Below are 49,257 nucleotides of genomic sequence, written 5' to 3' on the forward strand. Positions count from 1 at the left end.
TCAACGTAATGTCAACAACTTTTTTTATTTCTTTTCGTTGTTTTCGCTTGTCTGCGTTAGCAACAGATATAAATATACCAAATCAATTTTATAAAAACAAGGGGTAAATTAAAAGTTTAAATTTTCTAATATTAATAACTAAAAAAAGATGGCCGTAGCCATCTCTTTTTTAGCGTTGACGCATATGTGGGAATAATAGCACATCACGGATTGACGGTGCATTTGTTAGTAACATAACAAGGCGGTCAATACCGATTCCTAGACCACCTGTAGGTGGCATACCATATTCTAATGCCTCGATGAAGTCATCGTCCATCTCATGTGCTTCATCGTTTCCTTGTTCTTTCTCTTTCAACTGAGCTTCAAAGCGCTCACGTTGGTCAATTGGGTCATTTAGCTCTGTAAATGCGTTCGCGTGTTCACGCGCAACGATAAACAGCTCAAAACGGTCAGTAAAACGCGGATCTTCCGCATTTTTCTTAGCAAGTGGAGAGATTTCTACAGGATGTCCGTAAATGAACGTTGGTTGAATTAACTGCTCTTCTACTTTTTGTTCAAAGAATTCATTTACAATATGTCCATATTGCATATGTTCAGTAATTTCTACCCCGTGTTCTTTTGCTAAAGCACGAGCTTCTTCAACAGATGTTTCTCCCCAGAAGTCTACGCCCGTATATTGTTTAATAGCATCGACCATATGAAGTCTTGTCCATTCTGGAGTTAGATCTACCTCTTGGTCGCCATACTGAATCTTTGTTGTGCCAAGTACTTCTTGCGCAATGTGTGCAATTAAGTTCTCTGTTAAAGCCATGATATCTTTGTAGTCCGCGTACGCTTCGTACAATTCGATCATTGTAAATTCAGGGTTGTGACGTGTAGATACACCTTCGTTACGGAATACACGGCCAATTTCATATACTTTCTCTAATCCACCTACGATTAAACGTTTTAAATGAAGTTCAATCGCAATACGCATATAAAGTTCCATATCAAGCGCATTGTGGTGTGTTACAAACGGACGAGCTGCTGCTCCACCTGCGATTGAATGCATCATCGGTGTTTCAACTTCTAAGTATCCATGATTATCTAAGTAACGGCGCATCGATTGAATAATGCGGCTTCTTGAGATAAATGTTTGTTTGCTTTCCGGGTTTGTAATTAAATCTAAGTAACGTTGACGGTAGCGCTGTTCAATATCTTTTAAACCATGATATTTATCCGGAAGTGGACGAAGCGCTTTTGTTAGTAACGTGAAATCTTTTACTTTAATAGAAAGTTCGCCAACTTTTGTTTTGAATAAAACACCTTCAACCCCTACCAAGTCACCGATATCTACGCTGCTGAAGATTTCGTACTGTTCTTCGCCAATTGCATCTTTACGTACATAAAGCTGAATTTGCCCTGTTAAATCTTGAACGTGAGCGAAACCTGCTTTTCCTTTTCCACGCTTTGTCATAATACGACCAGCTAGTGACACAGGCACTTCATTTTCTTCTAACTGTTCTTTTGTTAACTCGTCATACTCACTAATTAATTGCTGTGATGTATGTGTACGTTCAAAACGTTGACCAAACGGATCAATACCCTGATCTCGTAGGTTGCTCATTTTTTCGCGACGAACGAGAAATTGATCATTTAATTCTTCATGACTCATCGTTTACTCATCTCCATCGTATAATTAAGTTTTCCGAAACAGAAAAAAGGCCAGCATGTTTACTGGCAACTACTACGTTTCTTTAAAATTATTATAGGTTCAGTCGTTTCTCTATGTCAAATCGCTTTATTCTTGCTTCGCTTCTCTTTTTCTTTGATTTCTCTAACAAGCTACCGAATAAACCAACAACCTGCGAACCCAAAGCTCAAAGTTTTTACTCTGAACTCTACTTTACTCCAATATAAAAATGAATCAACTAATAAGATTCGTTTTTACTTATGTAAATCATTACTATTATTTTCGAACATATCTAGTATACCACTTGTTTGCTCTCGAAATAATTTTACATCTTTTAAATCTGATAAACGTGTTGTGATGGTTTCAACTTTTTCTTCTGCTACAGGGAGAATAAGAGATGGAGCTAGTTCGTTTAGAGGAACCATCACAAATGCTCGTTCAAACATTCGGGGATGAGGGACGCTCAGTCTATCCGTATGAATGATTTCATTACTATACAGTAAGATATCTAAATCAAGGGTTCTAGGTCCCCATACAATCTCTCTTTTTCGACCTGCCGCTTGTTCAATGGCTTGCAAACAATCTAAAAGGTGCTTTGACGAATACGTTGTTCGTATTTTTACTACCATGTTTAAAAAACTTGCTTGATTCGTATACCCGACCGGAGCCGTTTCATAAACAGATGAAACAGCCACTACCTTAATCTCAGAGTGTTTCATCAAGCCAGTAACTCCCGACTTCAAATGTTCCATTCGATTTTCAATATTTGATCCTAATGCAATATATGCTTCTGTTGTCATTCAACGGCTCCTTTTAATTTCAATAGCTACCGATTGATAATAACCGGGAATTGGCGGATCAGGCTTATATACCTTTACAGTACAAGCCTGCACGAGTTCGTAATTAGCAAGCAATTCAGATGCAATCGTTTCGGCCACCGTTTCAACTAACTTGAACGTGCGCTTCTCTACAACTTCCTGGCATGTTTGGTATAAATCTGCATAGCTCACCGAGTATTCTAAATTATCCGTAGTACCAGCTTGTTTTAAATCCAGTTCTACAGCTAAATCCACGTGAAAACGCTGCCCTAATTTATTTTCTTCTGGAAATACGCCATGATATCCATAGAAACGCATATCATTCACATAAATTTTATCCATCTTTATCCTCTCCTTTCACTTTTATACATGTAGCTGGCATCGACTCATTAGCGACATCGTGTAAGAGCAATACTCTTTTTGCAACTGAGCTGTCAGCGTGTGGTCTCCTACTGAAAACTGCTTATCCTTTATACTTCGAAGAGGTACAATTTCTTGAATGGAATTTGTAACGAAAGCTTCATCACCCTCCAAGAGCTGTTCCACCGTAAATAAACCTTCTACAACCTTTATGTTTTTCTTTTGTAAAAGCGTAAAGATAAACTGTCTCGTAATTCCATTTAAGATACCTGTTTCAAGAGACGGTGTATATACACAATCATCTTTTACAAAAAATAAATTTGACACAATACCCTCAGCTAAGAACTCTTCTTTTGTTAAAAAGATACCCTCTTTATTTAAGTCTGAACCAACTTCTCGCTTAGCTAGTACATTATTTAAATAATGATGAGACTTCAACCTCATGGTTCCTTCAGGCGTATTTCGTTTCGTCTCAAGAATAAGCCCCTCTTTTACAAGGGGGCTCGATGGATGAGGCATTGATTTCATATATACGATTGTAGATGGCTTGTCGTATTCTTCCACTTGCAATCCAATTCCGCCATTTCCTGCTGAGACATTTAATCGAACATACGCATTTCTCTCATTGTTTTTCATTAACAGACTATTAATGATTCCTAACACGTCGTGTGTGGAATAGTCCCATACAATATTTAATTCACGTAAGCTGCTACGCAGTCGATCCAGATGGTCTTCCACTAAAAATGGATGACCTTCATAAACTCGTAGCGTTTCAAACAGCCCTAGCCCATACATATATCCGTGATCAAACGGAGAAATAGTGGCTTCAGACGCAGGCTTTACTTCGCCATTTACGTATATATACATATCATTACACTCGCTTTTTTTCGTAAGTTTCAATAAAATTCTTCAGCATTTCTTTACCGTAAGAAGTCATGATAGATTCAGGGTGGAACTGTACTCCTTCAATAGGTAATGATTTATGGCGAATCGCCATAATTTCATCTTCTGCTGTCCACGCTGAAATCTCAAAACAATCCGGCAGTGAACTTTTTTCTACAATCAAAGAATGATATCGCGTTGCCGTGAACGGATTATCAAGACCTTTAAAGATAGTACGGCCATCATGATGCATTTCAGATGTTTTCCCGTGCATTAATTTATCCGCACGAATCACATTCCCTCCAAAAGCTTGCCCAATCGACTGATGCCCTAAGCATACGCCGAATATTGGAATCTTACCTGCAAAATATTCGATGGCTTCTAGACTGATTCCCGCTTCGTTAGGACTGCATGGTCCCGGGGAGATCATTAAAAAATCTGGATTTAGCACTTCAATTTCAGAAAGTGTAATTTCATCATTTCTTTTTACAAGAAGCTCATGCCCTAGCTCACCTAAATACTGTACTAAATTAAACGTAAAAGAATCATAATTATCAATCATTAATATCATCTTTACTCACCCTCACTCAGCTCATTTTCGCTCTGCTCTTTTGCTTTCCATAGTGCAATTGCTTTTTTCAGTGATTCTTTGTATTCGTGTTTCGGATTTGAATCAATCACAACACCCGCACCAGCCTGCACATAAGCTTGGCCGTCTTGAATAATCATAGTGCGAATCGCAATATTTAATTCCATATCTCCATTAAATCCAATCCAACCAATCGATCCTGTATAAATTCCCCGCCTTACAGGTTCAAGTTCTTCAATGATTTCCATTGTACGAACTTTAGGTGCTCCAGTAATCGTTCCTCCAGGAAAAACCGCATCTACAATATCTACAAAATCTTTATTGCGTGCGAGCTTGCCTTTTACATTAGACACAATATGCATCACATGTGAATATTTTTCAATAACCATAAACTCGTCAACGTGAACGGTACCATATTCGCTTACTCTACCAAGATCATTACGCTCCAAATCAACAAGCATCACATGCTCTGCACGCTCTTTTTCGTTATGAATAAGCTCATCCGCTAACTGTTGGTCTTCTTGATCATCCTTACCGCGAGAGCGCGTTCCCGCAATCGGTCTCGTACTGATTTCGTCACCGGCTTTTTTTACTAATAGTTCTGGTGAACAGCTCACAATGTGAAATTCTTCTGTCTGCATATAAGACATGTAAGGAGACGGATTGATTTTTCGTACCTGTTCGTAGATATGCATAGGATGAGTTTGAAGCTGTTGAGACTGTCGAACAGATAAATTCACTTGAAACACATCGCCTTGCCCGATGTACTCATGTACGCGAGTTGTGGCATCTGAAAAAGCAGCTTCAGACATCGAGACCTCACTCTTTTCGGCAACACGATGAATCCGCTCATATGAGAGTCCTTTAGCACTTGCCTCCATCCAGTCCTTTTTGTATTGATCAATACGCTTATGTGCCTGCTCTTTACAATCTGCTTCGTCATTAACGATAATCCAGAGCTTTTCCTTTTCTTGATCGTATACAAATACGTCATCGAAAATAAGGAAATAAACGTCCGGCGTTTTCAATGAATCTTCAGCAAGATCAGGTATGGTTTCTACATAGCGGATATAATCATAGCTAATAAAGCCAATTGCTCCACCTTGAAAAGGAGGAAGATCTGGATTCACCTCTGCTTCAAACTTCTTCATCCAGTCTCGCATAAGATGAAGCGGATTACCTTTTTGAACAGTAGCTTGGCCATCCGTTTTGATATGAAGCTCGTTTTGTTCGCCTCGCAAAATGGCTACAGGTTTTAATCCCATCATTTGAAACTTTCCGCCTCGACCGCTTTCAAGCAGGATATGATTCGGTTCCTCTTTTGACAACTCTTGATATTTTTTGAACCATTGGTTTTTAGAGATAGAAATAGATTCGCCCCAAGTCATTCTTTGCTGCATTTGTTCACTCTCCTAAAAATAAATCACCTGCTTTCATTTTACATGATTCTCAGATGAAAAAAAACAGCTTCATATAGAAGCTGTTTTTTTATCGTTTTTATGCTTGTGTTTGTTCCTCGAATTGGAACAATGGAGTACTTAAGTAACGCTCGCCGTTACTTGGAATAATCGCTAACACTTTTTTACCTTTTCCAAGCTGTTTTGCAGCTTTTAACGCAGCATAAATCGCAGCCCCAGAAGAGATACCTACTAGTACACCTTCTGTTTTTGCTACTTTACGGGCATATTCAAAAGCTTGGTCGTTTTGAACAGCGACCACTTCGTCATATACTTCCGTGTTAAGCGTATCCGGAACAAAGTTTGCACCAATTCCTTGAATTTTATGAGGTCCTGGTTGACCACCGCTTAAAATCGGAGAATCAGCTGGCTCTACGGCATAAATTTTGATGTTTGGGTACTTTTCTTTTAACACTTCACCAGCACCTGTAATAGTACCGCCAGTACCGATACCTGCCACAAATCCATCTAGCTGATCGCCAAACTGCTCGATAATTTCTTTAGCCGTTGTTTGACGGTGCACTTCTGGGTTCGCTTCGTTTTGGAACTGTTGAGGAATAAAGTAGCCGTGCTCTTTTGCAAGCTCAGTTGCTTTATTAACCGCCCCTTTCATTCCTTCTGGACCTGGCGTTAACACTAACTCTGCACCGTAGGCACGAAGCAGATTACGACGCTCAATACTCATCGTTTCAGGCATTGTTAAAATAGCACGATATCCTTTTGCTGCAGCTACCATTGCTAAGCCAATTCCAGTGTTACCACTTGTTGGTTCAATGATTGTGTCGCCAGGCTTTAACACACCTTTTGCTTCCGCATCTTCAATCATTGCTAATGCAATACGATCTTTTACGCTGCTTCCTGGGTTCATAAATTCTAATTTTAAATATACATCCGCCATATCTTCTTCAACTAGACGGTTTAGTTTTACGATTGGTGTTTGACCAATTAACTCTGTAATTGAATTTGCAATACGTGCCATATGACCACTCCTAATACCAACTAATTTTATTGATTTTGTATACAATTTATCAGATGTTTTCTAAATTGTCAATCATTTTGTCTTTCCATTTACCTAATTTTGTTATATTTTTAGATCAATATATACAGAAATAGAACTTAATATCTATAAAAAAAGGCGCTCATTTATAAAATGACGCCTTTTAAGAATCTTTTATTTCATTTAAATTGCTTGTTCTTTCATTTCTTCAAGCTGCTGTTTATCAAAACGATAGGTCTCATTACAGAAATGACACTGTGCTTCAGCTTGGCCGTCTTCCTCAATCATCGATTGAATCTCTTCTTGTCCTAAGCTGATAATAGCATTAGCAATTCTTTCTTCTGAACACTGACATTTGAACTCTACAGGCATTGTCTCCAGAAACTTTACATTTTCTTTTCCAAGAACTTCTTCTAAGATTTCCTCAGGAGAAAGACCTTTTTGAATCAGTTTTGAAATTGGTTCAATCGTCTGTAAGCGTTGTTCAATAGCTGTAATCGTTTTATCATCTGTTCCTGGCAGAAGCTGAATGATAAATCCGCCCGCAGCTAAGATCGTGTTATCAGGGTTAACAAGTACACCTACACCTACTGAAGACGGGACTTGTTCAGATGTCACAAAATAATACGTGAAATCCTCTCCTAATTCTCCCGATACGATAGGTACTTGTCCGTTAAATTGATCACGCATTCCGATATCTTTTACGACACTTAGCGTTCCATCTGTACCTACAGCACGTGCTACATCTAATTTCCCATGCTGATTTAAATCGAAGTGCGTTTGCGGATTCGTTACATATCCACGCACTTCCCCTTTAGCATTGCTGTCTACTAAAATAACGCCAATTGGGCCGCGGCCTTCAATTTTAATTGTTAGCTTTTGCTCACCCTTTAGCATGGCCCCCATCATGACTCCTGCAGTCATTGAACGTCCCAATGCTGCAGAGGCTGTAGGCCATGTATAGTGACGGCGCTGCGCTTCTCCAACTGTATCCGTTGTTTTTACCGCATAAGCGCGAACTTGACTATTGTAAGCTAGTGCTTTTACTAAATAGTCACCCATAATATACACCTCTTACTCCATATTTTTTGTATAAATTATTTGCAATCCTTTTAAAGTCAAAAATGGATCCACAATATCAATAATATCCGACTCTTTAGCAATCAATGTTGCGAGTCCTCCAGTAGCAATAACTTTAGGATTTACTGTTGCTTGCTCTTTCATTCTTGCTACAATTCCTTCTACTTGTCCAACGTATCCATATAAAATACCTGCTTGCATCGCAGATACTGTATTTTTTCCAACAATGCTATTTGGTCGCGCAATTTCAATTCGCGGAAGCTTAGATGCTCTTGAATAAAGAGCTTCTGTCGAAATATTAATACCAGGGGCAATCGCACCACCCATATATTGCTTATTTTCATCAATATAGCAATACGTGGTTGCGGTACCAAAATCAACGATAATTAAAGGGCTTCCGTACAGCTGAATTCCAGCAACAGCATTTACAATACGGTCTGCTCCCACTTCACGTGGATTTTCATATTTAATATTTAAACCCGTCTTAATTCCAGGACCAACAACAAGCGGCTTTAAATGAAAATACTTTTGACACATTCTCTCCAATGCAAACATAATAGGAGGAACAACAGAGGAAATAATAATACCATGAATATCTTTAAAAGATAAACTAACGTGCTCAAGCAAGGCTTTGATTGTCATGCCATACTCGTCTTCTGTTTTATTACGGCTTGTTTCTACACGCCAATGGTACTTTAATTCATCTCCATCGTATACGCCTAATACCGTATTCGTATTTCCAACATCTAATACAAAAATCATTTCAATCACCACTTTATATAAATTCAGTATTCACACTGAAACCATCATACCATAACTGGTAAATAGACGTGTATATTCTAGATAAAATAGGAATATAATGACACAATTCTCTAGTGTAGATTCTACTTATCCACTATATATGAAAAACCTTTTACTAAATCTAACTTCTAGCCAACAAAAAAATCAGTGGAGATAGTCTCCACTGATTTTTTATGGTCTTATGCTTTTGGCTCTTCATCGTCTGTCTTTGTTTGGATGTTTACTTTAACATCTTCATCTGTTACATGACTAGAACGGTCTGGAAGAGTTCCATGATCTACTAAGTGGTTGATCTGCTCAGCGTCTAACGTTTCTACCTCTAACAATGTTTGAGCTACAAGCTCTAACTTGTCACGGTTTTCCGTTAAGATCTGCTTCGCACGCTCATAGCTTTCTTTAATGAAACGTTGGATTTCATTATCAATTTCATGAGCAATCGCATCACTGTAGTTTTGTTCACTGTGTAAATCACGACCTAAGAATACTTGGCCTTGTTGTGATTGACCGAATTGCATTGGTCCTAACTTTTCACTCATACCGTATTCTGTTACCATTTTACGAGCGATGCTTGTTGCACGCTGGAAGTCATTGTGAGCACCTGTACTCACTTCGCCGAAAATAATTTCCTCAGCTACGCGACCACCAAGCAATCCAACAATTTTATCCAGCAGCTCTGGCTTCGTCATAAAGTAGCGATCTTCTTTTGGTAACATAACAGCATATCCACCAGCTTGCCCACGTGGAACAATGGTTACTTTATGTACCATATCAGCTTCGTCTAATACGACACCGATAATTGTATGTCCTGCTTCATGATAAGCAACAATATTGCGTTCTTTTTTAGAAATAACTCGACTTTTCTTAGCTGGACCTGCAATTACACGGTCTGTTGCTTCGTCAATGTCGACCATTTCAATTTTCTTTTTGTCCTGTCTAGCAGCTACTAAGGCAGCTTCGTTTAACAAGTTTTCTAAATCTGCACCTGAGAAACCTGGCGTACGCATAGCAATTGCTTTTAAGTTTACTGATTCATCTAAAGGCTTATTGCGAGCATGTACTTTAAGTACTGCTTCACGGCCATTTACGTCTGGACGATCTACCGTAATTTGACGGTCGAAGCGGCCTGGACGTAATAACGCTGGATCTAAGATATCCGGACGGTTTGTTGCTGCAATGATAATGATACCTTCGTTAGCACCAAAACCATCCATCTCAACAAGCAATTGGTTCAATGTTTGTTCACGCTCATCGTGTCCGCCACCAAGGCCTGCGCCACGTTGACGACCTACAGCATCGATTTCATCAATAAAGATAATACATGGAGCATTCTTCTTCGCATTTTCGAATAAATCACGAACACGAGAAGCACCGACCCCAACAAACATTTCAACAAAGTCTGAACCACTGATAGAGAAGAAAGGAACGCCTGCTTCACCAGCAACAGCTCTTGCTAATAATGTTTTACCAGTACCAGGAGGTCCCACAAGTAAGACACCCTTCGGAATTCTTGCACCTAGCTCTGCGAATTTACGAGGATCTTTTAAGAACTCAACAACTTCCACAAGTTCTTGCTTTTCTTCGTCTGCACCAGCTACGTCTTTAAATTTAACCTTTTTCTTTTCTTCGCTGTAAAGCTTAGCCTTACTTTTACCGAAGTTCATAACACGACTTCCGCCGCCTTGAGCTTGGTTCAGTAAGAAGAAGAATAGGATGAAAATAATAACAAACGGAATGATTGACGTAAAGAACGTTACCCAGCCGCTTGTTTCATCAGCAGGTTTAAAATCAACTTGTACTTGATTATTTTCTGAAGCAGCGTCAATACGATCAAGAGCTTTGTCACCATCTACGATGTAAGTTTGGAACGTTTGATCCTTTTTATAAGAATCTAACTTTCCTTGCACAACATACACGCCTCTTTCAGGCTTCATAGAGAGTGATTTCACATCACCTTTGTCTAAGTGTTGAACAAATGTATCGTATCTCATTGGTTCTGCTTTTTGATTAGAGCCACTAAAGAAGCTTACCACGCCGATAATGACTAAAAATATAAGTAAATAAAAGATGGTATTACGGAAGATCCGATTCATTTCTTACCTCCTCCCACGATAAACAAATACTGTATTCAATACTAACATAGAACATTTATCCTATCCAATAAATTGCACTTGGATATGTGCTTATTAATTGCTGTATACTTGCGGTTTGAGAACCCCAATATACGGCAGGTTACGATACTTTTCTTGATAATCCAATCCATACCCTACTACGAATGCATCAGGTACTTCAAATCCAACATAATCTGCTTTAATAGCTGCTTTACGACCTGTTGGTTTGTCTAAGAGTGTGACAATCTTAATTGACTTAGCTTTACGGTACTTGAATAACTCCACAAGATAGCTAAGTGTTAAGCCGCTGTCGATAATATCCTCTAAAATAAGAATGTCTCGACCTTCAACTGATGTATCTAAATCTTTTAGGATTTTTACTTCACCAGAAGAAACCATTGCATTGCCATAACTTGATACATCCATAAAATCCATTTCTAAATATGTATCAACACGCTTAATTAGATCAGACATAAAAGGCATAGCACCTTTTAGTACACCGATTACCAAAGGAAAACGGTCAGCGTATTCCTCAGATAATAGCTTACCCAATTCTTTTACTTTCTGTTGTATTTCTTCTTCTGAAATCAAAATTTCTTGAATATCCTGCTTCATTCCTTACTTGCCTCCTAGAAGTTTTCGCTACTTATAGTATAAAATAACATATCTGGACTTATGTGTATGCAGTTCATAAGCAGATTTTTTCAAACCAGGTAGCCACAAAATAGTTCCTTGGCTATCTTCCACTACCGGCCAATGATCTCTGAAGTGTAAAGGGATTTTTTCATCGATAAAAATATCCTTTACTTTTTTATGTCCCTTCATGCCCTTTACTCGCATTTTATCACCATTTTTTCGTGTCCTTACCTTTAATGATTGTAAATCGTGAGCTTCATCTAAAAGAAAAACATCGTTTCCTTTTATATCTTCGACTTTATTATGTATTTCACAAATAAGCTGGTGACCATTTGGAAGCTCGACGACCCCTGGAATCGGAACAATAAATTCATATGGCTCGATGTTCCCCTCATTAAAGGTGAAAAGACAGTCGTTGTAAGATCGGATAATGCGTAAACCATTTGGAAAGTCAAGCGTCCCAGACGGTTTGTCACTTTCACAAAATCCTACTAACGTGTCAACATGCGCTGAGGAAAGGGTTGGAGGAATTTCTTTATAGAGATAGTTTAATATTAGTTGAATACCACGCCTTTGTAAAGGCTTGCGTATCCTTAGAAAACAATCTCTATCAATGAGAATTTCATTTTGCAATTTCTTTCTCATTACTTTATTCATCACATCGGTCGTTAATTCCTCTAAGTATGCTTGATCTTCATGCAAGTTCTCGCTAAATTGTTGAAATTTTTCATGTACAGCGGCGTTTTCTTGCTTTAAAAATGGCAAAACGTAATGACGAAACCGATTTCTCGTGTACGAGTCTTTCTCATTACTCGGATCAATTCGAGGTGTAAGCCCATGTAGCTTACAGTAGCGATTGATTTCTTCTTTCGTTACGGCTAGGAACGGCCTAATAATAAATCCATCCCCATATGGCCGCTTGGGCTGCATCCCTGCGTATCCATTCATCGTACTACCTCGAACCATTCGCATTAACATCGTTTCAATTTGATCATCTCCGTGATGTCCTAATGCAAGAAGATTTGCTTTGTGCTTTTTCATAACATGAGTAAAAAACGTATAGCGGCATTCTCTGGCAGCTACTTGAGAAGATAACTTTCTTTCCTTCTGATAGGCAGTAACATCAATCTGCTTCGCTTCACATTTAATATTCAATTGTTTGCAGTAGTTCTGCACATATTCCATATCTTGCTGTGACTCTTTGCCCCGGAACATATGATCAACATGAGCAGCAATAATCGTAAGAGATTTTTGCTCTTTCAGACTCCATAAGAAATGCAGCAGTGCTAAAGAATCAGGACCACCAGAAATACCTACAATCACCGTAGAGCCTGCGGATAATAACTGATGTTTTGTCATAAAATTGTTCACTTGCTTTTCCATAGGAATGACTCATCCTTATAATGTACACGCAATAATGTATCATTAATTTACTTTATACGAATGACTATAAGGAAAGTTTCACAATTTCTCCAAACTTTATAGCACTTGAATAAATAGATACAAAATATAAATCAACATTACAGACGTACAAAGTAGTAGCGTCTCTAACACGTGAGAACGCTTCTTCTTTACTTTAACACGAGGGGCAGACGGTTGACGAACGTTTTGAGGCTTTGTTCCTCTACTTTTTGCCCCTCTTCTTTTTTCGACCGATAACACCTCTGTTTTCATTTCTTTAGCTGACTTATACTTTCCCGTAACCGCTTGATACAAAACATCTCCGAAAGGTTCTAACTGCTTTGTTGTTAATATAAATTGTTTTAATTGTTCAGCCGGTTTGTCTGTTTTATTAATTCGCTTGCCATAAGCTGCGTGAATCAAAACCATGGATACAGCAAACAAATCATAGGTCGGTTCTGCTTTTCGGGAGCCAAGCCCCCAGTGCGCTCGATCATAAAAGTCGGTAAATTCTTTGATTGACCGCCCTTGCAGAGTTGTTCCTCCGACGTCAATCCATCGAACTTTTACGGGGTTAGATGTTACGACCAGGTTTTCTGGTTTTAAATCGCCAAATACCCACCCTTCTTCATGAAGGTTTTCTAAGTCTGTTAAGAGCTGACTTGCAAATACTTGCAGCCATTCTGTCCCTCTTGTTGAGATAAAAGAAAGGAGAGGCTGCCCTTTCACATACTCCATTACATAGAAAGAAAGAGCGTGAGAACCATAGCTCCAATCATCTACATCCAGCAAGCGCGGTCCTAGCACTTTGTCTTTGACTTGAGACAACTTTTTTAATACATTCACTTCTGCTGTAACGGACATGTTGGAAAAGCTTATTTTTAACGCCGCTAGCGTTCCGTTGACTAATTGAACCAAGTAGACAACTCCGGTGGCTCCCACGCCTAATTTCTCAAGAATTTTATAATGGACGTGATGCCATTTTCCTTGAATTTCTGTTCCCGGAGATAGGTTACATACCTGATTCTTCAATGTATTGTTCATTATTTTTTAACAACCCTCTCAATGAGCGCTTTTTGGTGAAATAATGAGTAGCCTCTTTGATAGCCGGTCCAGTAGGCGTAATACCTCCTGCTGTTAGTTTTGGAAAAATCGTTGAAAGCGACTCTAATCTTGGATTCCAGTCCATTAGCTTCTCTACATCTTTCTTTTTCCCAGGAAATAAAAAGATTGAAAATTGATTATGCCCCATGCGAGCATTCAAGCTTAACGATAAATCTAACAGCGACTCCTTTACAGTAGGAAGCTTATTTTTCATACTTCCGCTCATGTCAACTAAAATAAGAATCTCTAAGTCAACCGTTTCCCCAAGTTCATCAACAACTTCCATGATTTCTCCTCGCTTCTCAGGAGATAACTCTTCTAATCTTGAATTAGAGGAACCTAGAATTTGCTGAAGTTCTTTATTTACAACACCTTGAAGTGTTTGCGTCATTGCCTGCCTTGTAACCATTTGAACAGTTTGAGACAGCTGTTTTACGTAAACAATTTGGCTAACGCCACCGCCTGACATAGCAATGCCTTCTATTTCATTCGTGCTTTGCTCATCAATTGTGTCCTCTTCCATCACACCAATAACGTTTACACTAATCCCTTGTTCTTTAGCTAGTGCTGCCATTGCTACCGGATCTTCACCTGTATTCGAACCACCGTCTGTAATTACCAACATCTGTTTCAATGTACCTTTTTTCATAAAAAAATCCCCTCCTCATTATCAGTATTAACATGATAGACGAGGAGGAGATAAAATATACTTCTATCTAACTATTGTGCTTTTTTACGATAAGCGTAAGAAGGAATCGATGACCATTTCGGGGTATTGTGCTGAAGTTTGGCCACAACTACCGTCATATCATCTTCAATTAAACCTGATTTTGTTCGAATAACTTCTTCCATAATTAAGTCTGCAATTTCTTGTGGATCATTTGTTTGAAGCTCGCCAATTTTTCGCTTCATCCACATTTCGTAGTTCTCAACGTGTTTCGGTCCTTCAAATACGCCGTCACTCATCATAATTAATAAGTCTTCCGCCTTCATTTGTTCATTCACAACATCTACTTCAAATTCTTCGATAATCCCCATTGGCAAATTGCTTGCCTGTATTTTAATAACCTTATCTCCGCGTTTGATGAAGCTTGGCGTGGAACCGATTTTCAAGAAATTTACATTAGCATCTTGTAAATCAATCATCGCTAAATCTAAGGTAGAAAAGATCTCATCGTTTGTACGCAGCGATAAAATAGAGTTAATCGATTTAATTGCAATTGTCTCTTCTATTCCTGTTTGTAAAATTTGTTTTAACAGCTGAAGCGTTTCGCTGCTTTCATAGTGGGCACGCTCTCCATTTCCCATGCCATCACTAATAGCTAATGCATACTTACCGGCGTTTAGCTCAATCATGGAATAGCTGTCACCGGATACAAACCCTCCGCCTTTAGCAGCGTGTGCTACGCCTGTATCAACAACGTATGCTTTTGTACAGCCAAACGAAACGTGGCAATAGCCTTGAGGATATTTAGCACATTCTTCGTTCTTTACTACGATACTTTCACCTAAAATATCTGTAAGCATTGGCGCAATAATTTTCTCGCATTCTCCTCTTCCGTGACAATATGGCACCCACATTTCAATATCTACATTTCCAGGTTCTAAGCTATAAATTTCAATTTGATTGATTTCCATCCCAAAGTTACGAAGAGCTTCTAAAATCTGTTCTTCTTGTACATTTAAATTTTCTCGCTCTCGCTTAATTTCTTTTGCAAAATTCCCCATGACTTCAGAGACACCGTGAAGCTGTTCTGCTACAATCCTTCTACTTTCTTGAATTTGGGCTTTTAAGTGCTGATTGGCTTTAAAATACGTCAGTTCATGCTCAATCACATCGATGACTTTTTTCGATTTCACACAATGTTTGTCCATCTCTCGAATTAGCCTTGGATTTTGTTCAAGAGTACCATTATCAACTTCAAGCATAATTTCCTTCATATATTCATAGGTTGTATCAAACTGCTGTGCCCAACATTGTTCTTTTTTAAAACAAAACTGGCACGTCCTTTCGGTAACGCTGCTTAAGAAATAATCAACTTCTTTATCCGCGCTTGGCTTTTCATCATAAAATCCATTTTGCGTAAAGCTTTTGGAAAGTGCTTGAAAAACATTTGAGAACTGTTCTACGCGATTCGCTGTTACATCTCGGATCTTACGCACGTACTGCTGTTGTTCAAGCATATTTTCAGATGTCCCTGGTACTAGTTTACTTAAGTTTTTCAACACAAAAGATGGGGTTAATAAAAATAGGACAACGGCCGTCAGTGATTCATACAAATTAGTCGTCAATCCTTGATCTGCCTGAGCATATAGGCCAATTAGCAATGAGCCAACAACCAGCCCCAGAGCTGCTCCTAGCTTTTTACCGTCTTTTAAAAGTCCTCCAAGCAAGCCAGAGAAAGCGAGTAAACTCATTTCATACAAACTAGAAACGTTCGCGAAACTTAAAATTAAACCGGTTACGACCCCTACCGTAGCTCCTATCGTAGGGCCAGATACAAACGCAAAAACTAATACTAAGTAACGAGATAATATATGTTCAGCGGAAAGGCCGTAAATCATCCACCCTATTGTCCCCGTCATAACAGATGCCAACAAAATAATAAGAGAAATCACTTCTTCTGTTTTTAATGATTGTTTTCGCTTTCGGTATGAAATTAAAGGCACGCTTTGTAAGAAAATCATTGTTAAGATAAAGCTCAACCCTGCTTCTACTGCCACAAATGTAAAATCATACATGGTGAATTCCTTGGTAAACACATAAAAAATAGTTAGTTTTGTAAGTAACATCGCGGTAAATACAGTAAATGGCAGCTTCTTTAACGGATCCATTGTCAGTATGCCGCTAAATCGATGAATTAGTAAGAAAACAAATAGTGTAGCAAATACGGTACCTCCATTTTGAATGGAAACACTAAATGCCCCTGCCAATACGGCTAAACTTGCTAACGGTGCTTTTTCTTTCTTTATAGCCATTACGGCTGCAAAGAATGGCAAAGCAAATGGCATGATTTTCATTAAAATTAACGCTCGTCCTAATAAAAAACCTACGACTAGCAGCAATAATCCCCATTGAAATAACACCTTTTCCGTTTTCATACCCGCCTTTGTAAATACACGGGACATTTCTAATCTAGTTCGGTTAAATACCGCCTCTGTTGTTGGACTTGCAAAATCTCTTTCCGTCTTTTGCATTCTCCCACCACCCGCTAATTATACTTATTCGTTATTATATCGCGGCGAAAGGTGAAATTTTGTCAAACGGACTAGCAAAATACCTATAATCGTTCGACTATTTTCTAGTATTATATTGAAAACTATACAAAAAGATGTACAATCTTACATGGCGATTTAAAAAATATGAGAGATACTGTTCGCCTAAGAGAAAGCCTATGCTCATCATTCTTTTTTAAAAGCAAATAAAAGTCTATAATAATATAAAAAAGTTATTGACAATAACCTTACTTTTTTATATTATTATAAATGTCTTTTAGAGAACGTATAATGGCGGTGTAGCTCAGCTGGCTAGAGCGTACGGTTCATACCCGTGAGGTCGGGGGTTCGATCCCCTCCGCCGCTACTCGAATAACGGCCCGTTGGTCAAGCGGTTAAGACACCGCCCTTTCACGGCGGTAACACGGGTTCGAATCCCGTACGGGTCATCAAAAAGCATGTACAATAGTACATGCTTTTTTTCTACTCTTTTTTACATATAAAAAAGCACCTTTTAGATAAAAGGTGCTTTCCAAAAACTCGCTATCTATTTGATATAAGCAGCAAGTTAACCGCGTTTTGCACCGCGTCCACCGCGTTTTGATTCGGTATGGCGTTTTAGGGAAGATAAACGTTCTTCACTGTCTTTTAAGAAACGATTCATTTTTTGTTCGAATGTTTCTTTTGTACGGAAATCATTACCGCCACCACGATTGTTATTACGTTGTGGGCGTGAATCACGTGGACGGTCTGAGCGTGGCGCTCTTGCAGGACGCTCTGGTCTTTCTGGACGTTCTGGTTTGTCTACCGCTTTCTTAATTGAAAGACCAATTTTACCATCTTTCTCAACGTTAATTACTTTGACTTCAACTTCGTCGCCCACTTTTAAATGGTCGTTAATGTCCTTTACGTAATTATCAGCTACTTCACTGATATGAACCAAGCCTGTTGAACCTCCTGGTAGCTCAACAAAAGCTCCAAAGTTCGTAATACCTGTTACCTTTCCCTGTAACTTGCTGCCTACTTCGATTGACATAAAAAAAATGCTCCTCCTTAAATGATAAAAGAAATCAATTTATTATATTATACAAAAAGCAAAAATACACTGTCAACGAACCATACGTTTAGTCTTTTTTTACATTAAAGATAATTTCCCCGTCTTCTGATAAAAAATAATCTCTGCGGGCAATCTTTTTAATATAATCATCGTCATTTAACTTGACGATTTCACCTTTTAACTGTTTTTGCTTGCTTTGTAATTTTGTCAGCTGCTGTTCTAATTTCACCTTCTCAGCTTTTTTGTTCTCAATAGCTGAGGTTTGCGTAATTAAAGCTGATACCATCAATCCACCAATGATTAAGGCCAACACTCCGAAAACAGTCAAACGCCTAATTAAACCGATACGCTTTCGATCTGTATTTTGTTTAATTTGCTCTTGTTTATGGCTATAATCAGTATTTAACTTCGCGACCTTTTTTTTTCGTATCGCACTCATTGAATTAGTCGTCCCCCTTGTTTTTTAAAGTGTTCACCCATGCAACGACTCTCATTATCATATTCTTTGCACGATTGTAAATTCCTTCTATATACCGAAAACCCATATGTAAAAATCGTTTTACAGGTTTAGGCAACATTCTCCAAAATACGAAAAGAACCCACCTGGCCGGTACGTAAATAAGCTTTAGACAGAATACGAGCAGCTTATGAACAGCTCGGTAGATCCCTAAAGCGACTACAAGTAGAATATGAATAAAGAAGCGGATAGGCTTGACCAAAAAAATATTACTAAGTGTTAAAACACCTCGATATAAACTTAATACGCTCGAGACAGTAAATGTTAATACTTTTAAATACAGTGATTGAAATAAGCTTTGATACGCGGCAAAGCCGCAAAACAAAGCAAGAAACGCATACAAACGCAGTTCTCCTTCATTCACTAAAAACAACACATAAAAAATGAGAAGAGCTTGCACCATCCAAAACAATACGTCATTCACAAATACAAACCATGGGCGTGATTTAGAGCGATTAACAAAGTAACGATAAGTATCGAGAGAAGCACCTAAACCGCTTCCCATCGATACCATCGCAAGCATTGTATAGAGCTGAATGTTTAAACTCATCGAAACAACTTACTAAAGAATCCTTTAGCCTTCTCCGATTGGTTCTCATCTAAGTAAACTATATCAAAGATTTTTCCTTTTATCGATACAATTCCTTGATCAACGTCTAAATTTTTCATTTGCAGATTTTGCCCTCTAACTGACAAGAAACCCATCACTGTTTCAAGTAAAAATTCCTCATTGTCAAAGCTCTCTACCTGCTTCACACCCGTGATATCTAAGAGACGCCGACCCTTCATCACTAAATCATGATTTGGAGTATGGTCTTTGTTTGAATTGCTTGTTTCGTAAAATTGGCTCATATCTTCATCCCCACCTCATTCATTAAGAGCATTCGCTCTTGTTATCTGTTGTTTAAAACATATGAATGAGAAAGGTGATTTAGAACAAGCCTTCATCAGTTATACTTCAGATGAAATACGCTCTTCTTTGACAATTGAGTACAAATTAGCCGCTTCTTCTTTTTTAGCTGCTTCTTGAAGAGCCTCTATTTTAACGGTAATTTTCTTCGTACCAAATGTGATGGCTAATTCATCTCCTACTTTCACATTTGTGCTTGCTTTTGCGACGATACCATTAATCGTAATACGGCCCTTGTCTGATACTTCTTTTGCTAATGTACGGCGCTTAATTAAACGTGATACTTTTAAAAATTTATCTAACCTCATAATTCCCTCACCTTTCTGTTTTACAAACCTGTTTTTTTGGCTTCTTCCCAAAATTCATCTAACTCTTTTAACGAAAAAGATTCAAATGATTTTTCAGAAGCTTTCACTTTTTCTTCAATATATTGAAATCGATTTAAAAATTTTGTATTCGTTTTAGCTAATGCAGCTTCAGAGTCAATTTTATAAAATCTTGCAATATTCACTAAAGCAAATAAAATATCTCCAAATTCATCGCTCATTTTTTCTTTATCAGCATGCTGTACTTCCTCTTGGAATTCAGCAAGTTCTTCCTGTACTTTTTCCCACATAGGTTCAACTTCTGACCAATCGAAACCAACTTTTGCAGCTTGTTTTTGGTACCCGTGCGCTTTCATTAAAGAAGGCATAGCCCCGGGTACAGAAGCTAATAGAGAAGAAGGTTCCTCTCCTTTTTCTTCTTTTTTGATTTCATCCCAATTTTTTAAGACCTCATCTGCATCCTTCACGCTCACTTCCCCAAATACGTGCGGATGGCGTCTTACCATTTTCTCTGAAACACTGCGAATAACATCATCAATTGAAAACATTCCTTCATCTTCACCGATTTGTGCATGAAGCAATACTTGCAGCAGTACATCACCGAGCTCTTCAATCATATTATCGTCATCTTGGCGGTCAATTGCATCTAATAACTCATAAGACTCTTCTAGCAAATAGCGCTTGAGCGATTCATGCGTTTGTTTTTGATCCCAAGGACATCCGTTTGGCCCTCTGAGCGTGGCAATAATCCTTCTGAATGCGTCAAATTGATGGTATAAAATTGTTTCGTCCGCTACTGGAGGGACATAGATAGTTGTTAAGTTATTGAGCGACATTTCTCTATCTAATTCATACAGCTTGACCGGCTGGATTTTTTCTTCACAGCTTCCCGCTGCCGTTACAATGTAAACGAGATAATCATCAGGAACGTGTTCCATCAGCGTTAGCTTTACCTCTGAAGCAACGAACTGATCGTACACTTGAGCAATTAGAACATGACCCGTTAATTCTATTTCGTTTCGCTTTAAATCTGTTCCGTCTAGCAGCTGAAACCCTTCAATAGGATCAATCTTTAATGCCCCAAAAATTGGGTCTAAGAAGCTTTGTCCCCCTTTAATTTCAACAGGAATGCTGCATTCTTTTCCTTTTTGTAAAAGTAATTGAACCGTACGTTCTGCCACTAAAGGGTGCCCGGGAACGGCATACACCACTTCTTCTATTGAAGCTTTATCGATTAAATCATTTGATATATGTTCATATACCTCTTCAAATGCATCATGAGATTCGTATACGTCATCATAGGATACATACGTTAAACCTTCACTTTCTAACTCTTTGATTACAGGATGTTCTTTTGTGCGCATATAAATATGCTTTTCCTGCTGTAGCAAGCGATAGATACCTACAGGTAGCTGCTCTAAATCGCCTGCTCCTAAACCAATAACTGTTACTTTACCTGTCATTGCTTCACCTTCTTATTTATTTTTTAATACATATTTAGCTAAAACACTTCCCATTGGAAGTAAACGTAATTCCTCTTCGGTAAAAATATGTTGTTTCATAATGATAAACAAATAAAACAAACCGCCTATTAAAACACCAGCTCCTGTTTCAACCACTTGTTTGCTTGTATCTAAACCATTAGACCATACAAAGTGATGTAAACAAAATAAATAGCTTTGCAAAAGAACGACCATTGCTATGCCTGTTATAAAAATACCTCCACTCGCCTTTTTCGGAACAAGAGGCACAGCTAGCTTTTTATACAGACAAAATAGATTGATTGCTGCAACAATAGCGAATCCAGCAGAGGAAGCAATGGCTGCTCCTACGGTTTGAAAATCTGGTATTAGCCAAAGATTCAATATCAGTTTAACCGTCATGCCAGCGATGACGGCTATTACAGGTGCGAAAACAGCTCCCATCCCCTGCAGCACAGCTCCAGCAGTTGCTGCTACGGTTGTAAATATAACTAACAAGCTCAAAATTTGTAAAACGTCCGTTCCGTGGGAGTCACCGTATAGAAGCATATTAATGGGTTTCATCAGCGCAATCAAGCCAAAAGCTGCTCCAACTCCGACTACAAGCGATAGACGGAGAGACAGCTGAACTTTTTCAACCACAAATGAAAGGTTCTTTTTCGCAATTGCTGAAGAAATAACGGGTACAAGCGAAAGCGAAAAAGCTGTACCTACTACTGTACCTAATTGAATCAACGGAAGACCGCGGTCGTAAATACCTTTTAAAATTTGTGCTGCTTCTTCAGCCATGCCGTGCGCCGTTAGACTAGAATATAAAGTAAAGGAGTCAATAAGCTGGATAAACAGCAGACCCATACCGCTAACACAAATTAATAAACCTTGAATAACCAGGACTTTTACTATTTTTTTGACGTCTGCTTTCTTTATACGTTGAAACATTCCCTTAGAATTTGTCTTTGTTCTAAAAACAAATAAAAACAAAACAATAAGAGATGTTAGACCGCCTGTTATGGAGCCAAAAATTGCTCCAGCCCCCGTAGTATAAGGACCATACCCATGGTGCACAAAGAAAATAGATAGATACAAAATAGTCCCTACTCGCACAACTTGTTCTGCGATTTGAGACAGCGCTGTAGGAAACATATTATATAATCCTTGATAATAACCACGAATAACAGCAATAAACGGAATAAATAAAAAGGAAAATGAAATAATTTGAATGAGAATCGTTAACTCCCGATCTCCCATCCATTCGGCGATTGTTTCTGCAAAGATATATTGGAACGCAAATATCGTGCAGCCTACTACAAACAAAAAAGCAAACGAAACTTGAAGTATTCCCCGTATTTCCTTTCTCCGATTTGTTGCCGCATAATCAGCTACTAACTTTGAAATAATTACAGGGAAACCATATGTACCTAGCTGTAGCGCAATTCCATATAGCGGATAAACTTGCTGATAGATATAAAACCCTATATCTCCCGCAATATGGTGATATGGAATACGATAAGTGGCACTTAAGATTTTCGTAAATAAACCTGCGAGCGTTAAAATAATAGCGCCGTTAAAAATAGAATAGAGCTTTGATTGTTTCTGCATTCCTACACCTTTCACCTGCAGCTTGTAATGATGTGAACAGCTCTTTTTATTAGCCGCTAACCGCAATAGAATAGAGCTTTGTTCTTATAAAACATCCTGCACTTTCCAATAAATAAAATACCGTACCATTATATCATGTTCTCTTTATTTCTAAGGTAAGACAGCATGAAAAAAGGCAGCAGAAACTGCTACCTTTTCAGTAAATAATGTAAAATAAAGATAATTACGCTTACTGCTCCATTTGACGAGATAAGAAGCTAGCTGCCGTTTCGGCTGCTTTATGCTCTACTTCACCAAGAGACTTCTCTTTTGAGAAAATGACAACGGCTCCAATCGGATCTCCATTTGCAATAATCGGACCGATTGTGTAAGAAGAAATATTTTCTTCGTATCCATCGACAAATTCAAGGTTTTTCCCATCAGTTACTAAAGAAGAACTGCGACTTTCCATAACAGATTCTACTAAAGAACTAATGTTTTTATTTAAGTATTCTTTTTTAGAGCTTCCTGCTACCGCAATAAATACATCGCGGTCACAAATAAGTACAGGATGACCTAAGCTATCGTATAGCGCTTCGCCATACTCTTTTGCAAAATCTCCTAGTTCACTAATTGGCGAATATTTCTTTAAAATAACTTCTCCATCGCGATCGACGAAAATCTCTAGCGGGTCTCCCTCTCGGATGCGAAGTGTTCTTCTAATTTCTTTTGGAATCACAACGCGACCCAAATCATCAATACGACGAACAATACCTGTTGCTTTCATTCATTGAAGCCTCTCTTTCATATGATGATTAAAATAGTTGGTGAATATCACTGATGGCTATATGATAAAAGGTTCACCTTTGTTGAGGTTAGTATTCTTCACTCTACAACTTCTATTCACCAACCATCTCTTTTTTTGTTAAAAAGTGTGCTTTTATTAAAAAAATGTCCAAAAAACCGCCAAAACATGGGGATTTGGATATTTTTATTTTGACTATACAAAAGAGGCTGGGACATAACTAACTAAACCTATCCCGCAGGAGTCTTCGTATTGCCCCCCAATCACCAGCTAGAAGGAGCCATATACATGAAACTTGCGTTCACCATATCAATAAAAAAATCCGAACGAGTTGGATTCTTTACCAAGAACCTCAATTCATCGTTCGGATTTTCCTTTAACTAAAATACTTTTGTCCTTGCCTGCTTTAATTCGTAACTTGTTCTTTTTTAACAGTGGCTACTCCTTTTACTAACTGATACACAATATTGAGCCATTCTTTTTGAGCAAGTCCTTTTACGTTAACCACTAATTTTACTTTCTTGCCTTCCATACCTAAGCTGACCATTCTGCCAAATTGATCACCTAGCATGAATAACTTTTGGCCGTCTATCGTTGAGCTCGCTTCTTCAGAAAGCAGAATAGAAATTTCTTGTTTTGACTGAAGAATAGATTCTACTAAGTTCTGCGTTGCATATACTTTTGTTTCAGCTACTTTAAACAAATACTCAACCTCAGCCGGATACTCTCCAAAACGATCAATCATTTCATCTTGCAATTCTTGAATATCCTCTAGTGCTTCAATTCCTCTAAAGCGCTTATACATCTCAATTTTCAAGCGGCCGTCTGTAATGTACTGATCAGGGATATACGCGTCTAAGTCCAGATTCATTTCCACATTAAATTTCACACTTTCTCCGTCAGACCCGCGTCTTTCCTCTATCGCTTCTTTAAGCATTTGTGAGTAGAGATCGAAACCGACAGAATCGATAAATCCATGCTGCTGAGCACCCAGTAAGTTTCCGGCGCCACGTATTGAAAGATCACGCATAGCAATTTTAAAACCAGAACCTAATTCGGTGAATTCTTTAATAGCTTGCAGACGCTTTTCAGCTACTTCTGTCAGTACTTTGTCTTTATGATACGTAAAGTACGCATATGCCACGCGATTTGAACGACCTACGCGCCCTCTTAATTGATACAGTTGTGATAATCCCATCTTATCAGCATTGTTGACAATGAGCGTATTTACATTTGGAATATCTACTCCTGTTTCGATAATAGTTGTACTAACAATAACGTCATATTCGCCTTCTAAAAAGCTTAAAATAACCGCTTCGAGTTCTGTTTCATTCATTTTTCCGTGAGCATACGTTACCCTAGCATCAGGCACGAGCATCGAAATTTCTTCTGCTTTTCGTTCAATATCTTCTACGCGATTATATAAAAAGTAAACTTGGCCATCACGTGCTAACTCGCGCTCAATCGCTTCACGAACTAGAACCGGATTATACTCCACTACATATGTTTGAACCGGAAAACGATTTTCAGGCGGCGTTTCAATAACAGACAAATCCCTTACGCCCAACATAGACATATGTAATGTTCGTGGAATAGGTGTTGCCGTAAGTGTAAGGACATCAACGTTTGCTTTCATTTGCTTGATTTTTTCCTTGTGCGTTACACCAAAACGCTGCTCTTCATCGATAACTAACAACCCTAAATCTTTATAAATCACGTCTTTAGATAGTAAACGATGCGTACCAATCACTACATCTACGGTCCCGTTTTTTAGCCCTTTAATTGTTTCCTGCTGCTGTTTACGGCTGCGAAAGCGGCTCAATAGCCCAATGTTGATTGGATAGTCTTGAAAACGCTCACGGATGGTTTCATAGTGCTGCTGAGCTAAAATAGTGGTTGGCACTAAAATAGCCACTTGTTTTCCATCTGTCACAGCTTTAAACGCAGCACGAATGGCTACTTCTGTTTTTCCATATCCAACATCTCCACAAAGCAAACGATCCATTGGTCTTTCATGTTCCATATCCTTTTTAATTTCTTGTACAGAACGAAGCTGATCTTCGGTTTCTTGATAAGGGAAAGCTGTTTCAAATTCTCTTTGTAAATCGCCATCCGGGGAAAATGCATAACCTTTACTTGCTTCACGCTCTGCATACAGTTTAATTAAGTCATCAGCGATGTCTTGAACAGAAGACTCAACTTTTCGTTTCACTTTCTTCCAGTCATTTCCGCCAAGTTTATATACTTTTGGCTCTTTCCCTTCAGAGCCTACATATTTTTGTACTTGATCAATCTGTTCAACAGGAACGTACAGCTTGTCAGAGCCTTCATATTTGATATGGATATAATCTTTATGGTTACCGTTAATCTCTAACGTTTCCATTCCTAAATAACGGCCAATACCGTGGTTCACGTGAACGACATAGTCACCTACGTTTAACTCTGAATAGCTTTTAATACGTTCTGCATTGGAAAGCTTTTGACGACGCTTTGATTTCTTTACCCGTTTTTTAAACAATTCTTCCTCGGTTAAAACAGCTAATTTTTGCATCGGCAGTTCAAAGCCCATTTGTAAATCGCCTTCAATAATTTGAACAAGACCTGGCACAAGCTGACCATTTCCATCTAAAATAGATGAATCAATATCATAATCTGCTAGCACACCTTCAAGTTTTTTCACGCGCTCTTTATCTGCTCCTAAGAGGACTACCGTATAATTAGCATTTTTCCAACGTTCAATTTCACTTTTTAATAAGTTCATTTGGCCGTAAAACTGCTGCATCTGCTTACATGAAATATTAATAATATTTTGCGGACTCGTATACGATACGTGCTTCAAAAATAACGATAAGTATAAAAACTGATGTTTTGCTCGCTGAATAAGAGATGGGAGCTTATGAGATAATTGAACGTCTCGAACAATTTGCCCCTGTCCTAATAATTCAGTTATCCATTCAGCTTCCTCTGTTTCAAGCTGATCAGACGTTTCTTGAATTCGAGTGGTTTCATCAAAGATGACAAGGCCGCCTTCTGGTAAATAATCTAGTAAACTAGCAGGCGATTCGTAGAAGAATGATAAATACTTGAACATATTTTCAAGAAGCTGACCTTGACGCAGCTGTTCGATTTCACCTTTAATATTTTCTGTTAAGGTAGCTTTTAGCGCTGCGTTTTTTACTTGTTGCAGCGTCGAAGCCAGCTGTGCTTCTAGTTCTTCAATTCCTTGGGCCACTTCATTTTGGTTCACAATGATTTCCGTAGCAGGACCGATTGAAATTTCTTTTAACTGCTCTTGAGAGCGTTGATCCTCGATTGTAAAAGTACGAATGGAATCAATCTCCGTATCAAATAGTTCAATTCGGACAGGTAGCTCTTCTGTTAACGGATAGATGTCAATGATTCCTCCGCGCACACTAAACTCACCCGGAGCTGAAACCATCGATGCCCGCTCATAGCCCAACTCAACTAACCTTTTTAAATAATGATCAACGTCGATGTCAATTCCCATTTGAAACGGCAGCTGCGTTTGCTCCCATCTTGCTTTAGGAGGTAGCAGCTTTCGAATCCCTGCAAGCGGCGTTACAACTACTCCACCTGTATGTTGACTCCAATAATTGAGTACTTCAATTCGCTGAGCCTTTAATTCTGGACTTGCAATCCCCACTTCTGTAGCAACTAAATCGTTAACAGGGTATAAGAAAACGTCTTTTTCCGGTAAAAGGTGTAAAAGGTCTTCATACACTTTTTGGGCTTGATATAAATTATGAGTCACTACTAATAAGGGGTATTTTTTATCCTCATTTAAGAGTGCCATTAATACAGATCGAGCTGAACCGGAAATTCCCGTTACTAACTGTTCTTTCAAACCTTCTTCTAAACTGCTGACAACAGCTCCAATTTCTTTATTTTCTTCAAATTGCTGTCTAATCCCTCGCAAAGGAATTCCCTCCTCCCATGATATGTCTAAACTAAACAGAAAAACGCTTTGGTTTGAGACCAAAGCTTTTTATTGTATAAATGTTTCGTACTGATGATAGTCTGGATTTCGTTCTAGCGCTTCTTGACAGTCTTCACAAATAATTTTAACCACGATGTCTCCACTATTATGGTAGTGAATAAAGTCTTTTCGTTCATCTGCGGTCAGGTGATTAAAACCGAGTGCTTCTGTATTGTGAGCTGTCTTTTCTATCATACCGACTTTTGCGCCACAATGTCTACAGAAATAATGAATAGACATACAAATCCTCCCAAATCTTTTAGTGTTAGTATGGACGATTGAGAGAAATTTTATTCCGCTTAATTATAGCGATTCATTACTTCTAAGAACGTTTTACCTAAAAAGTCTTCACTCGCGTGCACAGACGTTTTCATCGCTTCTTCCATATGAACCATTTCATCTTCTGTAAAGCGTCCTAGTACATAGTCAACTACTTTCATACCGTTTTTCGGACGATCAATTCCAATACGAATTCGGTTAAACTCTTGGGTTTTTAAATGCTGAATAATTGATTTTATTCCATTATGGCCGCCTGGACTTCCTTTTGTACGCAATCTTACTTTTCCGCACGGTAAATCTAAGTCATCGTAAATAACAAGCAAGTCTTCGACGTCTATATCAAAATAGTCCATTAACGGGCGAATACTTTCTCCTGATAAATTCATATATGTTAGAGGCTTTAATAATATGACTTTTTCTCCTCTTATTATACCTGTTCCATATATTCCGTTAAACTTTGTTTTATCTAATGAAATCATAAACTGTTCGGCAATTTTATCAATTGCCATAAATCCTATGTTATGGCGAGTACGGTCATATTCTTTTCCAGGATTCCCTAAACCAACGATTAATTTCAAAATAGATACTCCTTTCCACTCTATGTAAGTTGTACATAATAGGTAAATGTCTTTAATGTTTTACATTACTATATAGTATCACTTTTATTATAATCAATTCACACAAAAAGACGTAACCTTTTGGTTACGTCTTTTTATATTATTCTTCGCTATCTTTTTCTTTTGTTGCTTCAACATCGCCTTCAGCATCCTGAACTTCGCCGCTGTCCGGCTCTTCTTCCTGTTGAGGAGGTAGTACAGAAGCAACTGTATCTTCTGCATCATGCGTAATTTCTAGCTTTTTATCTACCTTAATATCCCCTACTGTAATTGTATCGTTAATTCCCAAATCTGATACATCTACATCGATAGATGATGGGATATCTTGCGGCAAGCCTTTTAATGAAATTTCATATAGAGACTGCTGTAATACGCCGCCTTCTTTTGTTCCTTTTGCTTCTCCCACTAGAGATAAAGAAACTTCAGTATCAATTTCTTTCTTCATGTCGACCACTTGGAAATCGGCGTGGACAATTTCGTTTTTTAATGGATCGGTTTGAATATCATGTAACATTACGGAATATTTTTGCTTGTCCACTTGTAATGTTAACACTCCATTGCGTCCTGCTTCACGAATAGTCTTAATAAAATCAGCACTGTTTAAGTAAATAGGTGTGGATTCTGTTTTATTTCCGTAAACAACCGCTGGGAAGTTTCCTTCGTCGCGAATTTTTCTATTTGTAGAATTTTTAAAATCCGTTCTTTTATTTGCTTGAATTGAAATACTCATTTTATTCACCTTCCAGTATGTTTTCTACTTAAAATGTACCCTTTTTAGAAGGCTGCTAAACATAAAACTCGTTTCAATCAGCAATATATCTTTGCTCACCCCGTCCAAATCCCTTTAAAATCAGGGATTAGCACATTTAATTTTTTTCAAAAAAAACCTCTTTCCATTCGGAAAGAGGTTCTGTTTATCAATCAAATAACGTACTAACTGATTGCTCTTCGTGAACACGAATAATCGCTTCACCAATTAACGGAGCTACTGAAAGTTCTGTTACTTTACCAATTTTCTTATCTTCTGTTAAAGCAATAGAGTTTGTTACAGCTAGCTCTTTGATTGTAGAGTTTTGAATACGCTCAATCGCAGGGCCTGAAAGAACCGGGTGTGTACAACAAGCATATACTTCTTTTGCACCTGCTTCAATTAATGCACTTGCACCAATTGTAATTGTACCAGCTGTATCAATCATGTCATCAATCAAGATTGCTGTTTTTCCTTCCACTTGTCCAACAATGTTCATAACTTCTGCTACGTTTGGACGTGGGCGACGTTTGTCAATGATAGCGATCGGCGCTTTTAGACGTTCCGCTAAACGGCGAGCACGCGTTACGCCACCGTGGTCCGGAGATACAACAACAACGTCATCAAGGTTTTTACTCTTGAAGTATTCACCTAAAATTGGCACACCTACTAAATGGTCAATTGGAATATCGAAGAAACCTTGAATTTGAGGAGCATGTAAATCTAATGTGATAATACGAGTAGCTCCCGCTTTTTCAATGATATTTGCTGCTAATTTGGCAGTGATTGGTTCACGTGCACGAGCTTTACGATCCTGACGAGCATAGCCATAGTAAGGCATAACGATGTTAATTGTTTTAGCTGATGCACGTTTTAATGCATCAATCATAATTAATAATTCCATTAAGTGTTCGTTAACTGGAGCACTTGTTGATTGAATGATAAATACATCACAACCACGGATACTTTCTTCAATGTTAATTTGAATTTCACCGTCACTGAAACGATCAACCGAACATTTACCTAATTCCACACCAATTACTTTTGCGATCTCTTCAGCTAAAGCCTTGTTTGAATTTAGCGTAAATAACTTTAAATTTTCATCAGCATATACATTTGACATTTTATTGTGAAACCTCCGTCAGGATTTTTTATTAATATCAAGCTTTTCAGCATAGTTTTCTTTATTTACTTGTTTTGCACGAGCAATTGATAATGCTTTTCCCGGCACATCATCCGTTACGGTTGAACCAGCTGCAACATAGGCGCCTTCGCCAATTGTTACAGGTGCAATTAAGTTTGAGTTACATCCTACGAATGCCCCATCTTCAATCTTTGTTAAAAATTTATTTTTCCCATCGTAGTTAACTGTAATAGATCCGCACCCTAAGTTTACACCTTTTCCGACCTCTGCGTCTCCAATATAACTTAAATGAGAAGCTTTGCTACCTTTGCCAAAAGATGCTTTTTTAATTTCTACAAAGTTTCCTACGCGCACTTCATCTCCAATTAATGATTGAGGACGAATATGTGCAAATGGGCCAATTGTGACTTCGTGACCAATTTCACTATCGTGAGCAACAGAATGGCGAATAGAAGTATTATTACCTATTTTGCAGTCTTTAATTTCACTGTTAGGTCCTACTTCACAATTCTCTCCAATTACAACTGTTCCTTGAATAACCGTACCAGGATAAATAACCGTATCTCTGCCAATGACAGCATCTGCTGAAATGTACGTGTTAGAAGGATCCACAATCGTCACTCCATTTAACATATGCTGCTTGTTGATGCGCTTTTTCATTGTTTCTTCTGCTTGTGACAGAGCAAATCGATCATTAACGCCCAATGTTTCAGCAAAATCGGATGTTTGATATGCAGAAATAATTTGACCTTCATTTTTTAGAATTTCGATAACATCAGGTAAATAGTACTCTCCCTGAACATTATCATTTGAAACTTTTGAAAGTGTCTCAAATAATTTCTCATTATCAAAACAATACGTACCAGTATTAATTTCCTGTACAAGACGCTCTTGTTCTGTGGCATCTTTATGCTCAACAATCTTTTCAACAGAGCCTTGTTCATTTCGAATGATGCGTCCATATCCTGTTGGATCTTCTGCATGAGCCGTTAAAATAGTTGCCATTGCATTTGTTGCTTCATGATGCTTTAATAAAGATTCAATTGTTTCAGCTGTAATAAGCGGAGTATCTCCACATACAACAATTGTCGTACCTTTTTCATGTGCAAGTAAAGATTCTGCTTGCATTACTGCATGAGCTGTTCCTAACTGCTCTTCTTGTAAAGCAAATAAGCTTTTATCTCCAACATGTGATTTCACTTTTTCGGCACCGTGACCTACAACTGTAATTAAATTTGTTAAATCTAAGCGTGATAACTGATCAATTACGTGTTGCACCATCGGTTTGCCACACACAGGGTGTAACACTTTATATAAAGATGACTTCATACGTGTACCCTGACCAGCTGCCAATATGACTGCATATCTTTTTGACATAACAGGCCTCCAATTTTACCTTTTTATCCATTAAGAATATTATATCAAAAATGACAGCATTTCAAGGAATCATTTATAAGTCATGAATTTTATTTTTTGGTAATGCTAAAGTTTTACAAAGGTGTGAAATTATATAAGTGGTAATCAAAAAGAAAAGAGCCTACTTTTCAGTAGACTCTTAATGTATCATATGTTTACGAAGCACCCGCTTCTTCGAATTCAACTTCTACCTCACCTAAACGATGATATTCTGCTAAAACAGCATCTTGAATCTTTCCGCGAGTATTTGAATTGATTGGATGTGCAATATCACGGAACTCACCATCCGGTGTACGTTTACTTGGCATGGCTACAAATAAGCCATTATTACCATCAATCACACGAATATCATGAACAACAAATTCACCATCTAATGTGATTGAAGCAATCGCTCTCATACGTCCTTCAGTGTTCACGCGGCGTAATCTTACGTCAGTTACTTCCATCTTGTTCACCACCTTTTTCTATGCGAAGCTTTACATACTTAATTCCACAGAATTTTGTGTTTTCCTGCTATTCAGAAAAAATTTTTAGAAAATTTTCGCAAAAAAAGTGAACAATTGGAAGTTACTTGCTTTTTGTTAGAAATTTGTTAATTTAATTACCCTTTAACAAGCGCAATAACTTCAATTTCAACAAGTACATCTTTAGGTAGTCTCGCTACTTCTACACATGAACGTGCCGGCTTATGGTCGCCGAAGTAGTCACCATAGACTTCATTTAACGCTGTGAAGTCGTTCATATCTTTAATGAACACGGTTGCCTTTACAACTGTATTTAGAGAAGCTCCAGCTTCTTCAAGAACTGCTTTTAGATTTTCAAATACTTGAGTAGCTTGTACTTGAACATCGCCTTCGACCAACGTACCATCTGGACGAAGTGGAATTTGACCTGAACTGTAAAACAAGTTATTCACAACAATTCCCTGTGAATATGGACCAATAGCTTGCGGTGCATTTTTTGTTTGAACCTGTAACATATGTTCCTCTCCCTTACTTGATCAAATATATTTTAAGTAATTGCCTTCCTGTACACGAATTTGTTTATCTTTAATATTTACATCTGTTAATTGTACAAGAGACACATACTCATCCACTAAACGTTCTTCAATATCTTCTGATTCTACTAAAACTCCAATACCAGCAACAGTTGCATCGAACTCTTCAAGCAAACTAACCATTCCATTTACAGTGCCGCCAGCTTTCATGAAATCATCAATGATGAGTACATTTGACCCCACCGCTAAACTTCTTTTAGCTAACAGCATCGTTTGAATGCGCTTAGATGAACCTGACACGTAGTTAATACTAACGGTCGATCCTTCAGTTACTTTACTGTCTCTGCGCACAATAACAACGGGCACGTCTAAATACTGAGCAACCGCATACGCAATAGGAATACCTTTTGTTGCTACAGTCATCACAACATCGATTTTGCGGTTAGCAAAAAGCGATGCATACAAGCGACCGATTTTATTCACAACGCGAGGGTTCCCTAAAATATCAGTTAAATATAAATATCCACCTGGCAATAAACGCTCAGGTTTTTCAATCAACCCACATAATTCTTGAACAAGCTGACCGGCTTCTTCATTCGTCATCTTTGGAATGAATTTAACTCCGCCGGCAGCCCCTGGTAGCGTAACCAAGGTTCCGATACCCTGCTGTTCAAAAGTTTGTTTAATAATCGCCATATCTTCGCTAATAGATGATTTTGCGGAATCATATTTATCTGCAAAATACGTAAGAGGGATAAGGCGCTGAGGGTTTTGAATGAAATAGTTGGTCATATCAATTAATCGTCCACTACGTCGAAACTTCATAACATCCTCCTGAAAATCCGAATATTGTAATGTAAATATAACATTAACATACGGATTTATTCAAGCGTTATTCGTTCACCTAGTAACCTAACTGCATAAACTTTATCACAAAAGCCACGTAATCCATTATAAATGCGATGCATACGTGAATCATGCTGTACAAGTCCAAATACAGTCGGCCCACTGCCGCTCATGAGTACAGCATCGGCGCCAAAACGCTTTATTTGTTCTTTAATGAGAGCTACTTCCGGATGCATTTTCAGCGTTACTGCTTCCAATACATTTCCGACAAGGCTACACATTTGATCATAATTTCCTGATTGTATGGCGTGAACCATCTCATCTACTTTAGGATGATCCATCTCCTCAATTTTTAAGTTGCGATATACATCTGCTGTAGAAACACCTATTTCAGGCTTAGCCAAAATCACCCAGCAGCTTGGAGGTGCCTCAATATGCTCTACAATCTCTCCGCGCCCTGTAGCAAGAGCTGTCCCTCCGTACACGCAAAAAGATACGTCAGAGCCAATCTCAGCCCCTATTTCTGCAAGTGTGTCTAATGATAAGCCTAATTCCCATAACGTATTTAAACCGCGTAATGTAGCAGCCGCGTCACTGCTGCCTCCAGCTAATCCAGCAGCTACTGGAATATGTTTATCAATTAATATATTTACACCTTTTGAAATGTTATAACGTCGCTTCAAAATCTGCGCTGCCTGATAAGCGAGATTTCGCTGGTCATCTGGAACAAAGCGATTATGAGAATAAATAACAATTCGTCCATCTTCACGATCAGAAAGTTCAATTCTGTCCGCTAAATCAATTGTTGTCATAATCATCTTAACTTCATGGTAACCATCTGGGCGTTTATGTAACACATCAAGTGACAAATTTATTTTAGCCGGTGCTTTCACCATTAATTTCAACTTACTTCACCTACTTCATCTTATCGAGTTTAACGCTATTTTATCATAAAATGAACAAGATATAGCTGTTCATTTAAACATCTTTGTTTAATCCTCTGTTTTATCTTTCATTTTGGGACAAAAAAACCGAAGCGGTTATACACTTCGGTTTTCCTCATTTCACTTTAAATAATCGTATAAGCAGTGGTTTTCACTATGCTATTGCTTTAGCTGCTGCTGTGCAAGCTCTACAGCTCGCTTCACCATATTACCTGCGTCTTTTGCCCGAATAGCGCCCCAGCCTTCTGCTTGTACAGTATCGTAAAAACCAAGTTCTTTAGCCAGTTCTTCTTTCAGCTTCGATGACATAATCCCTCTACGCCTTGACATTGCACATGGCTCCTTTACGTATAAAATGAAATTTCAACCTGAATCTCCTCGCTCACTTCCATAAGAAACGCGAGGACGATATGTATAGTATGTATAAAAAATAATGTATATATAATTTGAAAAAAAGACCAATAAAAAAGCAGTAAACCAATGTCCACTGCTCATCACCACTTGCTATATTGCCTATGTCATTCTTAGAAAAATTTTAGTTGCACTGTTTCCGTTAACACATCTGCGTAACTATACGAAACGCGCTCCAAAGAGTTTTCCTCTTGATCTAATTCAACGATAAAAACAGATGGGTACGTTTCTGTTAATACACCTGAACGTTCTACTGTTTTTCTACGACCACCGTTTGCTTTTAAAGTTAATCGTTGGCCTAGGTGCAAATCCAGCGCTTGCTTAATATCAGACAAAGTTTTCGCCATATTGGTCCACCTCACTATGTATAGTATAACACATGTTAGAAAAATAGTCAAAAACATAAAATTATAACAATCTATCTCTAATTGTGTCAATAAATAATTTTCAACATGAATCTACATTTCGCTGTTAGTATGCTCGTTTTTCAACGAAATATGTATATCTTTAGCAAATATTGAAAATGATTTTGTGTAATTAAGCGTATACTTTGGGTTCATACGAAAAAACAACTGGTTGCACATCATGCGTGTACATGCTGTAACCAGTTGTTTTTATTTCTACTCATCGCTTTCATAAGGCATGCCCGTGCGAAGCAGCCCTTTTGTTTCTACTCCTCCTAAACCTTTAGCACCCGTTAATGTATTACGTAAGACGTCCCATACGTTAATACGATCCGTGAAAGGAGTAAAACTTAGTTTTGCTACTACATACACAGGGTCAAGCGCATGAATATTTACACGCGAAGGTGAACTAGCAAAGTTTGCTCCAGCTTGAATCAATAATTCAAAATGCGATTGACAGGCACCTGCAAAAATCACCAGCTGATCTAAATTACCAACTCTTTTTCTTGCTTCTTGGACTGTTTGAATATAGTGCTTGGAATGTCTATAAGCAAGGAGATCATCTTTATTTCCTTTTCCTTTAGAATAGGCATCATGCCCTGTCAGCACCAGAATATCGGGTCTTACATCCTCAATTAGCTTTCCAACTTTCTCCGGCATTTCTGACTCTACGCAATGAACACCATAAACAGGAACACCAATTTTTTCGTAAACTAACAAACATTTACGTAAATAATTAGGGTCTCCGTCTACGTGCAGGACCTTTCCTGGAATTTGAAATAAGCGATGTGAATGGCTGTATCCATTTGTCATGCTATATTCAGTTTTCTCTCGAACGAGCCGATAATCCTGTTGAATAAGCTCCAAGGATCTTTCTAAAAGTTCTTCTTCTTGTTTTTTTCTTTGATCCTGTTCTTTAGCATCCACAACCTCTAGATCTGTACAAGGAGCGTCGGCAATCAACCGAACGTCTTCTCCTATTAAAGTCGCATATTTCCCCGCTTCGCTGTCATTAATAGCTATAACACGAAAAAGCAAATCTCTTTGATAAGAAGGTCGTGTAACTATATCACCAATTTTGATGTTCATATGCTTCACTCCGTCTTTGCTACTTCAAAAATAAATTCTCTTCATAGCCTATGACTTCATGATAAAAATGTGATGATTTAGCGAAATGATTTTAAAAGTTGGTCACTTAACGTTCCGAATTCTTGAATAGACAGCGTTTCGCCTCTTCTTTTCGGATCAATTTCAGCAGTTGCAAGTGCTTGCTCAATGTCCGCTTTTTTCTGCTTCCCATTTGGCAAGTTGTTCACTAGATTGTTTAAAATGGTTTTTCGGCGCTGTCCAAAACTTGCTCGTACAACTTGGAAGAAGAATGCTTCATCTTGTACTTCTACCGCTGGCTTCGGTCTTCTCAGCAGCCGAATAACAGCTGAATCTACATTAGGCTGCGGATTAAATACTGTTTTAGGCACAATCATAACCGTCTCAGCCTCTGTATAGTATTGAATCGCAATAGAAAGTGACCCGTACTCTTTTGTTCCCGGTTTAGCTGCTATACGGTCGGCAACTTCTTTTTGAAGCATAACAACGATTCCCCGTACCGGAATTTGCTCCTCTAATAATTTCATCAAAATTGGTGTCGTCACGTAATACGGTAAATTCGCAACGACCATTAAATCTTCTATGTTTTCGAATTCTTGTTCGAGCGTCTCTTTTAAATCCGCTTTTAACACATCTTGATGAATAACTTTTGCATTTGGGTAAGGAGAAAGAGTATCGGCTAAAATCGGAAGCAGACGCTGGTCGATTTCAAATGCCAGTACTTTTTTTGCGCGCTTTGCTAGCTGTTCAGTTAACGCTCCGATACCAGGTCCAATTTCAATTGCTCCCGTTTCTTCTGTTATTTCTGCATGATCAACAATACGATGTAAAATGTTCGTATCAATTAAAAAATTTTGTCCCAAACTCTTTTTAAATGTAAAACCGTATTTCTTTAAAATTTCCTTGGTTCGATTAGGCGTTGCAATATCTTTTAACACGATTCCTTTTCCTCCTTATTTATCTGCTCAACAGCTTTGATAAACTCCTCTTTTGAAATTTGGAACATCTGTAATCGTTTATGGAGCTGCTTTCCGTTGGCATAGCCTATTTTTAATAACTTTCCTATTCTTTCACGTCTAGACTTGGCTTGACTATCTCCTACCAAACGAGCTACGATTAAATCCTCTTGAGAAATCTCCATATCTGCTTCTACCCACTCTTGCTTTACATCTTTTAGTGCTTTTTGAATAGACGCAATAGAAGCATGTTCAACTCCAATACCTTTGCCGTTTTTAGGGCGAGCCTCTTCTTTATCTAAAAATGCATGTTTACATCCTGGAACACGTTCTGAAACAATATTTCGAATTCGCTGTCCTGGGTAATCTGGATCTGTAAAAATAATCACGCCTCTTGTTTTTTGAGCTAATTTTACTTTTTCGATGGTTTCTTCATTTACAGCTGATCCATTTGTCTCGATGGTATCTGCATCCACTGCACGTTTAATCGCTACAGTGTCGTCCCGACCTTCTACTACAATAATTTCTTTAATCTTCATTTCTTCCTCCAAAACATTCAGTTTTGTTCATTTGCTTTTCAGTAAAAATGAAATGCTCGTCACTCACATCATTTTTCTTCTATGAAATCAACGTTTTATCTTATTATCAACTAAATTAAAAAGCACTATCTGTTATTTTAACTGAAAAAGGCAGAGGATAACATTCTCCTCTGCGCCTATCTTTACTTTAACACGAAAATGATTGTTATATGAGAAAAAGTTTTAATCATTAATGCCAAATAGCTTTTTGGCGTTAGCTGTTGTAATATCAGCCAATTCTTCATACGTTATCCCTTTTAACTCTGCAATTTGCTCCGCTACGTATGACACATAACCAGGTTCATTGCGCTTGCCGCGGAATGGATGAGGAGTTAGATAAGGACAGTCTGTTTCAATTAATAGTTTATCTAAAGGAAGTTCTGCAGCAACTTCTTTTGGTTTTTTTGCATTTTTAAATGTAACAGGTCCACCAAAAGAAATATACATATTCATATCCATACACTGCTTCGCTACTTCAATACTGCCCGTGAAGCAATGCATAATCCCGCCTACTTCTTCTACATGCTCTTCTTTTAAAATTGTTACTACGTCTTCCGTTGCATCACGATTATGAATAATGATAGGTAAATTCACTTTGCGCGCTAAGCGAATTTGACGGCGAAATACGTCCTTTTGAACCTCTTTAGGTGATTTATCCCAATGATAGTCTAATCCCATCTCTCCTAAAGCCACAACTTTCGGATGCTGAGCTAACTCTTCAATCCAAGCTAAGTGCTCATCCGTCATATCAATTGCATCTACTGGATGCCATCCTACACTAGCATAGATAAATTCGTACGTTTCAGCTATTTGAATAGCTTTTTTAATGGTAGGTTCATCAAATCCAACAACCACCATGTTTTGAACACCTTTTTCTAACGCGCGATTAATTACTTCTTGCAAATCATCTTCATACTGTTCTGCGTTTAAATGAACATGTGTATCAAACAACATCTAATCGATCCTTTCCATGAATAAAAGGGGGTCCTCGCATGTTACACGTGAAACACCCCTTTTACCTATACTTATTTTATCTTCGTGCCGTTTGCTAAGTTTTGATCTACGCTTGCTAGTGAAAGACCATTCTCATCTTCACCCGCTAAAATCATTCCTTGTGATAGTTCGCCGCGCAGTTTTACAGGTTTTAAGTTGGTTACACAAATTACTTTGCGACCTACTAATTCTTCAGGCTTATAAAACTTGGCAATACCTGATACAACTTGGCGTTTTTCATAGCCAAGATCAAGCTGCAGCTTTAATAGTTTATCTGCCTTTTTAACTGGTTCTACTTGCGTAACTTGCGCTACACGAAGCTCTACTTTCATGAAATCATCAATCGTAATCTCTTCAGAAGGCTCTTCCTTTATAACAGGTTTTTCTTCTTTCGGAGCACTTCCTTGCATCTGCTCTTTAATAAATGCTACCTCTTCTTCTCGATCTAGACGAGGGAACATTGGCTCACCTTTTTCTACTTTTGTGCCTTCTTTAAGCATATTAAAGCGCGTCGTGCTTTCCCACGTTTTTAACACACCTTCTTTTACACCGATCTGAGCAAAAATTTTCTCAGGTGTACGTGTTAAGAATGGCTGTAGTAATACAGCAATGTGACGAATTGATTCAGCTAGATGTGTCATAACGGAAGCAAGTTCTGCACGCTTATTCTCATCTTTTGCTAACGCCCAAGGCTGCGTTTCATCAATGTATTTATTCGTGCGGCTTACATATTGCCAGATAGAAGCAAGAGCCACTGAAAACTCCATATCCTCCATCGCTTCTTCATATTTATTTACTGTATCTTTTTGAGCTTGTACGATAAGTGCATCAAACTCTGTTACATTTCCTTCATAAGTCGGAATAACACCATCAAAATACTTATTAATCATCGCCACTGTACGATTAACTAGGTTGCCAAGGTCATTTGCTAAGTCAAAGTTAATACGTTCAACAAACGCTTCTGGTGTGAATACACCGTCTGAACCGAATGGAACTTCACGAAGTAAGTAGTAACGAAGGGCATCTAATCCATAACGGTCAATCAATGTCACTGGGTCTACTACATTCCCTTTTGACTTCGACATCTTTCCATCTTTCATTAATAACCAGCCGTGAGCAAATACTTTCTTAGGAAGTGGCAAATCAAGTGCCATCAACATGATTGGCCAATAAATAGTATGGAAACGTACGATTTCTTTTCCTACTAAATGTACGTTAGCCGGCCAGTATTTTCGATAGTTTTCATCGTTCTCTGTATCATACCCAAGAGAGGTGATATAGTTAGAAAGCGCATCAATCCATACGTAAATAACGTGTTTTGGGTTACCTGGAACTTTTACCCCCCAATCAAACGTCGTACGAGAAACAGCTAAGTCTTCAAGGCCAGGCTTAATAAAATTATTGATCATTTCGTTTTTACGGGATTCTGGTTGAATAAATGAAGGGTTTTCTTCATAAAAAGCTAGTAAACGATCTACGTATTTCCCCATTTTAAAGAAATAGGACTCTTCTCGAACGAGCTCTACAGGGTGTCCGCTATCCGGGCTTTTTCCGCCTACAACTTTTCCATTTTCAACGATTGGATCTACTAGTTGATGCTCTGTATAGTACGTCTCATCGGGAACTGAGTACCAACCTTCATACTCATCAAGATAAATATCACCTTGTTCTAAAAGGCGCGCGAAAATCTTTTCCACGATTTCTTTATGTCTTGGTTCTGTTGTACGGATAAAATCGTCATACGAAATATCCATCTTATCCCAAAGCTCTTTGATTCCAGAGACAATATCATCTACGTATTGCTGAGGTGTCACGTTTTTCTCTTCTGCTTTTCGCTGAATTTTTTGACCATGTTCATCCGTACCTGTTAAATAACGTACGTCAAACCCTCTCAAACGTTTATAACGAGCCATTGCATCTCCCGCTACCGTCGTATATGCGTGCCCTATATGTAATTTACCACTCGGATAATAAATCGGCGTAGTAATGTAAAATGTATTATTTCCATCTGCCATGTTCATAACCTCCAACATTCCATTTCAACATTTTGATTTATATGGATGTAATCATATAAACCCTGTCTTCTTATTCTACTATCTATCATACTATTTTACATGATAATTTCAAAACATTCTCTTCCTATATACATGGGAATATGACGGATTCACTTCATTTTTAAATAATCGTTATTTTTCCAAAAAATAATCCTGTTAATTGTATCAGCTTCGCCCTATTTTTATATAAAATATACCCCCATTCAAAAAGTCACTTTGATAAAAACGACAAATAGGTCTAATTTTGTCGTTTTATGTCGAAATATATTTACCCTATCTTCAAAATAGTTAATATCAAGCTATTTAGGGAATTAATCTTTTTTCCAACGAAACCCCTTGTCATCCCTTGACTGACGGTCACAATTAGCTTGTAAACAAGTCTCGAAAAAATTTTTTCCCAGCTACATTTTTTTACATATAAAATGATTGACTAGTTTTGGAAACGCTGGTATTATGAAAGTACGTTGAAATTGTCGAATAATGACGAAAGTAATAACATAGAAAAATGATTATCGAGAGGAGAACGATTAACATGAAATCTACAGGTATTGTTCGTAAAGTTGATGAATTAGGACGCGTAGTAATTCCAATTGAATTACGTCGTACATTAGGAATTGCAGAGAAAGATGCTCTAGAAATCTATGTAGATGAAGAGCGCATCATCTTAAAAAAATATAAACCAAACATGACTTGCCAAGTAACAGGTGAAGTATCTGATGATAACATTCAACTTGCTAGCGGTAAATTAATTCTAAGCCGTGAAGGTGCAGAACAAATCATGAAAGAACTTCAAGATTCTTTACAAGCTTCTAAATAAAACGAAAAGCTGTCTATGATAGACAGCTTTTTTTAATGTACGTGATATTCACTATAAATGTCTCGCTTTGACACATCTCGGTCTTTTGCCACTTGCTTAATAGCTTCTTTGTTTGAAAGTCCTTCTTCTACATAGTGATCAACATGCTCGATAATAGTGAGATGTTCCCACCATAGATTACTTTCATCTGGCGCTTCTTCATTTGTTCCTTCAAGAATTAAGCAGAATTCGCCTCTAATATCTGTGGAATTTGTCCATTCAATTGCTTCTAATACGCTTCCTCTTAAAAATTCTTCATAGCGCTTTGTTAACTCTCTACATAATACAATAGATCGGTTCCCTAAAATTTCTTCTATACTTTTTAGCGTTTCTTTTAATCGATGAGGGGCTTCATAAAATATCATGCTTTCCTTAATATACTGAAGCTCTTGAAGCTGTTCTTTACGCTGCTTTTTATTTCTGTTTAAAAATCCATAAAAATAAAACTGCCCCGTAGGTAGTCCAGAAGCAATTAAAGCTGTTAATGCTGCGTTAGGCCCCGGCAGCGGAACAACCGTATATCCTTCTTTAACGGCAGCTACCACTAACTCATAACCAGGATCTGAAATACAAGGCATCCCTGCGTCGCTTACTAAAGCAATATTTTTTTCACTGTCTAAGTCCCTTAACAGCTGTTCACTTTTTGTATGTTTATTATGTTCATGATAACTTGTAATAGGCGTATCGATCTCAAAGTGGTTACATAGTTTTTTCGTTTGTCTCGTATCTTCTGCGGCAATATAATCAACTTCTTTTAAAATTCGAATCGCACGAAATGTCATATCCTCTAAGTTTCCAATAGGAGTGGGAACTAAGTATAAAACGCCTCGTTCATTCGATACATCATAACTTTTTTGTGATTTCATTCTGCTTTTCTTGCTCCCTTCGAATGTAAGCCTGTTTTTGCACTCTGCTTAACTGTTTGAACCAATACTCTTTTTGCATAGCTTCTGTTTTAGAAGCAAACACCTCATGCCAAATTAATGAAACAGGCCTTCTTGCTCTCGTATATTTTGCCCCTTTCCCTTCATTATGGACAGAAATACGTTTTTGCAAATTATTCGTGTAACCAGCGTAATACGTACAGTCCTTGCATTCAACTACATAAAAATAATGATTATTTTGTTCCATATAAAATCCTTTTTAATTCATCCGTGTATTCATCGTTATCTTGATAGACCACAAGCGGAGGAAGAATCTTTAAATCTGGACTTCCATCCTTCGTACCTTCAATTAAAAGTGTATTTGCTTCTTTTCCATCTTTAGGATAGACAAACTGAAGTCTCTTTGGCTCTAAACGATATTGCCTCATTAACGTAACGATATCTAATAGTCTTCCTGGACGGTGAACTAATGCCACTTTTCCACCTTGTTTCACTAGTTGACTGCTGGCTCTAATCACATCTTCCAACGAACAATGAATTTCGTGGCGAGCGATTGCAAAGTGTTCGTTTTCATTTATTTCTTCTTTACTAGATGTGGTGAAATAAGGAGGATTGCATGTTACAACATCATATTTTCCATAACCCAGTTCTTGAGGTGCATTTTTTAAATCACCATGTATCATTTTAATCTGCCCATCCAGCTGATTATACGCAATGCTTCTTTGCGCCATACTGTGTAGCCGCTCTTGAATTTCTACACCAATGATTTTTCCCTTTGTTCGTTTAGATAAAAATAGTGGGATTACACCGTTTCCTGAACATAAATCAACCAAGTTACCTTTACGAATTGGGACATAAGCAAAGTGAGATAAAAGCACAGCATCCAATGAAAAGGAAAAGACAGACGGACTTTGAATAATGCGCATCTCCTCATCGGCTAATAGATAATCTAAACGTTCATCTCCATATAACTCAACCATAATCGTTCTTCTCCTTGTACATCTATTATTTACATCTTTTACTCATAAAAAGAACCTCTCCAAAAGGGAGAGGTGTTGTTACTTTTTATTTAAAAATGACAAGCAAAACAAACAGTCTCCATCTTTACGCACACTTCCATAATGAATGTTACAAATATGAAAACCCTCTTGGTAAAGGCGAGCCAAATTGTCATATCCTTCTCCGATATCAATTTGTTTTTGCTCCTTTGTTTGAGCGCTTGCTTTTGAATGTCTATTTTTCAGCTTCGTTTCGAAGTTTGTCTGGTCAAGGCGACGGCGCAAATGATCATTTTCTATTTGCAGATGATGATTTTCTTCAATTAGCTCAGCAAGATGCTCTTTCAACTCACCTAACTGCTTATATAAATGACCAATTTGTTCCTCCATGTTTGTCACCGAATCAAAAATCTCTTTTTTATCCACCTTTGCCCACCTCGTTAATCTGTGGCTTGAAACGAAACAGCACCTTCATTATTGATCTCATCCAGAGTATACTCTAAAATTTGTTCGTGATCTGACAGTTCCACTTGAATAATTCTTTCCAAAATATTCAAACCCACTACACGTCCTGAACCGTCTGAAGTTTTAATTGTTGAGCCTATATCAGGAAGCTGTTCTTTTGCCGTTTCATACTCATCATTTTCATATTTTAAACAACACATCAAACGTCCGCATAAACCAGAAATTTTCGTTGGATTAAGCGATAGGTTTTGGTCTTTGGCCATCTTAATAGAAACCGGCTCAAAATCACCTAAAAACGTTGAGCAACATAGCATACGTCCACAAGGGCCTATCCCGCCCAACAGTTTTGCCTCGTCTCGCACACCAATTTGTCGAAGCTCAATTCGCGTACGGAAAATAGCAGCTAAATCTTTAACTAACTCTCTAAAATCAATACGGCCGTCTGCTGTAAAATAAAAAATGACTTTATTACGATCAAACGTATATTCTACATCTACTAACTTCATATCTAAATCATGTGATTGAATTTTTTGCACGCATACGTCATACGCTTCTCTAGCAGCTTGTTTATTTTCATCCACAATCAGCCTGTCTTTTTGTTCAGCAATGCGGATTACTTTTTTCAAAGGAAGTACGACATCGTGTTCACTTACTTGCTTTTTGTTAATAACCACTCTGCCAAATTCAACACCACGAACTGTTTCTACAATAACAAACTCACCATCTGGAATTGTAAGTTCTCCAGGGTCAAAATAATATATTTTTCCCGCTTTTTTAAAGCGAACGCCTACTACATCATACAAGCTTTTATCCCTCCTGCAAATCCAACACCAGCTGTTCCATTAATAACTGTAGATTCATATTTGAATTTAATTTATTTTTGGCCTTCAAGATAACCTCTAAGCGGTAAATCGCTTTTTCCTGCGTTGTCTGAAGAGCTTGCTGTTTTAATTCTTCTATTTTATGACGATAGACGATTTTAGACTCTTGTCCAACTTGCAGCGTCAACAAATCACGATAAAGAAGCATCAATAAAGTTAAACCAATATGAGCTTGTTCTTTTTCTTTAAAATGTGTTACCCACTTTTCATGAATAAAAAGAAGAGCTTGTTGAGGTCTCGTTGTTAACACTTCATATAATTGTATCACTAACTTTATTGCAAGTCCAAACCATTCATCTTTACTTAATTCAATTGCTTCATCAATGCTGTTTGTTAAATTAGACAAGATGGACGCATCCGCTGAGGAAAGGCCATTTTCTATTAGTTTTTCAGCTAACTGTTCTGGTGTAAGAGATCGAAATGATATTACTTGGCAACGTGAGATAATCGTATCTAATAAGCGCTGTATATTTTCTGTTAATAAAATTGCATAAGTTCCGTTGCCAGGCTCTTCTAAAAATTTCAGTAAACTATTTGCTGCGCTTACTGTCATTTTATCAACATGATTCACAATATATAACTTTTTATTAGATTCAACACCGGTTTTTGTGAATTCTGATTGCAAGAATTGAATTTGCTCTTTTTTAATCGATAAACCAGCTGGCTCAATCAAGTGAATATCTGGATGATTACCTGAATCAATTCGCCGGCAGTTACTGCACTCATGGCATGGCCTATGATTAACTGGATTTTGGCAAAACAGTGCTTTAGCAAACAAAAAACTAATTTGTTTTTTACCTGTTCCTTTGCTTCCTTCAAATAAATAAGCATGAGCAACGCGCTCTTTAAGTAAGCTGTTTTGCAAAATCTTTAATACGTTCGGCTGAAGAGCTTCAAGCTGTTCCCATGTATTTCCCATTCAATCATCACTTTCTATTTAAAATCTTCTCTCTTAAAATTGATGAAATTGATCTACTGGTAGTACGAATACTGTAGCTCCGCCCACTTCAACTTCAACAGGATACGGAATGTATGAATCTGCATTACCGCCCATCGGTGCCACAGGAGAAATCATCTGTCTGCGGTTTTCACATTGGCCTTTAATAATATCAAGTACTTCATCTACTTTATGATCATCTGTACCAATCATAATTGTTGTATTCCCTGATTTTAAGAATCCGCCCGTACTTGATAATTTGGTTGAACGAAACCCTCTTTCTACAAGTGCATTTAAAAGCTTTGAGCTATCTGAATCTTGAATAACGGTCATTACTAATTTCATGAATAACACCTCATTTTACTTTTTTGTTAAGAATAGTATATCAAGAATAATGATCATCTGTATTTATTTTAAAATCGATTGTATCTGTTTATAAGCTTCGGCACAGACTTTTTCAACGGATTGATTTGCATCAATTCGGCGAATACGTTCTGGAAATTCACTCAAAAGAGATAAATATCCATCTCGTACTTTGTAATGAAAGTCTAAGGATTCTAAATCTAATCGATTAATCTCATCTTTTCGACCTTTATTAATTCTTTCTAATCCTACCTCAGGATCAATATCAAAATATAAAGTGGCCTGTGGCATCGTTTGCTCAATAGCAAATTGATTAATAGCAAAAATATCTTCTACACCTATACCCCGCGCATTTCCTTGATAAGCAAGTGAGCTATCAATAAAACGGTCACATAATACTATATTCCCTTTATTTAGCTCAGGAATCACTTTTTCTACAAGATGTTGTCTTCTAGCCGCAGCGTAAAGAAGTGCTTCAGTTCTGGCATCCATTTCCGTGTTAGACGGATTTAAGATGATTTCACGAATTTGTTCAGCAATTCGTATGCCTCCAGGCTCTCTTGTTAATACAATGGTATACCCATCTTGTATTAATTTTTGTTGAACCATATGGATGATGGTTGTCTTACCAGCACCCTCTGGCCCTTCGAATGTAATAAACGTTCCTGACATGTATAAATTCCTTTCTCTATTTAAATACTTCTATCTTTCCTTCTTCCATACAAGAGCCGCCTTGAATATGACCATTTAACCTTTGAATATGCAAAATATAATCAATATGATTGCTTGTAATCGTTTCTCCCTCCATTAAAATAGGAATTCCAGGAGGGTATGGAATAATAGATTGTGCGCTTACACACCCAATCGCTTCTTCAAACGAACACATATGCTTTGTCCTTAGTTTTCTTTCTTCCATAGACAGGAGAACCGTTGCTCTTGAAAAACGAAATGGTTTGATGAGTGGTTTTTCATATGACTTACGCTGTATATTCGCTACTGCTTGTCTAACCCGCTTAATTGTATCATTAAAATCCCAACTGCTGCTTAACGGTAGAACAAACAATACATAGTTAACGTCAGCTAGTTCTGTATAAATATCTTGCTTTTCCAGTTCCTTTTGCAAATGATATCCTGTTGCCGCCGAACAAGTCAATGTCATTTTCAAAAGGTCGGTAGCAGTTTGATCTGTTTCTACATCAATAGTTGAAAGTGTATCAATCTTATTAATCTTTTCAACAAACGAATGAATATTGTCAGTCACTCTATCGATATCATGCTGTGTAAACTGTTGCAGATAATACCGTGCTAAATCGAGAGAAGCCATAATAGGGTATGAAGGACTGCTTGACTGCAGTACTTGTAGATAATGCCGTACCGCTTGCTTATTTACTAATGTTCCTTGCATATGTAAATAAGAACCCATTGTCATAGCTGGCAGCGTTTTATGTGCTGACTGAACGACAAGGTCGGCTCCATACGTAACAGCTGAAGAAGGAAAGGGATTCCCTAAAATAAAATGGGCTCCATGAGCTTCATCAATAACTATAGGAATATGGTAGCTATGAATAAAGTCAATGGTCTCCTTTAAATCTCGTGCCACCCCGTAGTAAGTAGGATTTGTTAATACAAATGCTTTTATATCCTCAGAACGCTCTAAAGCCGCTTTAATTGTTTTAATGGATACACCTGTACTAAGATGTGTTTTTGAATCTATTTCAGGAGCTAAAAAAATAGGTGATGCCTTTGATAAAGCAATAGCATTAAAAATAGATTTATGAGAATCTCTTTGAACAGCAATTTTATCTCCTTCTTGACAAAGAGATAAAATTGCTGCGAGATTGCCTACAGTAGAACCATTAACTAAAAAAAAACTTTCATCTACTCCATACAACTTTGCCGTTAACTCTTGTGCTTCTTTAATAACAGATTCTGCTTCATGTAAATCATCTAATCCGCTAATTTCTGTTAGATCGTATTGCAAAAAGTCTGCGTAAGAAGGCTGAATATGTGAAGGTAGAATTTGACCATTTTTATGGCCGGGCACGTGGTAAGAGAGTGATCTCTTTTCGCTGTGCCTTACTAAACGGTTATATAAAGGTAAATATGTATCCATACATCCATTCCTTACTTTTTGTAAATATAACATTATTAACTTGATAAAAGAATATGTAAGTATTTTTCCTATCAAAATTCATTTTTCTTTCATTATAACAAACTTAGATGATTTTTTTGAGCCATATAAAGAAGCCCTTATAAAAAAGGGCTTTTAGTAAGAAAACGCTCCTGATATTCTCTTTAATTGATCTACTAACAATTGATAACGAAAATGAGATGAATCCACCTCTACAATCTCTACCTCGCAGTGTTGGCATATAAAGCTGGAAAACACCTCAATACCCTTTGTATGCTGTTCATGGCAAACGGAACATGTTTTAATTTGTTTTTCCATTACTCTCCACCTCCACTAAATAAGTATCGACAAGATGTAACTTGTTTATGCAGTTCATTTACCCCATTTTATGTAGATAGCTTATACTCTGTGAATAATAAAAAAAGACTAGCTAAAATAGCTAGTCTTTTTTCAAGT

51 protein-coding genes and 2 tRNA genes are annotated in these 49,257 nt (G+C 37.7%); 3 read left to right on the forward strand and 50 right to left on the reverse strand.

What is annotated here, in order from left to right:
• Positions 1 to 169 precede the first annotated feature (169 nt).
• From lysS to spoIIE, 15 genes are all read right to left on the reverse strand, one after another.
• Positions 170 to 1,654, reverse strand: coding sequence for a lysine--tRNA ligase (lysS, locus tag N178_RS21530; protein WP_013054894.1), 1,485 nt, complete (start codon positions 1,652 to 1,654; stop codon positions 170 to 172).
• Positions 1,655 to 1,926: 272 nt separating this feature from the next.
• A complete protein-coding gene (gene folK / locus N178_RS21535) occupies positions 1,927 to 2,472 on the reverse strand; it encodes a 2-amino-4-hydroxy-6-hydroxymethyldihydropteridine diphosphokinase (protein WP_045294797.1) in 546 nt (181 codons plus the stop codon).
• Positions 2,473 to 2,832: a dihydroneopterin aldolase gene (gene folB, locus N178_RS21540; protein WP_013054892.1), complete on the reverse strand. Its 360-nt coding sequence runs from the start codon at positions 2,830 to 2,832 to the stop codon at positions 2,473 to 2,475.
• A gap of 21 nt (positions 2,833 to 2,853) precedes the next feature.
• Positions 2,854 to 3,717: an aminodeoxychorismate lyase gene (gene pabC, locus N178_RS21545; protein WP_045294839.1), complete on the reverse strand. Its 864-nt coding sequence runs from the start codon at positions 3,715 to 3,717 to the stop codon at positions 2,854 to 2,856.
• A gap of 4 nt (positions 3,718 to 3,721) precedes the next feature.
• The gene (pabA, locus tag N178_RS21550; protein WP_013054890.1) at positions 3,722 to 4,303 is read right to left on the reverse strand and encodes an aminodeoxychorismate/anthranilate synthase component II; all 582 of its coding nucleotides are present in this window, start codon (positions 4,301 to 4,303) and stop codon (positions 3,722 to 3,724) included.
• A 2-nt stretch (positions 4,304 to 4,305) separates the two neighbouring features.
• Positions 4,306 to 5,721, reverse strand: coding sequence for an aminodeoxychorismate synthase component I (pabB, locus tag N178_RS21555; protein WP_045294798.1), 1,416 nt, complete (start codon positions 5,719 to 5,721; stop codon positions 4,306 to 4,308).
• 97 nt (positions 5,722 to 5,818) lie between these two features.
• A complete protein-coding gene (cysK, locus tag N178_RS21560) occupies positions 5,819 to 6,757 on the reverse strand; it encodes a cysteine synthase A (protein WP_013054888.1) in 939 nt (312 codons plus the stop codon).
• 201 nt (positions 6,758 to 6,958) lie between these two features.
• Complete coding sequence (hslO, locus tag N178_RS21565) at positions 6,959 to 7,837, reverse strand: Hsp33 family molecular chaperone HslO (protein WP_045294800.1); 879 nt, start codon at positions 7,835 to 7,837, stop codon at positions 6,959 to 6,961.
• Positions 7,838 to 7,849: 12 nt separating this feature from the next.
• Entirely contained in the window at positions 7,850 to 8,617 is a 768-nt protein-coding gene (locus N178_RS21570; protein WP_013054886.1) for a type III pantothenate kinase, read from the reverse strand.
• Between the two features lie 218 nt (positions 8,618 to 8,835).
• Positions 8,836 to 10,746 (reverse strand): ATP-dependent zinc metalloprotease FtsH, encoded by a 1,911-nt coding sequence (gene ftsH / locus N178_RS21575; protein WP_045294802.1) that lies wholly within the window; start codon positions 10,744 to 10,746, stop codon positions 8,836 to 8,838.
• Between the two features lie 93 nt (positions 10,747 to 10,839).
• The gene (gene hpt / locus N178_RS27670; RefSeq protein ID WP_028412649.1) at positions 10,840 to 11,379 is read right to left on the reverse strand and encodes a hypoxanthine phosphoribosyltransferase; all 540 of its coding nucleotides are present in this window, start codon (positions 11,377 to 11,379) and stop codon (positions 10,840 to 10,842) included.
• Positions 11,380 to 11,406: 27 nt separating this feature from the next.
• Positions 11,407 to 12,783 (reverse strand): tRNA lysidine(34) synthetase TilS, encoded by a 1,377-nt coding sequence (tilS, locus tag N178_RS21585; protein ID WP_045294803.1) that lies wholly within the window; start codon positions 12,781 to 12,783, stop codon positions 11,407 to 11,409.
• 96 nt (positions 12,784 to 12,879) lie between these two features.
• The gene (locus N178_RS21590; RefSeq protein ID WP_034263697.1) at positions 12,880 to 13,845 is read right to left on the reverse strand and encodes a protein kinase domain-containing protein; all 966 of its coding nucleotides are present in this window, start codon (positions 13,843 to 13,845) and stop codon (positions 12,880 to 12,882) included.
• Complete coding sequence (locus N178_RS21595) at positions 13,814 to 14,554, reverse strand: VWA domain-containing protein (RefSeq protein ID WP_013054881.1); 741 nt, start codon at positions 14,552 to 14,554, stop codon at positions 13,814 to 13,816. The genes N178_RS21590 and N178_RS21595 overlap by 32 nt, the downstream gene beginning before the upstream one ends.
• 71 nt (positions 14,555 to 14,625) lie before the next feature.
• Positions 14,626 to 17,103: a stage II sporulation protein E gene (gene spoIIE / locus N178_RS21600; RefSeq protein WP_045294805.1), complete on the reverse strand. Its 2,478-nt coding sequence runs from the start codon at positions 17,101 to 17,103 to the stop codon at positions 14,626 to 14,628.
• A gap of 311 nt (positions 17,104 to 17,414) precedes the next feature.
• On the opposite strand from spoIIE, the gene N178_RS21605 reads away from it, so the two are divergent.
• Positions 17,415 to 17,488 (forward strand) — tRNA-Met (locus tag N178_RS21605).
• Between the two features lie 10 nt (positions 17,489 to 17,498).
• Positions 17,499 to 17,570, forward strand: a tRNA-Glu gene (locus tag N178_RS21610).
• A gap of 119 nt (positions 17,571 to 17,689) precedes the next feature.
• Here N178_RS21610 and N178_RS21615 read toward each other — a convergent pair.
• The 25 genes from N178_RS21615 to metG form a co-directional block, all read right to left on the reverse strand.
• A complete protein-coding gene (locus N178_RS21615) occupies positions 17,690 to 18,157 on the reverse strand; it encodes a S1 domain-containing RNA-binding protein (RefSeq protein ID WP_013054879.1) in 468 nt (155 codons plus the stop codon).
• A gap of 88 nt (positions 18,158 to 18,245) precedes the next feature.
• The gene (locus tag N178_RS21620; RefSeq protein WP_045294807.1) at positions 18,246 to 18,617 is read right to left on the reverse strand and encodes an FtsB family cell division protein; all 372 of its coding nucleotides are present in this window, start codon (positions 18,615 to 18,617) and stop codon (positions 18,246 to 18,248) included.
• Positions 18,618 to 18,621: 4 nt separating this feature from the next.
• The gene (yabQ, locus tag N178_RS21625; protein WP_045294809.1) at positions 18,622 to 19,245 is read right to left on the reverse strand and encodes a spore cortex biosynthesis protein YabQ; all 624 of its coding nucleotides are present in this window, start codon (positions 19,243 to 19,245) and stop codon (positions 18,622 to 18,624) included.
• Complete coding sequence (gene yabP / locus N178_RS21630; RefSeq protein WP_013054876.1) at positions 19,242 to 19,547, reverse strand: sporulation protein YabP; 306 nt, start codon at positions 19,545 to 19,547, stop codon at positions 19,242 to 19,244. The genes yabQ and yabP overlap by 4 nt, the downstream gene beginning before the upstream one ends.
• Positions 19,548 to 19,646: 99 nt before the next feature.
• Positions 19,647 to 19,913, reverse strand: coding sequence for an RNA-binding S4 domain-containing protein (locus N178_RS21635; RefSeq protein WP_013054875.1), 267 nt, complete (start codon positions 19,911 to 19,913; stop codon positions 19,647 to 19,649).
• 20 nt (positions 19,914 to 19,933) lie between these two features.
• Positions 19,934 to 21,394: a bifunctional methyltransferase/pyrophosphohydrolase YabN gene (gene yabN / locus N178_RS21640; protein WP_045294811.1), complete on the reverse strand. Its 1,461-nt coding sequence runs from the start codon at positions 21,392 to 21,394 to the stop codon at positions 19,934 to 19,936.
• A 12-nt stretch (positions 21,395 to 21,406) separates the two neighbouring features.
• A complete protein-coding gene (locus N178_RS21645; protein WP_045294814.1) occupies positions 21,407 to 23,011 on the reverse strand; it encodes a putative polysaccharide biosynthesis protein in 1,605 nt (534 codons plus the stop codon).
• 229 nt (positions 23,012 to 23,240) lie between these two features.
• Positions 23,241 to 23,777, reverse strand: coding sequence for a stage V sporulation protein T (gene spoVT, locus N178_RS21650; protein WP_028412643.1), 537 nt, complete (start codon positions 23,775 to 23,777; stop codon positions 23,241 to 23,243).
• A gap of 424 nt (positions 23,778 to 24,201) precedes the next feature.
• Positions 24,202 to 27,732 (reverse strand): transcription-repair coupling factor, encoded by a 3,531-nt coding sequence (gene mfd / locus N178_RS21655; protein WP_045294815.1) that lies wholly within the window; start codon positions 27,730 to 27,732, stop codon positions 24,202 to 24,204.
• Between the two features lie 69 nt (positions 27,733 to 27,801).
• Positions 27,802 to 28,032 (reverse strand): anti-sigma-F factor Fin, encoded by a 231-nt coding sequence (locus tag N178_RS21660; protein ID WP_013054869.1) that lies wholly within the window; start codon positions 28,030 to 28,032, stop codon positions 27,802 to 27,804.
• A gap of 59 nt (positions 28,033 to 28,091) precedes the next feature.
• A complete protein-coding gene (gene pth, locus N178_RS21665) occupies positions 28,092 to 28,649 on the reverse strand; it encodes an aminoacyl-tRNA hydrolase (protein WP_052942422.1) in 558 nt (185 codons plus the stop codon).
• A 139-nt stretch (positions 28,650 to 28,788) separates the two neighbouring features.
• A complete protein-coding gene (locus N178_RS21670) occupies positions 28,789 to 29,418 on the reverse strand; it encodes a 50S ribosomal protein L25/general stress protein Ctc (protein ID WP_028412640.1) in 630 nt (209 codons plus the stop codon).
• A gap of 187 nt (positions 29,419 to 29,605) precedes the next feature.
• Entirely contained in the window at positions 29,606 to 30,559 is a 954-nt protein-coding gene (locus N178_RS21675) for a ribose-phosphate diphosphokinase (protein ID WP_014462059.1), read from the reverse strand.
• 18 nt (positions 30,560 to 30,577) lie between these two features.
• Entirely contained in the window at positions 30,578 to 31,957 is a 1,380-nt protein-coding gene (glmU, locus tag N178_RS21680) for a bifunctional UDP-N-acetylglucosamine diphosphorylase/glucosamine-1-phosphate N-acetyltransferase GlmU (protein WP_014462060.1), read from the reverse strand.
• A gap of 194 nt (positions 31,958 to 32,151) precedes the next feature.
• Positions 32,152 to 32,442, reverse strand: a complete 291-nt coding sequence (spoVG, locus tag N178_RS21685) for a septation regulator SpoVG (protein ID WP_013054864.1) — start codon at positions 32,440 to 32,442, stop codon at positions 32,152 to 32,154.
• Between the two features lie 155 nt (positions 32,443 to 32,597).
• On the reverse strand, positions 32,598 to 32,975 hold the full coding sequence (locus N178_RS21690; protein WP_045294819.1) for a RidA family protein: 378 nt from the start codon (positions 32,973 to 32,975) through the stop codon (positions 32,598 to 32,600).
• Between the two features lie 21 nt (positions 32,976 to 32,996).
• Positions 32,997 to 33,818 (reverse strand): pur operon repressor, encoded by an 822-nt coding sequence (purR, locus tag N178_RS21695; RefSeq protein ID WP_013054862.1) that lies wholly within the window; start codon positions 33,816 to 33,818, stop codon positions 32,997 to 32,999.
• Positions 33,819 to 33,874: 56 nt separating this feature from the next.
• Positions 33,875 to 34,744 carry a 4-(cytidine 5'-diphospho)-2-C-methyl-D-erythritol kinase gene (gene ispE, locus N178_RS21700; RefSeq protein ID WP_013054861.1) on the reverse strand — a complete coding sequence of 290 codons (870 nt, stop codon included), beginning with the start codon at positions 34,742 to 34,744 and terminating at the stop codon, positions 33,875 to 33,877.
• A 198-nt stretch (positions 34,745 to 34,942) separates the two neighbouring features.
• Positions 34,943 to 35,113 carry a small, acid-soluble spore protein, alpha/beta type gene (locus tag N178_RS21705; protein WP_013054860.1) on the reverse strand — a complete coding sequence of 57 codons (171 nt, stop codon included), beginning with the start codon at positions 35,111 to 35,113 and terminating at the stop codon, positions 34,943 to 34,945.
• A 194-nt stretch (positions 35,114 to 35,307) separates the two neighbouring features.
• Positions 35,308 to 35,541, reverse strand: a complete 234-nt coding sequence (gene veg, locus N178_RS21710) for a biofilm formation stimulator Veg (protein WP_013054859.1) — start codon at positions 35,539 to 35,541, stop codon at positions 35,308 to 35,310.
• Positions 35,542 to 35,814: 273 nt separating this feature from the next.
• Positions 35,815 to 36,687 carry a sporulation peptidase YabG gene (gene yabG / locus N178_RS21715; RefSeq protein ID WP_025601509.1) on the reverse strand — a complete coding sequence of 291 codons (873 nt, stop codon included), beginning with the start codon at positions 36,685 to 36,687 and terminating at the stop codon, positions 35,815 to 35,817.
• Positions 36,688 to 36,764: 77 nt separating this feature from the next.
• Positions 36,765 to 37,643 carry a 16S rRNA (adenine(1518)-N(6)/adenine(1519)-N(6))-dimethyltransferase RsmA gene (gene rsmA / locus N178_RS21720; protein WP_045294821.1) on the reverse strand — a complete coding sequence of 293 codons (879 nt, stop codon included), beginning with the start codon at positions 37,641 to 37,643 and terminating at the stop codon, positions 36,765 to 36,767.
• Positions 37,637 to 38,200, reverse strand: coding sequence for a ribonuclease M5 (gene rnmV / locus N178_RS21725; protein WP_045294822.1), 564 nt, complete (start codon positions 38,198 to 38,200; stop codon positions 37,637 to 37,639). The genes rsmA and rnmV overlap by 7 nt, the downstream gene beginning before the upstream one ends.
• 222 nt (positions 38,201 to 38,422) lie before the next feature.
• The gene (locus tag N178_RS21730) at positions 38,423 to 39,193 is read right to left on the reverse strand and encodes a TatD family hydrolase (RefSeq protein ID WP_045294824.1); all 771 of its coding nucleotides are present in this window, start codon (positions 39,191 to 39,193) and stop codon (positions 38,423 to 38,425) included.
• A gap of 71 nt (positions 39,194 to 39,264) precedes the next feature.
• The gene (gene metG, locus N178_RS21735; protein WP_045294825.1) at positions 39,265 to 41,247 is read right to left on the reverse strand and encodes a methionine--tRNA ligase; all 1,983 of its coding nucleotides are present in this window, start codon (positions 41,245 to 41,247) and stop codon (positions 39,265 to 39,267) included.
• Between the two features lie 565 nt (positions 41,248 to 41,812).
• Here metG and N178_RS21740 point away from each other — a divergent pair.
• Positions 41,813 to 42,103, forward strand: coding sequence for an AbrB/MazE/SpoVT family DNA-binding domain-containing protein (locus N178_RS21740; protein WP_170836841.1), 291 nt, complete (start codon positions 41,813 to 41,815; stop codon positions 42,101 to 42,103).
• A gap of 32 nt (positions 42,104 to 42,135) precedes the next feature.
• Here N178_RS21740 and rsmI read toward each other — a convergent pair whose 3' ends face one another.
• From rsmI to N178_RS26390, 10 genes are all read right to left on the reverse strand, one after another.
• Positions 42,136 to 43,008 (reverse strand): 16S rRNA (cytidine(1402)-2'-O)-methyltransferase, encoded by an 873-nt coding sequence (rsmI, locus tag N178_RS21745; protein WP_045294827.1) that lies wholly within the window; start codon positions 43,006 to 43,008, stop codon positions 42,136 to 42,138.
• A complete protein-coding gene (locus N178_RS21750; protein ID WP_045294828.1) occupies positions 42,986 to 43,273 on the reverse strand; it encodes a GIY-YIG nuclease family protein in 288 nt (95 codons plus the stop codon). Before N178_RS21750 ends, rsmI begins: the two co-directional genes overlap by 23 nt.
• A complete protein-coding gene (locus tag N178_RS21755) occupies positions 43,260 to 44,006 on the reverse strand; it encodes a tRNA1(Val) (adenine(37)-N6)-methyltransferase (protein ID WP_045294830.1) in 747 nt (248 codons plus the stop codon). The genes N178_RS21750 and N178_RS21755 overlap by 14 nt, the downstream gene beginning before the upstream one ends.
• Before the next feature lie 78 nt (positions 44,007 to 44,084).
• The gene (yabA, locus tag N178_RS21760) at positions 44,085 to 44,450 is read right to left on the reverse strand and encodes a DNA replication initiation control protein YabA (protein WP_013054848.1); all 366 of its coding nucleotides are present in this window, start codon (positions 44,448 to 44,450) and stop codon (positions 44,085 to 44,087) included.
• A gap of 14 nt (positions 44,451 to 44,464) precedes the next feature.
• Entirely contained in the window at positions 44,465 to 45,292 is an 828-nt protein-coding gene (locus N178_RS21765) for a PSP1 domain-containing protein (protein WP_013054847.1), read from the reverse strand.
• A gap of 4 nt (positions 45,293 to 45,296) precedes the next feature.
• A complete protein-coding gene (gene holB, locus N178_RS21770; protein ID WP_045294832.1) occupies positions 45,297 to 46,289 on the reverse strand; it encodes a DNA polymerase III subunit delta' in 993 nt (330 codons plus the stop codon).
• Positions 46,290 to 46,322: 33 nt separating this feature from the next.
• Positions 46,323 to 46,652: a cyclic-di-AMP receptor gene (locus N178_RS21775; RefSeq protein ID WP_043979044.1), complete on the reverse strand. Its 330-nt coding sequence runs from the start codon at positions 46,650 to 46,652 to the stop codon at positions 46,323 to 46,325.
• Between the two features lie 63 nt (positions 46,653 to 46,715).
• On the reverse strand, positions 46,716 to 47,342 hold the full coding sequence (gene tmk / locus N178_RS21780; protein WP_045294835.1) for a dTMP kinase: 627 nt from the start codon (positions 47,340 to 47,342) through the stop codon (positions 46,716 to 46,718).
• Between the two features lie 16 nt (positions 47,343 to 47,358).
• Positions 47,359 to 48,783, reverse strand: a complete 1,425-nt coding sequence (locus N178_RS21785) for an aminotransferase class I/II-fold pyridoxal phosphate-dependent enzyme (protein WP_045294837.1) — start codon at positions 48,781 to 48,783, stop codon at positions 47,359 to 47,361.
• Positions 48,784 to 48,936: 153 nt separating this feature from the next.
• Positions 48,937 to 49,119 carry a sigma factor G inhibitor Gin gene (locus N178_RS26390; protein WP_013054842.1) on the reverse strand — a complete coding sequence of 61 codons (183 nt, stop codon included), beginning with the start codon at positions 49,117 to 49,119 and terminating at the stop codon, positions 48,937 to 48,939.
• Positions 49,120 to 49,257 lie beyond the last annotated feature (138 nt).

It is taken from the genome of Priestia aryabhattai B8W22 (assembly GCF_000956595.1).
Classification (GTDB): domain Bacteria; phylum Bacillota; class Bacilli; order Bacillales; family Bacillaceae_H; genus Priestia; species Priestia aryabhattai.

Coding starts and splice junctions, on each gene's coding strand:
- N178_RS21660 (WP_013054869.1), bottom strand. CDS start 28,032: ATGTCTATTCATTATTTCTGTAGACATTGTGGCGCAAAAGTCGGTATG.
- N178_RS21730 (WP_045294824.1), bottom strand. CDS start 39,193: ATGTTGTTTGATACACATGTTCATTTAAACGCAGAACAGTATGAAGAT.
- spoIIE (WP_045294805.1), bottom strand. CDS start 17,103: ATGCAAAAGACGGAAAGAGATTTTGCAAGTCCAACAACAGAGGCGGTA.
- pabC (WP_045294839.1), bottom strand. CDS start 3,717: ATGTATATATACGTAAATGGCGAAGTAAAGCCTGCGTCTGAAGCCACT.
- hpt (WP_028412649.1), bottom strand. CDS start 11,379: ATGAAGCAGGATATTCAAGAAATTTTGATTTCAGAAGAAGAAATACAA.
- metG (WP_045294825.1), bottom strand. CDS start 41,247: ATGGCAGATGGAAATAATACATTTTACATTACTACGCCGATTTATTAT.
- N178_RS21750 (WP_045294828.1), bottom strand. CDS start 43,273: ATGGAACAAAATAATCATTATTTTTATGTAGTTGAATGCAAGGACTGT.
- N178_RS21705 (WP_013054860.1), bottom strand. CDS start 35,113: ATGTCAAGGCGTAGAGGGATTATGTCATCGAAGCTGAAAGAAGAACTG.
- rsmI (WP_045294827.1), bottom strand. CDS start 43,008: ATGAAATCACAAAAAAGTTATGATGTATCGAATGAACGAGGCGTTTTA.
- spoVT (WP_028412643.1), bottom strand. CDS start 23,777: ATGAAAGCAACAGGTATTGTTCGTCGTATTGATGATTTGGGTCGCGTT.
- folK (WP_045294797.1), bottom strand. CDS start 2,472: ATGACAACAGAAGCATATATTGCATTAGGATCAAATATTGAAAATCGA.
- N178_RS21620 (WP_045294807.1), bottom strand. CDS start 18,617: ATGAGTGCGATACGAAAAAAAAAGGTCGCGAAGTTAAATACTGATTAT.
- N178_RS21675 (WP_014462059.1), bottom strand. CDS start 30,559: ATGTCAAATGTATATGCTGATGAAAATTTAAAGTTATTTACGCTAAAT.
- N178_RS21615 (WP_013054879.1), bottom strand. CDS start 18,157: ATGTCAATCGAAGTAGGCAGCAAGTTACAGGGAAAGGTAACAGGTATT.
- N178_RS21690 (WP_045294819.1), bottom strand. CDS start 32,975: ATGTTACAGGTTCAAACAAAAAATGCACCGCAAGCTATTGGTCCATAT.
- N178_RS21590 (WP_034263697.1), bottom strand. CDS start 13,845: ATGAACAATACATTGAAGAATCAGGTATGTAACCTATCTCCGGGAACA.
- tilS (WP_045294803.1), bottom strand. CDS start 12,783: ATGGAAAAGCAAGTGAACAATTTTATGACAAAACATCAGTTATTATCC.
- N178_RS21645 (WP_045294814.1), bottom strand. CDS start 23,011: ATGCAGAAACAATCAAAGCTCTATTCTATTTTTAACGGCGCTATTATT.
- purR (WP_013054862.1), bottom strand. CDS start 33,818: ATGAAGTTTCGACGTAGTGGACGATTAATTGATATGACCAACTATTTC.
- hslO (WP_045294800.1), bottom strand. CDS start 7,837: ATGGGTGACTATTTAGTAAAAGCACTAGCTTACAATAGTCAAGTTCGC.
- cysK (WP_013054888.1), bottom strand. CDS start 6,757: ATGGCACGTATTGCAAATTCAATTACAGAGTTAATTGGTCAAACACCA.
- glmU (WP_014462060.1), bottom strand. CDS start 31,957: ATGTCAAAAAGATATGCAGTCATATTGGCAGCTGGTCAGGGTACACGT.
- N178_RS21785 (WP_045294837.1), bottom strand. CDS start 48,783: ATGGATACATATTTACCTTTATATAACCGTTTAGTAAGGCACAGCGAA.
- N178_RS21635 (WP_013054875.1), bottom strand. CDS start 19,913: ATGAGGTTAGATAAATTTTTAAAAGTATCACGTTTAATTAAGCGCCGT.
- N178_RS21755 (WP_045294830.1), bottom strand. CDS start 44,006: ATGGTTGAGTTATATGGAGATGAACGTTTAGATTATCTATTAGCCGAT.
- spoVG (WP_013054864.1), bottom strand. CDS start 32,442: ATGGAAGTAACTGACGTAAGATTACGCCGCGTGAACACTGAAGGACGT.
- ftsH (WP_045294802.1), bottom strand. CDS start 10,746: ATGAATCGGATCTTCCGTAATACCATCTTTTATTTACTTATATTTTTA.
- N178_RS21775 (WP_043979044.1), bottom strand. CDS start 46,652: ATGAAATTAGTAATGACCGTTATTCAAGATTCAGATAGCTCAAAGCTT.
- pabB (WP_045294798.1), bottom strand. CDS start 5,721: ATGCAGCAAAGAATGACTTGGGGCGAATCTATTTCTATCTCTAAAAAC.
- lysS (WP_013054894.1), bottom strand. CDS start 1,654: ATGAGTCATGAAGAATTAAATGATCAATTTCTCGTTCGTCGCGAAAAA.
- yabN (WP_045294811.1), bottom strand. CDS start 21,394: ATGACAGGTAAAGTAACAGTTATTGGTTTAGGAGCAGGCGATTTAGAG.
- N178_RS21670 (WP_028412640.1), bottom strand. CDS start 29,418: ATGAGTATTTCAATTCAAGCAAATAAAAGAACGGATTTTAAAAATTCT.
- yabP (WP_013054876.1), bottom strand. CDS start 19,547: ATGAGCCAATTTTACGAAACAAGCAATTCAAACAAAGACCATACTCCA.
- holB (WP_045294832.1), bottom strand. CDS start 46,289: ATGGGAAATACATGGGAACAGCTTGAAGCTCTTCAGCCGAACGTATTA.
- yabQ (WP_045294809.1), bottom strand. CDS start 19,245: ATGAGTTTAAACATTCAGCTCTATACAATGCTTGCGATGGTATCGATG.
- N178_RS21570 (WP_013054886.1), bottom strand. CDS start 8,617: ATGATTTTTGTATTAGATGTTGGAAATACGAATACGGTATTAGGCGTA.
- tmk (WP_045294835.1), bottom strand. CDS start 47,342: ATGTCAGGAACGTTTATTACATTCGAAGGGCCAGAGGGTGCTGGTAAG.
- N178_RS21595 (WP_013054881.1), bottom strand. CDS start 14,554: ATGAAAAAAGGTACATTGAAACAGATGTTGGTAATTACAGACGGTGGT.
- rnmV (WP_045294822.1), bottom strand. CDS start 38,200: ATGAAGATTAAAGAAATTATTGTAGTAGAAGGTCGGGACGACACTGTA.
- veg (WP_013054859.1), bottom strand. CDS start 35,541: ATGGCGAAAACTTTGTCTGATATTAAGCAAGCGCTGGATTTGCACCTA.
- pabA (WP_013054890.1), bottom strand. CDS start 4,303: ATGATATTAATGATTGATAATTATGATTCTTTTACGTTTAATTTAGTA.
- N178_RS26390 (WP_013054842.1), bottom strand. CDS start 49,119: ATGGAAAAACAAATTAAAACATGTTCCGTTTGCCATGAACAGCATACA.
- folB (WP_013054892.1), bottom strand. CDS start 2,832: ATGGATAAAATTTATGTGAATGATATGCGTTTCTATGGATATCATGGC.
- yabG (WP_025601509.1), bottom strand. CDS start 36,687: ATGAACATCAAAATTGGTGATATAGTTACACGACCTTCTTATCAAAGA.